At 64.8% G+C, this 56,079-nt stretch carries 57 protein-coding genes (2 of these 57 only partly in view); 44 read left to right on the top strand and 13 right to left on the bottom strand.

Features of this window, described 5'->3' with window-relative positions:
• A protein-coding gene (locus DCG74_RS25445) for an MFS transporter (protein WP_172783624.1) crosses the window boundary here: on the top strand, positions 1-370 show its final stretch. Its footprint begins 842 nt before the window's first position; 370 of the gene's 1,212 nt are visible here — the last part of the coding sequence; its start codon lies off the left edge, out of view; its stop codon occupies positions 368-370.
• A 57-nt stretch (positions 371-427) separates the two neighbouring features.
• Here DCG74_RS25445 and DCG74_RS25440 read toward each other — a convergent pair whose 3' ends face one another.
• On the bottom strand, positions 428-1,066 hold the full coding sequence (locus tag DCG74_RS25440) for a GTP-binding protein (protein ID WP_246708706.1): 639 nt from the start codon (positions 1,064-1,066) through the stop codon (positions 428-430).
• Complete coding sequence (locus tag DCG74_RS25435) at positions 969-1,496, bottom strand: GTP-binding protein (RefSeq protein ID WP_246708707.1); 528 nt, start codon at positions 1,494-1,496, stop codon at positions 969-971. The genes DCG74_RS25440 and DCG74_RS25435 overlap by 98 nt, the downstream gene beginning before the upstream one ends.
• Between DCG74_RS25435 and DCG74_RS25430 the strand changes: the two genes are divergently transcribed.
• Entirely contained in the window at positions 1,448-2,701 is a 1,254-nt protein-coding gene (locus DCG74_RS25430; RefSeq protein WP_257187434.1) for a cyclase family protein, read from the top strand. The two genes, DCG74_RS25435 and DCG74_RS25430, sit on opposite strands and share 49 nt — an antisense overlap.
• A 176-nt stretch (positions 2,702-2,877) precedes the next feature.
• A complete protein-coding gene (gene glsA / locus DCG74_RS25425; RefSeq protein WP_172783626.1) occupies positions 2,878-4,752 on the top strand; it encodes a glutaminase A in 1,875 nt (624 codons plus the stop codon).
• 40 nt (positions 4,753-4,792) lie between these two features.
• Here glsA and DCG74_RS25420 read toward each other — a convergent pair whose 3' ends face one another.
• The 4 genes from DCG74_RS25420 to DCG74_RS25405 form a co-directional block, all read right to left on the bottom strand.
• Positions 4,793-5,434: a glutathione S-transferase family protein gene (locus tag DCG74_RS25420; RefSeq protein WP_172783627.1), complete on the bottom strand. Its 642-nt coding sequence runs from the start codon at positions 5,432-5,434 to the stop codon at positions 4,793-4,795.
• A gap of 160 nt (positions 5,435-5,594) precedes the next feature.
• Positions 5,595-6,395 carry an extracellular solute-binding protein gene (locus tag DCG74_RS25415; protein WP_172783628.1) on the bottom strand — a complete coding sequence of 267 codons (801 nt, stop codon included), beginning with the start codon at positions 6,393-6,395 and terminating at the stop codon, positions 5,595-5,597.
• A 15-nt stretch (positions 6,396-6,410) separates the two neighbouring features.
• A complete protein-coding gene (queF, locus tag DCG74_RS25410; protein WP_061881832.1) occupies positions 6,411-6,863 on the bottom strand; it encodes a preQ(1) synthase in 453 nt (150 codons plus the stop codon).
• A 51-nt stretch (positions 6,864-6,914) separates the two neighbouring features.
• Positions 6,915-7,892 (bottom strand): lyase, encoded by a 978-nt coding sequence (locus DCG74_RS25405; RefSeq protein ID WP_172783629.1) that lies wholly within the window; start codon positions 7,890-7,892, stop codon positions 6,915-6,917.
• 174 nt (positions 7,893-8,066) lie between these two features.
• Here DCG74_RS25405 and eno point away from each other — a divergent pair, with 174 nt between their 5' ends.
• From eno to DCG74_RS25325, 16 genes are all read left to right on the top strand, one after another.
• Positions 8,067-9,350, top strand: coding sequence for a phosphopyruvate hydratase (eno, locus tag DCG74_RS25400; RefSeq protein ID WP_172783630.1), 1,284 nt, complete (start codon positions 8,067-8,069; stop codon positions 9,348-9,350).
• Positions 9,351-9,396: 46 nt separating this feature from the next.
• A complete protein-coding gene (locus DCG74_RS25395) occupies positions 9,397-10,530 on the top strand; it encodes a zinc-binding dehydrogenase (protein ID WP_172783631.1) in 1,134 nt (377 codons plus the stop codon).
• Positions 10,531-10,731: 201 nt separating this feature from the next.
• On the top strand, positions 10,732-11,283 hold the full coding sequence (locus tag DCG74_RS25390; protein ID WP_172783632.1) for an NADPH-dependent FMN reductase: 552 nt from the start codon (positions 10,732-10,734) through the stop codon (positions 11,281-11,283).
• A 162-nt stretch (positions 11,284-11,445) separates the two neighbouring features.
• Positions 11,446-11,763 carry a septum formation initiator family protein gene (locus DCG74_RS25385; protein ID WP_025036496.1) on the top strand — a complete coding sequence of 106 codons (318 nt, stop codon included), beginning with the start codon at positions 11,446-11,448 and terminating at the stop codon, positions 11,761-11,763.
• Between the two features lie 216 nt (positions 11,764-11,979).
• Positions 11,980-12,939: a GAF domain-containing protein gene (locus DCG74_RS25380; protein WP_172783633.1), complete on the top strand. Its 960-nt coding sequence runs from the start codon at positions 11,980-11,982 to the stop codon at positions 12,937-12,939.
• 284 nt (positions 12,940-13,223) lie between these two features.
• The gene (gene adh, locus DCG74_RS25375) at positions 13,224-14,741 is read left to right on the top strand and encodes an aldehyde dehydrogenase (protein ID WP_172783634.1); all 1,518 of its coding nucleotides are present in this window, start codon (positions 13,224-13,226) and stop codon (positions 14,739-14,741) included.
• Between the two features lie 263 nt (positions 14,742-15,004).
• Positions 15,005-16,027, top strand: coding sequence for a pyruvate dehydrogenase (acetyl-transferring) E1 component subunit alpha (pdhA, locus tag DCG74_RS25370; RefSeq protein WP_172783635.1), 1,023 nt, complete (start codon positions 15,005-15,007; stop codon positions 16,025-16,027).
• Positions 16,028-16,055: 28 nt separating this feature from the next.
• Complete coding sequence (locus DCG74_RS25365) at positions 16,056-17,438, top strand: pyruvate dehydrogenase complex E1 component subunit beta (protein WP_172783636.1); 1,383 nt, start codon at positions 16,056-16,058, stop codon at positions 17,436-17,438.
• Positions 17,439-17,449: 11 nt separating this feature from the next.
• Entirely contained in the window at positions 17,450-17,773 is a 324-nt protein-coding gene (locus DCG74_RS25360; RefSeq protein WP_172783637.1) for a hypothetical protein, read from the top strand.
• A complete protein-coding gene (locus DCG74_RS25355) occupies positions 17,770-18,072 on the top strand; it encodes a DUF5076 domain-containing protein (RefSeq protein ID WP_172783638.1) in 303 nt (100 codons plus the stop codon). The genes DCG74_RS25360 and DCG74_RS25355 overlap by 4 nt, the downstream gene beginning before the upstream one ends.
• A gap of 2 nt (positions 18,073-18,074) precedes the next feature.
• Complete coding sequence (locus tag DCG74_RS25350; RefSeq protein WP_172783639.1) at positions 18,075-18,527, top strand: nucleoside deaminase; 453 nt, start codon at positions 18,075-18,077, stop codon at positions 18,525-18,527.
• A gap of 62 nt (positions 18,528-18,589) precedes the next feature.
• Positions 18,590-19,942 carry a pyruvate dehydrogenase complex dihydrolipoamide acetyltransferase gene (locus DCG74_RS25345; protein ID WP_172783640.1) on the top strand — a complete coding sequence of 451 codons (1,353 nt, stop codon included), beginning with the start codon at positions 18,590-18,592 and terminating at the stop codon, positions 19,940-19,942.
• Positions 19,943-19,964: 22 nt separating this feature from the next.
• Positions 19,965-20,198, top strand: a complete 234-nt coding sequence (locus tag DCG74_RS25340; RefSeq protein WP_172783641.1) for a hypothetical protein — start codon at positions 19,965-19,967, stop codon at positions 20,196-20,198.
• A gap of 17 nt (positions 20,199-20,215) precedes the next feature.
• The gene (lpdA, locus tag DCG74_RS25335; RefSeq protein ID WP_172783642.1) at positions 20,216-21,637 is read left to right on the top strand and encodes a dihydrolipoyl dehydrogenase; all 1,422 of its coding nucleotides are present in this window, start codon (positions 20,216-20,218) and stop codon (positions 21,635-21,637) included.
• 144 nt (positions 21,638-21,781) lie between these two features.
• Positions 21,782-23,023, top strand: coding sequence for a threonine synthase (locus tag DCG74_RS25330; protein WP_172783643.1), 1,242 nt, complete (start codon positions 21,782-21,784; stop codon positions 23,021-23,023).
• An 81-nt stretch (positions 23,024-23,104) separates the two neighbouring features.
• Complete coding sequence (locus tag DCG74_RS25325; RefSeq protein WP_172783644.1) at positions 23,105-24,076, top strand: tripartite tricarboxylate transporter substrate binding protein BugD; 972 nt, start codon at positions 23,105-23,107, stop codon at positions 24,074-24,076.
• 105 nt (positions 24,077-24,181) lie between these two features.
• On the opposite strand, the gene DCG74_RS25320 is transcribed toward DCG74_RS25325, so the two are convergent.
• The 3 genes from DCG74_RS25320 to DCG74_RS25310 form a co-directional block, all read right to left on the bottom strand.
• Positions 24,182-24,568, bottom strand: coding sequence for a response regulator transcription factor (locus DCG74_RS25320; protein ID WP_172783821.1), 387 nt, complete (start codon positions 24,566-24,568; stop codon positions 24,182-24,184).
• 97 nt (positions 24,569-24,665) lie between these two features.
• Positions 24,666-25,337, bottom strand: a complete 672-nt coding sequence (locus DCG74_RS25315; protein WP_172783645.1) for a response regulator transcription factor — start codon at positions 25,335-25,337, stop codon at positions 24,666-24,668.
• Complete coding sequence (locus DCG74_RS25310) at positions 25,334-27,319, bottom strand: PAS domain S-box protein (RefSeq protein WP_172783646.1); 1,986 nt, start codon at positions 27,317-27,319, stop codon at positions 25,334-25,336. Before DCG74_RS25310 ends, DCG74_RS25315 begins: the two co-directional genes overlap by 4 nt.
• A gap of 644 nt (positions 27,320-27,963) precedes the next feature.
• On the opposite strand from DCG74_RS25310, the gene DCG74_RS25305 reads away from it, so the two are divergent.
• The 3 genes from DCG74_RS25305 to DCG74_RS25295 are packed head-to-tail and all read left to right on the top strand — an operon-like array spanning position 27,964 to position 28,900.
• Positions 27,964-28,356 carry a hypothetical protein gene (locus DCG74_RS25305; RefSeq protein ID WP_172783647.1) on the top strand — a complete coding sequence of 131 codons (393 nt, stop codon included), beginning with the start codon at positions 27,964-27,966 and terminating at the stop codon, positions 28,354-28,356.
• Entirely contained in the window at positions 28,353-28,541 is a 189-nt protein-coding gene (locus DCG74_RS25300) for a hypothetical protein (RefSeq protein WP_172782859.1), read from the top strand. The genes DCG74_RS25305 and DCG74_RS25300 overlap by 4 nt, the downstream gene beginning before the upstream one ends.
• A complete protein-coding gene (locus tag DCG74_RS25295) occupies positions 28,538-28,900 on the top strand; it encodes a hypothetical protein (protein ID WP_172783648.1) in 363 nt (120 codons plus the stop codon). Before DCG74_RS25300 ends, DCG74_RS25295 begins: the two co-directional genes overlap by 4 nt.
• 75 nt (positions 28,901-28,975) lie before the next feature.
• Here DCG74_RS25295 and DCG74_RS25290 read toward each other — a convergent pair whose 3' ends face one another.
• Positions 28,976-31,165 carry a lytic transglycosylase domain-containing protein gene (locus DCG74_RS25290; RefSeq protein WP_172783649.1) on the bottom strand — a complete coding sequence of 730 codons (2,190 nt, stop codon included), beginning with the start codon at positions 31,163-31,165 and terminating at the stop codon, positions 28,976-28,978.
• Between the two features lie 316 nt (positions 31,166-31,481).
• On the opposite strand from DCG74_RS25290, the gene DCG74_RS25285 reads away from it, so the two are divergent.
• The 7 genes from DCG74_RS25285 to DCG74_RS25255 all read left to right on the top strand — a co-directional run bounded on the left by DCG74_RS25285 (position 31,482) and on the right by DCG74_RS25255 (position 38,021).
• Entirely contained in the window at positions 31,482-33,218 is a 1,737-nt protein-coding gene (locus tag DCG74_RS25285; protein WP_172783650.1) for an adenylate/guanylate cyclase domain-containing protein, read from the top strand.
• Between the two features lie 122 nt (positions 33,219-33,340).
• Entirely contained in the window at positions 33,341-33,517 is a 177-nt protein-coding gene (locus tag DCG74_RS25280; protein ID WP_172783651.1) for a hypothetical protein, read from the top strand.
• A gap of 151 nt (positions 33,518-33,668) precedes the next feature.
• On the top strand, positions 33,669-33,881 hold the full coding sequence (locus DCG74_RS25275; RefSeq protein ID WP_172783652.1) for a hypothetical protein: 213 nt from the start codon (positions 33,669-33,671) through the stop codon (positions 33,879-33,881).
• 190 nt (positions 33,882-34,071) lie between these two features.
• Positions 34,072-34,329, top strand: a complete 258-nt coding sequence (locus DCG74_RS25270; protein WP_172783653.1) for a hypothetical protein — start codon at positions 34,072-34,074, stop codon at positions 34,327-34,329.
• A gap of 187 nt (positions 34,330-34,516) precedes the next feature.
• Positions 34,517-35,098: a hypothetical protein gene (locus DCG74_RS25265; protein WP_172783654.1), complete on the top strand. Its 582-nt coding sequence runs from the start codon at positions 34,517-34,519 to the stop codon at positions 35,096-35,098.
• A 387-nt stretch (positions 35,099-35,485) separates the two neighbouring features.
• Positions 35,486-37,207: a dihydroxy-acid dehydratase gene (gene ilvD, locus DCG74_RS25260; protein WP_172783655.1), complete on the top strand. Its 1,722-nt coding sequence runs from the start codon at positions 35,486-35,488 to the stop codon at positions 37,205-37,207.
• Positions 37,194-38,021, top strand: coding sequence for a tetratricopeptide repeat protein (locus DCG74_RS25255; RefSeq protein WP_172783656.1), 828 nt, complete (start codon positions 37,194-37,196; stop codon positions 38,019-38,021). Before ilvD ends, DCG74_RS25255 begins: the two co-directional genes overlap by 14 nt.
• A 143-nt stretch (positions 38,022-38,164) precedes the next feature.
• Here the strand turns inward: DCG74_RS25255 and xth are convergent, their stop codons facing one another.
• On the bottom strand, positions 38,165-38,962 hold the full coding sequence (gene xth, locus DCG74_RS25250) for an exodeoxyribonuclease III (protein ID WP_172783657.1): 798 nt from the start codon (positions 38,960-38,962) through the stop codon (positions 38,165-38,167).
• A gap of 153 nt (positions 38,963-39,115) precedes the next feature.
• Here xth and DCG74_RS25245 point away from each other — a divergent pair, with 153 nt between their 5' ends.
• Positions 39,116-41,425, top strand: coding sequence for an ATP-binding protein (locus DCG74_RS25245; protein WP_172783658.1), 2,310 nt, complete (start codon positions 39,116-39,118; stop codon positions 41,423-41,425).
• 5 nt (positions 41,426-41,430) lie between these two features.
• Here the strand turns inward: DCG74_RS25245 and erpA are convergent, their stop codons facing one another.
• Positions 41,431-41,760, bottom strand: a complete 330-nt coding sequence (erpA, locus tag DCG74_RS25240) for an iron-sulfur cluster insertion protein ErpA (RefSeq protein WP_172783659.1) — start codon at positions 41,758-41,760, stop codon at positions 41,431-41,433.
• A 122-nt stretch (positions 41,761-41,882) separates the two neighbouring features.
• Here erpA and DCG74_RS25235 point away from each other — a divergent pair, with 122 nt between their 5' ends.
• The 12 genes from DCG74_RS25235 to surE all read left to right on the top strand — a co-directional run bounded on the left by DCG74_RS25235 (position 41,883) and on the right by surE (position 53,895).
• A complete protein-coding gene (locus DCG74_RS25235) occupies positions 41,883-43,079 on the top strand; it encodes a deoxyguanosinetriphosphate triphosphohydrolase (protein WP_210268104.1) in 1,197 nt (398 codons plus the stop codon).
• 9 nt (positions 43,080-43,088) lie between these two features.
• Positions 43,089-44,879, top strand: a complete 1,791-nt coding sequence (gene argS / locus DCG74_RS25230) for an arginine--tRNA ligase (protein ID WP_172783661.1) — start codon at positions 43,089-43,091, stop codon at positions 44,877-44,879.
• A gap of 140 nt (positions 44,880-45,019) precedes the next feature.
• On the top strand, positions 45,020-46,585 hold the full coding sequence (locus tag DCG74_RS25225) for an SPOR domain-containing protein (protein WP_172783662.1): 1,566 nt from the start codon (positions 45,020-45,022) through the stop codon (positions 46,583-46,585).
• A 46-nt stretch (positions 46,586-46,631) separates the two neighbouring features.
• Complete coding sequence (nagZ, locus tag DCG74_RS25220) at positions 46,632-47,660, top strand: beta-N-acetylhexosaminidase (RefSeq protein ID WP_172783663.1); 1,029 nt, start codon at positions 46,632-46,634, stop codon at positions 47,658-47,660.
• The gene (locus DCG74_RS25215; protein ID WP_172783664.1) at positions 47,657-48,496 is read left to right on the top strand and encodes a ScpA family protein; all 840 of its coding nucleotides are present in this window, start codon (positions 47,657-47,659) and stop codon (positions 48,494-48,496) included. The genes nagZ and DCG74_RS25215 overlap by 4 nt, the downstream gene beginning before the upstream one ends.
• A 21-nt stretch (positions 48,497-48,517) precedes the next feature.
• Positions 48,518-49,273: an SMC-Scp complex subunit ScpB gene (gene scpB, locus DCG74_RS25210; protein ID WP_172783665.1), complete on the top strand. Its 756-nt coding sequence runs from the start codon at positions 48,518-48,520 to the stop codon at positions 49,271-49,273.
• A 165-nt stretch (positions 49,274-49,438) separates the two neighbouring features.
• On the top strand, positions 49,439-49,672 hold the full coding sequence (locus tag DCG74_RS25205) for a twin-arginine translocase TatA/TatE family subunit (protein ID WP_018642198.1): 234 nt from the start codon (positions 49,439-49,441) through the stop codon (positions 49,670-49,672).
• A 91-nt stretch (positions 49,673-49,763) separates the two neighbouring features.
• Positions 49,764-50,258, top strand: a complete 495-nt coding sequence (gene tatB, locus DCG74_RS25200; protein WP_172783666.1) for a Sec-independent protein translocase protein TatB — start codon at positions 49,764-49,766, stop codon at positions 50,256-50,258.
• Positions 50,255-51,067 (top strand): twin-arginine translocase subunit TatC, encoded by an 813-nt coding sequence (tatC, locus tag DCG74_RS25195; protein WP_172783667.1) that lies wholly within the window; start codon positions 50,255-50,257, stop codon positions 51,065-51,067. The genes tatB and tatC overlap by 4 nt, the downstream gene beginning before the upstream one ends.
• Positions 51,068-51,204: 137 nt before the next feature.
• The gene (gene serS, locus DCG74_RS25190) at positions 51,205-52,536 is read left to right on the top strand and encodes a serine--tRNA ligase (RefSeq protein WP_172783668.1); all 1,332 of its coding nucleotides are present in this window, start codon (positions 51,205-51,207) and stop codon (positions 52,534-52,536) included.
• Positions 52,537-52,655: 119 nt separating this feature from the next.
• Positions 52,656-53,018, top strand: coding sequence for a hypothetical protein (locus DCG74_RS25185; protein WP_172783669.1), 363 nt, complete (start codon positions 52,656-52,658; stop codon positions 53,016-53,018).
• A gap of 109 nt (positions 53,019-53,127) precedes the next feature.
• A complete protein-coding gene (gene surE, locus DCG74_RS25180; RefSeq protein ID WP_172783670.1) occupies positions 53,128-53,895 on the top strand; it encodes a 5'/3'-nucleotidase SurE in 768 nt (255 codons plus the stop codon).
• A gap of 3 nt (positions 53,896-53,898) precedes the next feature.
• On the opposite strand, the gene DCG74_RS25175 is transcribed toward surE, so the two are convergent.
• Positions 53,899-54,270, bottom strand: coding sequence for a response regulator (locus DCG74_RS25175; protein ID WP_172783671.1), 372 nt, complete (start codon positions 54,268-54,270; stop codon positions 53,899-53,901).
• 228 nt (positions 54,271-54,498) lie between these two features.
• Between DCG74_RS25175 and DCG74_RS25170 the strand changes: the two genes are divergently transcribed.
• Both DCG74_RS25170 and DCG74_RS25165 read left to right on the top strand, forming a co-directional pair.
• Complete coding sequence (locus DCG74_RS25170; protein WP_172783672.1) at positions 54,499-55,149, top strand: protein-L-isoaspartate(D-aspartate) O-methyltransferase; 651 nt, start codon at positions 54,499-54,501, stop codon at positions 55,147-55,149.
• 109 nt (positions 55,150-55,258) lie between these two features.
• Positions 55,259-56,079, top strand: partial view of a peptidoglycan DD-metalloendopeptidase family protein gene (locus tag DCG74_RS25165; RefSeq protein ID WP_172783673.1) — the 5' portion only. 565 nt of this gene lie beyond the right edge of the window; 821 of the gene's 1,386 nt are visible here — the first part of the coding sequence; its start codon is at positions 55,259-55,261; its stop codon lies off the right edge, out of view.

Here is a 56,079-nt window from a genome sequence, read left to right as displayed (position 1 = left end):
CGGCGTCAAGGGCATGATGATCGCGGGCGCGAGCCTCGTGGCGTTGCAGCTCGGCGCGCTCGCCTTCGGTCCCGGCTGGAAGCTGCAATTCGTCAGCATGCTGGCGATGGGCTGGGGCTTCTACATGATCCATGGCTGCCTGCAGGTGTTCGCCAGCGAGCTGTCGATCGGGGCGCGCGCGACGGCGATGTCGCTGCATTCGTTCTTCTTCTTCATGGGGCAGACGGTGGGCCCGCTCGCCTACGGCTTCGGGCTGCAGCATGGCGGCAAGGTGCCGACATTGCTCGCAAGCGCCGCGATCATGGTGGTGCTGGGCCTAGCCTGCGCGCGGCTGCTCAAGCAGCGTGCACCGTCCGACGCGCGCGTCTGAGGGCGCGTCCGGGAGAAGCGCCCTTTCAAAAAGCTGCGCGAGCGGTCTTTGTGGCGCTCAGGCGCCCGCGTGGGCCTCCTGCCAGAGGTCAAGCACCTCGTGGCGCGTAATGCCACGGGTGATGAACACGATGCGCGAACGGCGGTCGGCATCGGGCCATTTTGCAAGCGCCACCGGCGGATGGAAGACGTGGTGGACGCCATGGACCGCGATCGGCGTCGCTTCATCGCGAAGATTCAAGATGCCCTTGACCCGCAAGAGGTCCTCTCCCCGGGTGGCGCGCAGATGCGCGAGCCAGCGCGATACGGCCATCCAGTCAAGGGGATCGTCGAATGCGATCATGAAGCTAAGGATCGATGCATCGTGGCTGTGATGCTCGTGATGGGCGTGACCGTCACCGTGATGATGGGCGCGCTCATGCGCCGCCTTGGCGACGTCGGCGAACGCCTGCTCGTTGAGCCAGCGCTCGATATCGGCTGTCTTCTTTTCGGGATCAATGAGGGCAGCACCGAACAATTGGGCCGGATCGACCTCGCCATGCACCACGCTCTCGATCCTGGCGCCAGGATTGAGCCGACGAAGCCGCAAGTCCAATGCGTCAGTGTCCTTGACCAAATCGCGTTTGGTGATCAGCAGCCGGTCGGCGAGCGCGACCTGCTTCACCGTCGTATTGGCGGTCGAGCTGTCGCGCTGCATTGACTGCATCGACGGTCGTCACCACGGTGTCTAGCCGCAGAAAATGCGAGACCAAAGGGTTGTTCAGCAGCAGCTGAGCAATGGGAGCGGGGTCAGCCAACCCCGTTGTCTCGACCAAAATCCTGCGGAACGGCGGTACCTCGCCACGATCGCGGCGCACCAGCAGCGCGCGCAGGGTCTCTTCCAGATCGCTGCGAATAGTGCAGCAAATACAACCACTCGCAAGCACGGCGACTTCGCCGTCGACGCGTTCCACGAGCAGGTGGTCGAGGCTGACCTCGCCATATTCGTTGATGACGACGGCGCTGTCCTTCATCGCGTCATGGCGCAGCAGGCGGTTGAGCAGTGTCGTCTTGCCGCTGCCAAGAAAGCCGGTGATCAGTGACACCGGAGTCCGCTCGGCGGATTTGTCGCTCTCGAACAGGCTCATCGGCATCCTCAACCCTGGTCTTATTTTTGTCGCTGGACAACAGCCTAATGGAGGACGAGCATTCCGAAAACAGAATCTTAAGCCCGATCTCAGCGGGCAAACCCCGGGAGGAAACGATGGACGATACCAAAGGCGATGAAGAGAAGGGCGGTGCCGCGACCGATCGGCGGACCTTGCTCCGCACGGCAGGCATTGCCGGTGCGGCTGGGGCGGCATTCGCAGGTGCGATGCACGGCAAGTTCTCACTCGCACCGATTGCCGCGGCGCAGGCTCAAACCGCAGCGATGCCAAAGGGTGTGGACAAGCCTTGGTGGCCCTCGAAATGGGGCAAAGACGACGAGGCCGGCGCGTCGAACCACATCACGCCGGCGAAGGTTCTCGATGCCGTGAAGTGGATCAAGGATGGCAAGATCTACAAGATCGGCCGCGTTTACGAGCAAGGCATGCCGTTGTTTGGCGCCCGCGCATTCTCATTGCGCATTCCCGGCGGGCCGACTGGCGGCCCGTTCGGCGACAACAAGCTCGTCTATCACGACGAGTTTCTCGCCACCGAAATCGGCCAGACCGGTACACAATTCGACGGGCTCGGCCATATCGGTATCCAGCTGGGTAAGGACGGCGACAAGAGCGAGATGCGCTTCTACAACGGCTTCAGCGCCGCTGAGATCAGCGACGCCTACGGCCTGAAGAAGCTTGGCGCCGAGAAGCTCAAGCCGCTGTTCACACGCGCCCACCTGATCGATATGGTCGCGCTGAAGGGCGGCATGATGGACGCGGGCCAAGAGATCACCTCGGCCGATATCAAGGCGGCGCTTGCGAAGCAAAGCATCGCGGAGAGCGACATCAAGCCAGGCGATGCGATCATGTTCCACACCGGCTGGGGCTCCCTGTGGATGAAGAACAATGATCGCTTCAATAGCGGCGAGCCCGGAATCGGCCTCGATGCCGCGAAGTGGATCATCGAGAAGGATCTTGCGCTGACTGCGGCTGACACCTGGGCGGTCGAAGTGGTGCCCAATCCGGACAAGTCGCTCGCCTTCGTGGTTCACGCCGAATTGCAGACCAAGCACGGCATCCTCAACCACGAGAACCTGATCTTTGACGAGTTGATTGCCGACAAGAAGTACCAGTTCGTCTACTGCTTCACGCCATCGCCGATCAAAGGCGCTACCGGCAGCAATGGCTGTCCGATCGCGATCACCTGACGCGGACAAAAAAGCGGGTGGGCGGGACTTCCCCGCCCATCACGCGAAGGGCCGCCCAATCACCCGTTCGCGATAGGGCGCGGCCAGGGCGGCATTGCTCCCCACCACGACACCATCGGCCCGGTATACATGGCACACGAATTGCTTCGATTCTGGGCAAATCGAGGTGTGAGACCGTGGACGTCCAGACCAGTCATTCGGCCAGCGCAGCCGGTCCAGCCCGCTCGACCGGATATCCCACCAAGCCGCCGCTGCGGCGCTTCCTCACCGATTGCCACGCCGAATTCCGGACCGACAATTCCGGCGAGCTTGCCGACTACATTCCCGAGCTGAAGCGCGCCAATCCCGATCATTTCGGCATCGCGCTCGTCACCATCGACGGCCATGTCTACGAGGTCGGCGACAGCGAGGTGCCGTTCACGATCCAGTCGGTGTCCAAAGCCTTCGTCTTCGCGCTGGCGCTGGAGATGGTCGGCGAGGCGCGCGTCTCGGCCACGATCGGTGTCGAGCCGAGCGGCGAGGCCTTCAACTCGATCCGGCTCACCAACGACAACCGTCCCTTCAACCCCATGGTCAATGCCGGCGCGATCGCCTGCTCGGGCCTGATCTATGAGGTCGAAGGGAAGGGCGCCTTCGAGCGCGTCCGCGCCAAGCTCAGCGCGTTCGCCGGCCGCGAGCTGGGCGTCGACGAGGCCGTGCACGCTTCGGAGACTGCGACCGGCAACCGCAACCGGGCAATTGCGTGGCTGCTGCGGAATTACGCGGTGCTGCCCGACGACGTCGATGCCGTGCTCGACGTCTATTTCCGCCAATGCGCGATCCTGGTCACCGCGCGCGACCTCGCGGTGATGGCGGCAACGCTCGCCAATCGGGGCATCAATCCGGTGACGGGCGTGCAGGTGATCACGCCGCATATCGTCGCGCGCACGCTCTCGGTGATGACGAGCTCAGGCATGTACGACTATGCCGGTGAGTGGACCTATCGCGTCGGCATTCCCGCCAAGAGCGGCGTCGGTGGCGGCATCGTCGCGGCGCTGCCCTCGCAGCTCGGGCTCGGCACCTTCTCGCCGCTGCTCGACAACCATTTCAACAGCGTGCGCGGCCTGAAGGTCTGCGAGGCGCTGTCGGCGCGGTTCGACCTGCACATGCTCAATCGCAACGCCGACGTCCGCACCAGCATCATGGCGGATTACGACGTCTACGGCATTTCCTCGCGCCGCAGCCGCCAGCCACACGAGCAGCAGATCCTCGACGAACGACACAGCGACATCCGCGTGCTCGAGCTGGTCGGTGCGATGAATTTCGCCACCATCGACTACGTCACCCGGCGGCTCACCAGCGAGCCGCCGAACGCACCGCTGCTGATCATCGATTTCCGCCGCGTCCCCGACATCACCGCTGCCGGCGCCGAGCTGCTCGGCGAGACGCTGACTGCGCTCGGCAATGCCGGCGCCACGACCATTCTGTCCGGCTTCGAGGGCACCTCCGCGGTGTGGCGCGCGATCGCCGCGCGCACCGCCGAGCCGCGCCGGCTGCGCCGCTTCGCACTGCTCGACGATGCCATCGAATGGGCCGAAGACCAGGTGATCTACCGCTTCGGCGGCTTCACCGATCTCAAGGAGAGCGCGCATCTCGGCGAGCAGGCGCTGCTGGCCGAGCTCGACGCCGAGGAGATCGCCGCGATCATCAAGCTGTCGACCACGCGGCATTACGCGGCCGGCCAGCGCATCATCGCGGCAGGCGAGCCCGCCAATTCGCTGTTCTTTCTCCAGAGCGGCATGGTCAGCGTGAAGCTGCGCAGCGGCGTTCGGCTCGCTTCCCTCGGCCCCGGCATGGAATTCGGCGAGATGGCGATCCTGGAGCAAAGCCGCAGCGCCGACGTCTTGGCCGACACGCCCGTCACCTGCCTCGAACTGCCGCTCGACAGCTTTGCCGATTACCGCCGGCTGCACCCGGAAACGTCGTTGAAGATCATGCGCAACCTCGCCGCGATCCTGGCGCGGCGGCTGGTGCTGGCGAATGCGAAGGTCGATCTCCTGAGCGCGTACTAGGCCGTCAACTCGTAAGCTTGGGCAGGAGCGGGCTCGAGCACTACAATCCCGGTGATCTCGCTGCCCAAGCCTTGGTGGCCTGGCAGCTTTCCATCGCTCGGGCGTAGGCAGGGCGTGCCGTCGTGCGAGCGAGATAGTCCCGCTCGGTAGAACCGGGGACGTAGTTGCCAGTTCGCAGGCCGAGCAGGAGGGCGTAGCTCACCGAGATATCGGCAGCAGTGAATCGGTCGCCAGCGAGATAGGGGCACTCCGCGAGGCGGCGGATCACCAACCCCAGGCGGCTCTCGAAGGTCTCGAGCGCCCAGCAGGTAACTCGGGCATTTCGCTCGGCTTCGGGTGCCAGTTGGCGACCGACCAAGACGGCGTTCATCGGTCCGGCGAGCCCGGCCTCGCCCAAGTGGAGAAATTGCAGATAGGAAGCGAACGCGGGATCGTCCGGGGCGACGGCAAGCGAACCTGAGCCGTGGCGGGCAAGCAGGTACTCAAGAATCGCGATCGACTCGACCATGATCGTCTCGCCGTCCTGCAGTGCGGGAATGAAGCCGGCGGGGTTGATCGCGAGGAAATCGCGATCAACCTCGGCTGCCAGCAGATCGACCGGGCGCAGCCGATAAGCCAACCCCAATTCCTCAAGCAGCCAAACAACACGGAAGCCACGACCTTCGCCATAGACGGTGAGCATAGCTAAGCGTTCCTAGATTGGGCTAGATATACTGACTCGCAGAGGTAAGCCACGCGCGCAACGTCGATCTGCTATGGGGTCCAGAAATTCGTCGCGCCGGGTCCGCGCCAGCGGCGCAGCGTTTCACGCTGCACCGCGTCCGGACACGGGCCGGGTTGTCTCACTTCGCCCCGTCAGCCGCCGGAATCGGCTCCATCCCGCTCGCGATGATCGCGTCGCGCGCGGCGGGGGAGGCGAGGAAGTTTATCAAGGCGCGGCCAGCGTCCGGCTCCTTCGCGCCCGTCGCAATCCCAGCCGAGAAGATCGTAATCTTCTGCAATTCGTCCGGCAGCGGTCCGACGATGTCGATGCCCTTGACGGGCTTCAATTCGCTGATCTGCTGAAAGCCGAGTTCGGCCTCGCCGTGCGCGACGATCTCGCCGACCGGCGTTGCCGGAATCTTGCGGGCCTTGTCCTTCATGACGTCGGCAATGCCGAGCTTGTCGAACATCTCGGTCGAGACGTAGACGCCGCTGGCGCTGTCGGAATAGGCGATCGTCTTCGCCGCCAGCAGCGCGCGTTTGACGGCATCGGCCGAGCTGATGTCCGGCTTCGGCGCGCCCGATTTCACCGCGATTCCGATCGGTGACCTCGTGAGATCGACCTGGCTGCCGGCGACGACCTTGCCTTTGCTCGCGAGGTCGCTCAGGGCATAGCCCACCATGATCAGGACGTCGGCCGGCTCGCCGCGCTCGAGCCGGACGGGAATCGCGTTGGCGGTCGTTCCCATCGACGGCCCGTATTCCGTGAGCACCTTGTTGCCCGTGGCCTTCTCGAATTCCGGCACGAGCGCCTTGTAGGCGGCCGTCAGTCCGCCGGAGATCATCACCCGCACCTCAGCGGCATCCGATGTGCCGGTCAGCAAGAGGACGCCGAGGACGCCTAGCGCAAAGTTACGGAATGTTGCGGAGATTGATGTCATCGTCGTCGTCTCCAACTAGCCCCGTCCGCGATAGGGCGCGACGCCTTGCTCAGGCACCCACAGGCCCTTCGGCACGCGGCCGGTCTGCCAGAACACGTCGATCGGGATGCCGCCACGCGGATACCAATAGCCGCCGATGCGCAAGAATTTCGGCTTGATCTCGGAAGCGATGCGCTTGCCGATCATCACGGTGCAGTCCTCGTGGAAGGCGCCGTGATTGCGGAAGCTCGCGATGTAGAGCTTGAGCGATTTCGATTCCAGCAGCCACGCCCCCGGCGCGTAGTCGATCATCAGATGCGCAAAATCCGGCTGGCCCGTGACCGGGCAGAGCGAGGTGAATTCCGGCACGGTGAAGCGGACCAGATAGTCCGTGCCTTTCTGCGGATTGGGCACGCGGTCGAGCTGGGCTTCTTCCGGCGTGTGCGGCCACTCGACCGCGCGGCCGAGTTGGAGGGATTTTTTCGCCATCGTCGTCACATCCTTTTACGGATGTCGGGATGGACGCAATCGCGGCCGTCGTCAACCGGCGGCGATCGTCTGGATCATGACGATGCGGTCGTTGCCGGACTCGCAGCCCCACAGCTCGCCCGGACGGCCGTCGAGCTGGCGGACATTGGCGTTGGCCTTGTCGCTCACGAACACGTTGAACTTCTCGGTGGCGGGATCGAAGCGGACGATGGCGTTGGCGGAGAAATCGGTCAGCCAGACCTTGTCCTTGTCATCGACATACACGGCATAGGCGCGGGGACGTTCGCCCGGCAGCTTCCAGGTCTTCCACGAGCCGTCATCGGGATCATGCACCGAGACATGGCCGCTGTTCCACTCGCTGACCCAGATCCGGCCTTTCGAATCCGACCAGACGCGCCGCGAGCCCTGGTTCGGGGTCGGCGGCTCGACCACGGTCGCATTGCCGCCCGCGCGGTCGATCTTCGCGATATGGCTGCCGGCGAGGGAGGCGTACCAGACATCGCCCTTGGGCGTTACCGTGATGCCGTAGGGGCCCACCCCCTTCGGCGCCTTGAACACATTCATCTCGCCGGTCTTCGGAGACAGCCGGCCGTAACAGCCGGATTGCCCGGTGAACCAATAGGTGCCGTCCTTGTCGAACACGCCGGTGTTGAGATTGGCTGAGGCGAACCTTTCCGGCAGGCGGAACAGCGTGACGCTGAGATCGGAAGGGTCGACGCGCGCGATCGCGTTCTGGCCGCCCTCGGTGATCCAGGGCGCGCCGTCGGGGCCGATCGTCACGCCGTGTGGGGCCGCGCCCTGGCCGAGGCTGACCGTCTTGAAACGGCCATCGCGTGGATCGAGTCTGCCGAGCAGGCCCTTGCCCTGCGCCGTGAACCAGATGGTGCCGTCGGGGGCGGGGGTGAGATCATGCAGGCCGATGCCCGGGCTGATGGGATAGTATCTCGTCCGGAACGGGCCTTCCTGCGCAAAACCTGGGCGGGCGGCAAGCAGCGCGGCGCTCGAAGCAAGAAACTGGCGGCGGTTCATGGCGTTACCCCGACTGTTTGAGATTGAGGTTGGGCACGCGGACCAGGTGCGGCGGAGCATAGTCTGAGGCACCTCACGCGTCAGTCAGAGCAGTGCGTCCAAGCGTTCACATTTGCTTGCGGCCCGTGTAAGACCCGCGGCACCGATCAGCCCTAACGAACGGAAGTGGACATCATGACCGCCATCATCGACATCATCGGCCGCGAAATTCTCGATAGCCGGGGCAATCCCACCGTCGAGGTCGATGTCGTGCTGGAGGACGGCGCGCTCGGCCGCGCCGCGGTTCCGTCCGGCGCCTCCACCGGCGCCCACGAGGCCGTGGAACTGCGCGACGGCGACAAGGCCCGCTATCTCGGCAAGGGCGTGACCAAGGCGGTCGGCGCCGTCAACGGCGAGATCTTCGAGGCCCTCAGCGGCCTCGACGTCGAGCAGCAGGCCCAGATCGACCAGATCATGATCGACCTCGACGGCACGCCGAACAAAAGCCGGCTCGGGGCCAACGCCATTCTCGGCGTCTCGTTGGCATGCGCCAAGGCGGCCGCGAACTCGCTCGACATGCCGCTCTACCGCTATGTCGGCGGCACCTCGGCGCGCCTGCTGCCGGTGCCGATGATGAACATCATCAATGGCGGCGTGCACGCCGACAACCCGATCGACTTCCAGGAATTCATGATCCTGCCGGTCGGCGCATCCTCGTTCGCCGAAGGTTTGCGCTACGGCGCGGAAGTCTTCCACACGCTGAAGTCCGAATTGAAGAAGGCCGGCCACAACACCAATGTCGGCGACGAGGGCGGCTTCGCCCCGAACCTGCCGTCGGCCGACGCCGCGCTCGACTTCGTCATGAACGCGATCGGCAAGGCCGGCTTCAAGGCGGGCGCTGACATCATGCTCGGCCTCGACTGCGCCTCGACCGAGTTCTTCAAGGACGGCAAATACGTCTATGAAGGCGAGGGCAAGACCCGCTCGATCTCCGAGCAGGCGAAATATCTTGCAGACCTCGTCTCGCGCTATCCGATCGTGACGATCGAGGACGGCATGTCGGAGGACGACATGGACGGCTGGAAGGAGCTCACCGACCTGATCGGCAAGAAGTGCCAGCTGGTCGGCGACGACCTCTTCGTCACCAACGTCAAGCGCCTCGCCGAAGGCATCAAGACCGGCCGCGCCAACTCGATCCTGATCAAGGTCAACCAGATCGGCACGCTGACCGAGACGCTCGCCGCCGTCGAAATGGCGCACAAGGCCGGCTACACCTCGGTGATGTCGCACCGCTCCGGCGAGACCGAGGATTCCACCATCGCCGACCTCGCGGTCGCCACCAATTGCGGTCAGATCAAGACCGGCTCCCTTGCGCGGTCCGACCGCACCGCCAAATACAATCAGCTCCTGCGCATCGAGCAGCAGCTCGGCAAGCAGGCGCTTTATGGCGGCAAGGCGGCACTGAAGGCGCTGGCATAAGCCGGCGTCTCGATCCGCGCGAAGAGAAGGACAGGGGAGGATCGACATGAGTGACGGCAAGACCGGACTGGAATTGCGTTCGCTGCTCAAGAAAAGCGGCGAGCTGGAATTGTCTCTCGTGACGGTCCCGACGCCGGAGCCGGCCGACGATGAGGTCGTGGTTCGCGTCGAGGCGACCCCGATCAACCCGTCAGACCTCGGGCTGCTGATCGGGGCGGCCGACATGTCGGCCGCCAAGGCCTCCGGCACCAAGGAGATGCCGGTCATCACCGCGACGATGCCGGAGGCGGCGATGCGGATGATGGCGGCGAGATTCGATCAGTCGCTGCCGGTCGGCAATGAGGGCGCCGGCACGGTGATCCGGACTGGATCGTCGGACGCAGCGAAGGCCCTGATGGGCAAGACGGTGTCGATGATCGGCGGCGCGATGTACACGCGGTACCGCGTGCTGAAGGTCCGCGACGTCATGGAGCTGCCGCCGGGCACCACGGCCGCCGACGGCGCCTCCTGGTTCGTCAATCCGCTGACCGCACTCGGCATGACCGAGACGATGCGGCGGGAGGGCCACAAGGCGCTCGTGCACACGGCGGCCGCCTCCAATCTCGGCCAGATGCTCAACAAGATCTGCATCAAGGACGGCATCGGCCTCGTCAACATCGTCAGGAACAAGGAGCAGGCCGACATCCTGCACAAGATCGGCGCCAAATACGTCGTGGATTCCAGCGTACCGAGCTTCATGGACGATCTCACCAACGCGCTGGTCGAGACCGGCGCCACCATCGCCTTCGACGCCATCGGCGGCGGCAAGCTGGCGAGCCAGATCCTGACCGCGATGGAGATCGCGGCCAACAAGACCGCGAAGGAATACAGCCGCTACGGCTCCAACGTGTACAAGCAGGTCTACATCTATGGCAGCCTCGACACGCGGCCGACGGAGCTGAACCGCTCGTTCGGCCTGAGCTGGGGCGTCGGCGGCTGGCTGCTTACGCCATTCCTTCAGAACATCGGCCCGGCCGAGATCGGCCGCCTGCGCAAGCGCGTGGCATCCGAGCTCAAGACCACCTTCGCCAGCCACTACACCAAGGTGGTGTCGCTCGCCGAGGCGCTCGATCTCGCCAATATCGCGGTCTACGCCAAGCGGGCCACAGGCGAAAAATTCCTCATCAACCCGAACAAGTGATCGCTTTGGTCCGTTACCGGTAAACATCAGGCCGCCGCTTGGCGGCCTGATTGCTTTTGATCGTGGCCCGGATGGAGCGCAAGCCGACCCATTTCCGGAAACGCAGCGTTTCCAAATCGGACCAGTTCATGCACTTGCATCTATCGGCCCGGATGGCTTAAGTGCCGTCCCGGCATTCCCGCTCACCTTCAAGGACACCCAATGGCCTACAACATCGTCACGATCGCTGGCAGCCTGCGCAAGGACGGCTTCTCGCTCAAGATCGCCAATGCGCTCGCCAAGCTCGCGCCTGCCTCGCTCAAGCTCGAGGTGATCACGCCGGCGGGCATCTCGTTCTTCAACCAGGACCTCGAGGGCGCGCCGCCCGCGGACTGGCTCGCCTTCCGCGAGAAGCTCAAGAGTTCGAACGGCGTCCTGTTCGTCACGCCCGAATACAACCGCTCGATCCCGGGCGTCCTGAAGAACGCCATCGACGTCGCCTCGCGGCCCTATGGCAAGAGTTCGTTCCTCGGCAAGCCGGTCGGCATCATCTCCAACTCGCCGGGTCCGCTCGGCGGCGTCAGTGCGGCCAAGCATCTGCAGACCATCCTGCCTGGCATTTCCGGTCCGATCCTTCAGCAGCCGGAAATCTATCTCAATGGCGTCGGCGATGCCTTCGATGCGGAGGGCAACCTGACCAAGGACTCCCTCAAGACGGTGCTGCAGCAATACATCGAGGCCTTCGCCGCGCATGTGGCGAAGAATCAGGGCTGAGTTCTCGCTCTCTCCGTCATGGCCGGGCCTTGTCCCGGCCATCCACGTCTTTGCCGACCTCACTGAAGAACGTGGATGCCCGGGACAAGCCGGGGCATGACGATTGGCGTATTGAGAGAGGCAATTAGCACTCCCTTAACCAACCTGTCCCATCTTCCGAAGATGGTCTCACGCGCGCGCCTGAAGTCGATCCTGACCGGCCTTGCCCTCTATGCGATGGCGGCGGCGATCGTCGGCTATTTCGGCGTCAACGCCTATACCGGCAAATACGGTCTCAACGCCCGCCAGGAACTGGATCAGGAGATCATCGCGTTGACGAGCGAGCTGGCTCAGCTCAAGCGCGAGCGGGCCAGGAGCGAGCAACGGGTGTCGCTGCTGCGGTCGGAGAAGATCGACCCGGACATGCTGGACGAGCGCGCGCGCTTCCAGCTCGACTATGTCCATCCGCGCGATCTCGTTCGGATGATCCCGGCGAACTAGCCATCCGCAGCTTCTGAAAGCCGCAGCGAAAGTCGCTGCTGAAATCCGACCACTCTGTCCTTTTGCCTCCTGCGAAGGTCGTAACCCCGGAACCGCGCGGTTGCCTTGACGGCGGCGCCGCGGCGGGCTCATGCCTTTGGTGGCGCTCGCTGAAGTTGACGCAGATCAACCGGACAGCACCGGCACGTCCTACACTGCTATCCGGAGGAAACTGTGATGAATGGGACAATGCCCCGGCATCACGCGGCCCGTGTCGAGGCCGCCATCGCGTCAGGCCAGGCGGCTCGCTCCGCGCTCGTGGCCTCGTGGCGCCGTTCCTCCCGATTGCATCACCTTGATCCCAGCGGTCGCGCCGCGCCGATGCGGCTGACCGAAGCCGAGCTGCAGCAGGCGCGAGAGCGCATCGCGCCGCTTCTGGCGGCCGCGCAGGGCGCGATGGACCGGCTATATCAGGCCGTCGGCGCTGCGGGCTGCTGTGTGCTGCTCGCCGATCGCGAGGGCGTGCCGGTCGATCGCCGCGGCACGGCGGCGGACGATGCGACGTTTCAGTCCTGGGGCCTGTGGACGGGCGCGCTCTGGAGCGAGGAGCATGAGGGCACCAACGGCATCGGCACCTGCCTCGTCGAGCAGCGTCCGCTGACCATCGATCGCGACCAGCACTTCTTTGCCCGCAACACGCTTCTGAGCTGCACCGCCGTTCCGATCTACGACCACGAGGCGGCGCTCGCGGGCGTGCTCGACGTCTCCTCCTGCCGCGCCGACCGCACCGACGCCTTCGCCAGCCTGATCGCGCTCGCGGCGGGCGAGGCGGCCAAGCGGATCGAAGCCGACCTGTTTCGCAAGGTCTTCGCCCATGCCCGCATCGTGCTGACGCAGGCGGCGGACGGAAGCTGCGGCGGCCTCGTTGCGGTCGATGCGGACGATCTGGTGATCGGCGCAACGCGCTCCGCCCGGCTGGCGCTCGGCATCGCGACCGGCGGTGCGTTGCGGCCGATGCCCGCGGCCGATCTTCTCGGCGGTGATGCCGCGCACGATCATCTTGCCGGAGGCCAGCGTGCGGTGCTGCAACGCGCGCTGCTGCGCGCCGGCGGCAACGTTTCCGCCGCCGCCAAGGCCCTCGGCGTCAGCCGCGCCACGCTGCACCGGAAGCTCAAGCGGTTCGAGCTGAACCACTAGGCCGCGCTATTCCTCAATCGTCATTGCGAGCGCAGCGAAGCAATCCAGAGTCCCTCCGCGGAAAGATTCTGGATTGCTTCGCTGCGCTCGCAATGACGGTGGAAGCCGCTGGTGCGCCAATTGCTCCTTGCTTCTGACGGGCGAGTACAACTGTCGCAGAACTGCGACAGGTCCGCTCCGCGATCGCGTCCGCCCGGGCTGACAGAAAACGCCTCCCGCATCATCGTCTGCGCAAGTCGCGAACAGGCGACGACAAGCGCAAACAGCAACATCGGGAGTGATCAATGAACAAGGTGGAATTCCTCAGCGTCACCAAAGTTCCCTTTGCCGAACGCTACGACAATTTCATCGGCGGCAAGTTCGTCGCGCCGATCTCCGGGAAATATTTCGATAATGCCTCGCCCCTGACCGGCCAGGTCGTCTGCAAGATCGCGCGGTCCGACGCGCAGGACGTCGAGGCGGCACTCGATGCGGCGCATGCCGCCAAGGCCGCCTGGGGCCGCACCAGCGTCGCCGAGCGCGCCGCGATCCTGAACCGGATCGCCGACCGCATGGAAGAAAACCTCGAGCGCCTGGCGATTGCCGAGACCTGGGACAACGGCAAGCCGATCCGCGAGACGCGCGCCGCCGACCTGCCGCTCGCGATCGACCATTTCCGCTATTTCGCCGGCGTGGTGCGTGCCCAGGAAGGCTCGATCGGCGAGATCGACCACGACACCATCGCCTACCATTTCCACGAGCCGCTCGGCGTGGTCGGCCAGATCATTCCCTGGAACTTCCCGCTTCTGATGGCCTGCTGGAAGCTCGCGCCGGCGCTCGCCGCCGGCAATTGCGTGGTGCTCAAGCCCGCCGAGCAGACCCCGGCCTCGATCATGGTCTGGGCCGAGATCATCGCCGACCTGCTGCCGCCGGGCGTGCTCAACATCGTCAACGGCTTTGGCCTCGAGGCCGGCAAGCCGCTGGCGTCGAGCCCGCGCATCGCCAAGATCGCCTTCACCGGCGAGACCACGACGGGCCGGCTCATCATGCAATATGCCAGCCAGAATCTCATCCCGGTGACGCTGGAACTCGGCGGCAAGTCGCCGAACATCTTCTTCAAGGACGTCACCGCCGAGGACGACGATTTCTTCGACAAGGCGATCGAGGGCTTCGTCATGTTCGCGCTGAACCAGGGCGAGGTCTGCACCTGTCCGAGCCGGGCGCTGGTCCACGCCGACATCTACGACCGTTTCATGGAGCGGGCGCTCAAGCGCGTCGCCGCGATCAAGCAGGGCGACCCGCGTGATGCCGCCACCATGATCGGCGCGCAGGCCTCCAGCGAGCAGCTCAGCAAAATCCTCTCCTATATCGACATCGGCAAGCAGGAGGGCGCCAAGGTGCTGGCCGGCGGCGGACGCGCCGATCTCGGCGGCGATCTCACCGGCGGCTTCTACGTCCAGCCGACCGTGTTTGAGGGCCACAACAAGATGCGAATCTTCCAGGAGGAGATTTTCGGCCCCGTCGTCTCGGTCACGACCTTCAAGACCGACGAAGAGGCGCTCGCGATCGCCAACGACACGCTCTACGGCTTGGGTGCCGGTGTCTGGAGCCGCGACGCCAATCGCTGCTACCGCTTCGGCCGGGAGATCCAGGCCGGCCGGGTCTGGACCAATTGCTACCACGCCTATCCCGCCCATGCGGCGTTCGGCGGCTACAAGCAGTCGGGCGTCGGGCGCGAGACCCACAAGATGATGCTCGATCATTATCAGCAGACCAAGAACCTCCTGGTCAGCTACAGCCCGAAGAAGCTCGGCTTCTTCTGATCGGGTCGGAAGGGCGGCGCCGCTTCGGCGCCGCCCGCTCCGAATGTCGGGATTGGCGCACGCACCGTTCTTGATCCGGTCACGAATCTGCGCACGCCATGGCGTGCATAGATTTGTTGCCTGATCAGCGCCAAAGATTTTCCAATATTTCGATCACGCTGCAGTGCGGCATAATGAAAGTCGTGCCATGCCGCCGCGGTGCTTTCCAAGGGCGTTTGACTTGGGTTAGAGAGGGCGAAAGTTTTCTCTGACCCGGAATTCCCATGGCCGCACCCAAGAAAGCCGCCGCAAGCGCTCCACAGGACAAGTCCGACGGCGGTTCGCCCCCGGAATTCACCAGGGAGCAGGAGCTCAAGGCGCTCCGCGACATGCTCCTGATCCGGCGGTTCGAGGAAAAGGCCGGCCAGCTCTACGGCATGGGCGCCATCGGCGGCTTCTGCCACCTCTATATCGGCCAGGAGGCCGTGGTGGTCGGCATGCAGATGGCCCTGAAAGAGGGCGATCAGGTCATCACCGGCTATCGCGACCACGGTCACATGCTCGCGACCGGCATGGATGCCAATGGCGTGATGGCCGAGCTGACGGGACGCCGCGGCGGCTATTCCAAGGGCAAGGGCGGCTCCATGCATATGTTCAGCAAGGAGAAGCACTTTTACGGCGGTCACGGCATCGTCGGCGCGCAGGTCTCGCTCGGCACAGGCCTCGCCTTCGCCAATCACTATCGCGGCAACGGTAACGTCAGCGTCACCTATTTCGGCGACGGCGCGGCTAACCAGGGCCAGGTCTATGAGAGCTTCAACATGGCGGAGCTCTGGAAGCTGCCGGTGATCTTTGTCATCGAGAACAACCGCTACGCCATGGGCACCTCGGTCTCACGCGCCTCGGCGCAGCAGGATTTTTCCAAGCGCGGCGCGTCCTTCAACATTCCCGGCAAGCAGGTCGACGGCATGGACGTCCGCGCCGTGAAGGCGGCGGGCGAGGAGGCGGCGGCCTGGTGCCGCGCCGGCAAGGGTCCCTTCATTCTGGAGATGCAGACCTACCGCTATCGCGGCCATTCGATGTCCGATCCTGCAAAATATCGCACGCGCGAGGAGGTCGAGAAGGTTCGCCACGACCAGGACCCGATCGAGCAGGTGCGCAACCGCCTGCTCGCCGCCAAGGTCAGCGAGGCCGATCTGAAGGCGATCGACGCCGAGGTGCGCGACATCGTCAATGCGTCCGCCGATTTCGCCCAGCATGATCCCGAGCCGGATGCCGCCGAGCTCTGGACCGACGTGTACCGCTGAACGCGCGCAAGCTTTCCTTGGAGAAGACATGCCAATTCAAGTGCTGATGCCCGCGTTGTCGCCCACGATGGAGAAGGGCAACCTCGCCAAGTGGCTGAAGAAAGAGGGCGAGACGATCAAGTCGGGTGACGTGATCGCCGAGATCGAGACCGACAAGGCGACCATGGAGGTCGAGGCGACCGATGAGGGCACGCTCGGCAAGATCCTGATCCCCGAAGGCACCGCTGATGTCGCGGTGAACACACCGATCGCGACCATTCTCGCCGATGGTGAGAGCGCGGCTGATCTGGCGAAAGCACCTGCGACGGCCGCGAAGGCTGCAGAGTCCGCGCCGCCAGCCGCAGCAAAGGCCGAGGCGCCTGCGCCGAAAGCTGCGCCTGCTCCGCAGGCCGTCGCCGAGCCCGATCCGGAAGTCCCCGCCGGCACCGAAATGGTGACGCAGACCATCCGCGAAGCGCTGCGCGACGCCATGGCCGAAGAGATGCGCCGCGATGCGGACGTGTTCGTGATGGGCGAAGAGGTGGCCGAATATCAGGGCGCCTACAAGGTGACCCAGGGCCTGCTCCAGGAGTTCGGCGCCAAGCGCGTGATCGACACGCCGATCACCGAGCATGGCTTTGCCGGCGTCGGCGTCGGTGCGGCGATGACCGGCCTCAAGCCGATCGTCGAGTTCATGACCTTCAACTTCGCCATGCAGGCGATCGACCAGATCATCAACTCCGCGGCCAAGACGCTCTACATGTCCGGCGGCCAGATGGGATGCTCAATCGTGTTCCGCGGACCGAACGGTGCGGCTGCGCGCGTCGCCGCCCAGCACAGCCAGGACTATTCGGCCTGGTACTCGCACGTTCCGGGCCTCAAGGTCGTCGCCCCGTATTCGGCGGCCGATGCCAAGGGCCTGCTCAAGGCTGCGATCCGCGATCCCAATCCGGTGATCTTCCTCGAGAACGAGGTGCTGTACGGCCACACCGGCGAAGTGCCCAAGCTCGACGACTTCATCATCCCGATCGGCAAGGCGCGCATCGTCCGCGCCGGCAGCCACGTGACCATCATCTCCTGGTCGAACGGCATGACCTATGCGCTGAAGGCCGCCGACGAGCTTGCCAAGGACGGCATCGAGGCCGAGGTGATCGATCTGCGCACGTTGCGGCCGATGGACACCGAGACCATCGTCAACTCGGTCAAGAAGACGGGCCGCGCCGTGACGGTGGAAGAGGGTTGGGCCCAGAGCGGCGTCGGCGCCGAGATCGCCGCGCGCATCATGGAGAACGCCTTCGACTATCTCGACGCGCCGGTGACGCGCGTGTCCGGCAAGGACGTGCCGATGCCCTATGCCGCGAACCTGGAGAAGCTCGCGCTGCCCTCGGCGGCGGAGGTGGTCGAGGCCGCCAAAGCCGTCTGCTACAGGTAGAATAGGCAACCATGTATAAGCTAACCTGGCATATCTACTGGCGCTGGATATTGGCAGCTCTGGCTTTTACGGCGGCTATTCCGCTCGTGGTCATGGTCGTTGAGTTTCCGGTGATGCTTTTGGTGGCGATCCTGTCGCGCATGCTGGGCTATCCGGAATTTGCGGCCACTGCCACGACCGTCGTCAACGCGATGATCTTCCAGCCGGTCGTTTTGGCTGGTTTGTTTTTCGCCGTTGGTTTCCTTGCGCTCCGGTCCATGCTGAAGCGAGCGATTGGAGTAGAGTTTGACGGGAAGGTTCTTGTCCTCCAGGACGCATCGAGTTCGTCGCAATGAGCGGCCCCAAGGAGCAGCCACTGCCGCCCGACGTCATGACCCGCGACGACGCGGTCGAGATCCTGCGCGTCTTCGTGCTGGATGGCGGGCTGTCGATGGCGTTCCAGCGCGCCTTCGAGGAGCCCGACATGTGGGGGCTATTGCTCGTCGATCTCGCCCGCCACGCCGCGCGCGCCTACGCGCGCGAGAGCGAATACACCGAGGAGGACGCGCTGAACCGGATCCTCGACATGTTCCAGGCCGAGATCGAGCGTCCCACCGACACCGGCACCACGACGCCGCGCGGCAAGGGGCACTGATCATGGCGATCGAATCCTATCATTACGATTTCATGCTGGAAGCGATCCGCGAGGCCGAAGCCTCGATCGCGCAGGGCGGCCTGCCGATCGGCGCGGTGCTGACGCGCGACAACAAGATCATCGCCCGCGGCCACAACAACCGCGTCCAGGAGAACAATCCCATCCTGCACGGCGAGATGAGCTGCCTGCGCGAGGCCGGCGCGATCTCGTTCCACGATACCGTCATGTACACGACGCTGTCGCCCTGCTCGATGTGCGCCGGCGCGCTCGCGCTGTTCAAGGTCAAGATGGTGGTGATCGGAGAGTCCATCACGTTCCCCGGCTCCAAGGATATCCTCGACAAGTTCGGCATCCCCTGGATCGACCTTGCCGACGATCGCTCCATCACCATGATGAAGAATTGGCGTTCCATCCCTGCCAATGAGCGCCTGTGGCAGGGCGACATCGGCAACTAAACCTGGTCTGTTCGTCGCCGCTGTCGGAGACGACGTTTTGCAAAATTCTTCTTGAGGTCAGCATGCCCATCAACATCCTGATGCCCGCTCTCTCGCCGACGATGGAGAAGGGCAACCTCGCCAAGTGGCTGAAGAAGGAAGGCGACAAGGTCAAATCCGGCGACGTCATTGCCGAGATCGAGACCGACAAGGCGACCATGGAGGTCGAGGCGATCGACGAGGGCACGATCGCCAAGATCCTGGTGCCCGAGGGCACGCAGGACGTTCCGGTCAACGACGTGATCGCCGTGCTCGCCGGTGAGGGCGAGGACGTGAAAGCCGCAGGGAGCGCCAAGCCCAGCGCTTCGGCCGCGCCGCCGAAGGCCGCCGAAGCCCCAGCGGCCGCACCGGCTGCCGCGCCAGCGCCTGCTGCGCCCAAGGCCGCGCCGCCGCCCGCAGCACCCGCGCCGCAGCCCGCAGCTCCGGCCGCCCAGGCCAATGGCCATGGCGGTCGCGTGTTCTCATCGCCGCTGGCGCGGCGCCTCGCCAAGGAAGCCGGCATCGATGTCGGCATGGTCACCGGCACCGGCCCGCACGGCCGCGTGGTCGCGCGCGACGTCGAGCAGGCCAAATCCGGCAAGGGCCTCAAGGCACCCGCCGCGGCGCCGTCAGGCGCGCCGGCGATCGCGCCGACCATGTCGGACAAGCAGATCCTGTCGCTGTTCGAGCCGGGCTCGTACGACATTGTCCCGCATGACGGCATGCGCCGCACCATCGCGCAGCGCCTGACTGCGTCGATCCAGAACGTCCCGCATTTCTATCTCACCATCGACTGCGACATCGGCAAGCTGCTCGCCGCGCGCGAGGAGATCAATGCGGCTGCACCCAAGGACAAGGAGAAGAAGCCGCTCTACAAGATCTCGGTCAACGACTTCGTCATCAAGGCGATGGCGGTGGCGCTGCAGAAGATCCCGAACTGCAACGTGAGCTGGACCGAAAGCGGCATGGTCAAGCACCATCATTCCGACGTCGGCGTTGCCGTTGCGATGCCTGGCGGCCTGATCACGCCGATCATCCGCAAGGCCGAGACCAAGACGCTCTCGACCATCTCGAACGAGATGAAGGACTTTGCGGCGCGCGCACGTTCCCGCAAATTGAAGCCCGAGGAGTATCAGGGCGGCACCACCGCCGTCTCCAACCTCGGCATGTATGGCATCAGCCACTTCACCGCCGTGATCAACCCGCCGCATGCGACGATTCTCGCGGTCGGCACCAGCGAGGAGCGTCCCGTGGTGCGCGGCGGCAAGATCGAGATCGCGAACATGATGAGCGTGACCTTGTCCTGCGATCACCGCGCCATCGACGGCGCCCTCGGCGCCGAGCTGATCGGCGCGTTCAAGCAGCTGATCGAAAACCCTGTGATGATGATGGTCTGACGCGGCGGCAGAGGGGGCAACCTTGCATGTCCGGACCCGCTGGCCATGGATATCGCTGCTACTCGGAGCCATCGTCGCGCTCAACCCGATCGGGCTCGATTTTCTTCACTCTGCGTTCTTTGCCGGCGAGCAGCTGGCACGGAACATCGCCCAGCCGATCGTGCTCACCGCGCTGACCATGATGGTCCTGGTGGTGGTGCTCGAATGGCTGGTGAGGTCTTTTCTGGTCAAGCGCCGCGCCCGCGGCGCTTCTTGAGTTGAACGGGAGCCGCTATGGCCGATACATCCTTCGACGTCATCATCATCGGCTCCGGCCCCGGCGGCTATGTCACCGCGATCCGCGCCGCGCAGCTCGGCTTCAAGACCGCGATCGTCGAAAAGTCCTATCTCGGCGGCATCTGCCTGAACTGGGGCTGCATCCCGACCAAGGCACTCTTACGCTCGGCCGAGATCTACCACTACATGCAGCACGCCAAAGACTACGGCCTGTCGGCGGAGAAGGTCTCGTTCGATCCGAAGGCCGTGGTGCAGCGCTCGCGCGGCGTCTCCAAGCGGCTGAACGACGGCGTCGGCTTCCTGATGAAGAAGAACAAGGTCAGCGTGATCTGGGGCGCCGCCTCGATCGATGCGCCCGGCAAGGTCACCGTGAAGAAGTCCGACGTCGAGGGCCCGAAGGGCGCGCTGGGCGAGGGGACCTATCAGGCCAAGCACATCATCGTCGCGACCGGCGCACGGCCGCGCGTGCTGCCCGGCCTCGAGCCCGACAAGAAGCTGATCTGGACCTACTTTGAAGCAATGGTGCCGGAGCGGATGCCGAAGTCGCTGCTGGTGGTCGGCTCCGGCGCGATCGGCATCGAGTTCGCCTCGTTCTTCCACACCATGGGCTCCGACGTGACCGTGGTGGAAGTGCTGCCGCAGATCCTGCCCGTCGAGGACGCCGAGATCGCAGGCTTCGCCCGCAAGCGGCTGGAGAAGCAGGGCATCAAGATCATGTCCTCCACCAAGGTGACGAAGCTGGAGAAGAGGGCCGACAGCGTCGTCGCCACCATCGACGACGGCAAGGGCAAGCCCGTCACAACCGAGTTCGAGCGCGTAATCTCGGCGGTCGGCGTCGTCGGCAATATCGAGAATCTCGGCCTGGAAAAAGTCGGTGTCAAAACCGATCGCGGCATCATCGTGGTCGACGGCTACGGCAAGACCAACGTTCCCGGCATCTATGCCATCGGCGACGTCTCCGGTCCTCCGATGCTCGCGCACAAGGCCGAACATGAGGGCGTGATCTGCGTCGAGGCGATCAAGGGCCTGCACCCGCATCCCATGGACAAGAACATGATCCCGGGCTGCACCTATTGCCATCCGCAGGTGGCCTCCGTCGGTTTGACCGAAGCCAAGGCCAAGGAGAACGGCCGCGAGATCCGCGTCGGCCGCTTCCCCTTCGTCGGCAACGGCAAGGCGATCGCGCTCGGGGAGGATCAGGGCCTGGTCAAGGTGATCTTCGACAAGAAGACAGGCCAGCTGTTAGGGGCCCACATGGTCGGCGCCGAGGTCACCGAGCTGATCCAGGGCTACGTCGTCGCCATGAACCTGGAGACCACGGAAGAAGAGTTGATGCACACGGTGTTCCCGCATCCGACGCTGTCGGAGATGATGAAGGAAGCCGTGCTGGATGCGTATGGGCGGGTGTTGAATATTTGATGGCTGGCATCGCCGCCCACCGCCGTCATTGCGAGCGCAGCGAAGCAATCCAGACCGCCTCTGCGGAAAGACTCTGGATTGCTTCGCTTCGCTCGCAATGACGAGCAGAGAGAGCCGTTTGCAGAACAAGAAGGAAATCATCCCATGCACGACAATGACAACCTCACCATCGAGCGCCCGACCTTCGTCACCCATCTCGAATGTGCCATGGAAGGCGACCATTACGCCGCCGACCAGGTCCACAACCTCTCCAAGGCCGGCAAGCCGCTTCTGGTGCGCTACGATCTCGCGGGCGTGAAGAAGGCGCTGACCAAGGACGCACTCGCCCAACGCCCCGGCGACATGTGGCGCTATCGCGAGCTGCTGCCGGTGCGCAAATGCAAGGACATCGTCTCGCTCGGTGAAGTCACGACGCCTCTGATCCGGCTGCCCAAGCTCGGCAAGAAGCTTGGCGGCGGCGAGATCATCGTCAAGGACGAGGGACGCCTGCCGACCGGCTCGTTCAAGGCGCGCGGACTGGTCATGGCGGTGTCGATGGGCAAGGCGCTCGGCATCAAGCACATGGCGATGCCGACCAACGGCAATGCCGGCGCGGCGCTGGCGGCCTATGCGACCTCCTGCGGCATCAAGACCACGATCTTCTGCCCGGCGGATACGCCTGAAGTGAACGTCAGCGAGATCGAGCTCCAGGGCGCGACCGTCTACCGCGTCAACGGCTATATCGACGATTGCGGCAAGATCGTCGGCGAGGGCAAGGCCAAGGTCGGCTGGTTCGACACCTCGACCTTGAAGGAGCCGTACCGCATCGAAGGCAAGAAGACGATGGGCCTGGAGCTCGCCGAGCAGCTCGGCTGGGACGTGCCCGACGTGATCTTCTATCCGACCGGCGGCGGCACCGGCCTGATCGGCATGTGGAAGGCCTTCGACGAGCTGGAGAAGATCGGCTTCATCGGATCAAAGCGCCCGCGCATGGTTGCGGTGCAGGCCTCGGGCTGCGCGCCGATGGTGCGGGCCTATGAGGCCGGCACCGAGCACGCGACGCGCTGGGAGGACGCCCACACCATCGCCTCGGGCATCCGCGTGCCGCAGGCGATCGGCGATTTTCTCATTCTACGCGCGGTGCGCGAGAGCAAGGGCTTTGCCATTGCGGTCGACGACGACAAGATCTCGGCGGCGCTGAACGAGGTCGCGCGCGAGGAGGGGCTGCTGCTCTGTCCCGAGGGCGCCGCAACCTACGCCGCCTACAAGGAGAGCCTCGCCGACGGCCGCGTCAGCAAGACCGACCGCGTCATGCTGTTCAACTGCGCGACCGGTCTGAAATACCCGCTGCCGCCGGTCACCCGCACGCTCGATCGTCACAAGCCGATCGACTATTCCCAGTTCTAGCGCGGCAATACGCCACGAATGATCCCTCTTCCCGTACGCGGGAAGAGCAAGAACAATATCGACATCGCTGGGGAGAAGACAATGACGAAGGCCGTCTGGGCTGCGCTGATTGCTGTTCTCGCTGTCGCAGGCGTCGCGCGCGCCGACGATTATCCCTCCCGTCCCATCACCATCATCGTGCCGTTCGCGGCCGGCGGGCCGTCGGATGCGATGGCGCGCGTGCTTGCCGAGCGGATGCGCGTCTCGCTCGGCCAGCCCCTGGTGGTCGAGAACGTGACCGGAGCAGGCGGCTCGATCGGGGTCGGCCGTGCCGTGCAATCGCCGCCCGACGGCTACACCATCTCGTTCGGCCATCTCGGCACCCACGTCGCCAACGGCGCCGTCTACAAGCTCAAATACGACCTCGTCGCCGACCTCGAGCCGGTGGTGCTGCTGCCGAGCAATCCGATGATCGTGGTCAGCAAGAACGCGGCGCCCGCGACCTCGCTGAAGGAGCTATTGGACTGGCTGAAGTCGCGGCCGTCGCCGCCGACCGCCGGCACCGCCGGCGCAGGCTCCGGCAGCCACATCGCCGGCGTCTATTTCGAGAGCGTCTCCGGCATCAAGCTGCAATACGTGCCGTATCGCGGCACGGCGCCCGCGTTGAACGACCTGATCGCCGGCCAGATCGACATCATCGTCGACCAGACCTCCAACTCCATCAGCCAGGTCCGCGCCGGCACCATCCGCGCCTACGCCGTCACCGACGACAAGCGCCTCGCCTCGGCGCCCGAGATCCCGACCGCGGAGGAGGCGGGCCTCAAAGGCTTCAACATGACGCTGTGGTCGGGCATGTGGGTGCCGAAGGGCACGCCGAAGGAGATCGTCGCAAAGCTCAATGCCGCGGCCGTGGAAGCACTGAACGATCCTGCGGTGAGGAAGCAGCTCGAAAGCCAGGGCCTGGAGATGACGCCCAAGGATCAGCTCACGCCCGAAGCGCTCGCCACGCGGCAAAAGGCCGAGATCGCGAAATGGTGGCCGATCATCAAGGCGGCGAATATCAAGGTGGATTGAGACGGTCGGCGCAGGCCTCGCGGTGTGGCGAGGTTCCGCGAATTTTCTGAGTAGGCCGCCAGCCCGGCCATCTCGGTCACTGCCGCGTTTGTGGGCCGCGGGCGCTCACGACGTGGTTTGGTGATCGAGTGCCAGCGCACGGTCCAGGCATTGCATCAGATCCGAGGCAGCGAACGGCTTACCGAGAAAACAGATTGCGCCCGCATTGAGTGCCCGCACACGCACGCCGTCATCCGGGAAAGCTGTGATGAATATGAACGGCGTGGCCGAACCCTGCGCCCGCATCTGCGTCAACAGATCGATTCCGCTCATCAGCGGCATCTGCACGTCGGCGATCACGCACGAGGTGTCGCTCGAATCGGTCGAGCTCAAGAACTCTTCCGCCGAGGCGAATGTGTGGACGTTGTATCCGCGCGATTCCAAGAGATTGTTGATCGCGGCCCGAACGTAGGGGTCGTCGTCAAGCACCGAGATGACCGAAGCCACTGACAAGACGTCCGCTCCTCGCCGGGAATTACGCTTGCCGTCGCCCACGGCTACAACATAAAGGCGTAAGGTGGACCTGCCGGTCACGATTGGAAACTCATACTTAGGTTTGTGCATCGGACTTGTTCGGGCCAATCCCGAGCGCCTCGCTCATTCTCACCAGGTCGGCCAGCGACTTCGCGCCCATTTTCCGCATGATCTGGCCGCGGTAGATTTTGACGGTGATTTCGGCCAATCCGAGCTGGGCGGCCACCTGCTTGTTCATCAGGCCGGACGTCACCAGTGACAATACGTCTCGCTCCCGCGAGGACAGTGACTCGAAGCGTGATCTGACGGTCGAGACCGTCCTGTTGAGGTCGCGGCGCTTGCGGTCTCGCTCGATCGCGGCCTGGACTGCGTCGAGAATGTCCTGATCGCGGACCGGCTTGGTCAAGAAGTCGATCGCCCCGCTCTTCATGGCCCGAACCGTCATGGGAATATCGCCGTGACCGGTAATGAAGATGATAGGCGTGTGGATATTTGCCTTGGCAAGATCGGTCTGCAGCTCGAGGCCGCTCGTTCCGGGCAGGCGGATGTCGAGCACCAGGCAGCTTGGGACGTCTGGCGGCTTGGCCTGGAGGAGCTGCGGCGCCGAGCCGAATGCTTCGACCTTGAGACCGACCGACTCGAACAGATTGGTGAGCGCACGGCGCATGGACGCGTCGTCGTCGACGATGAGGACAATGGGCTGATCGCCGTCCTTCTGTGGCGGCGAAGAGTCCGCGCGCTCGGTCACGATGCTTCCTCTCGATGGAGGGGCAAGGTAATCTGAAAAGTCGCGCCGCGCTCCTGATTTGGCACGGCGTAAAGTCGTCCGCCATGGGCCTCGATGATCGATCGACAGATCGACAGACCCATGCCCATGCCGGAGGACTTCGTGGTAAAGAACGGCGTGAAAAGGCGGTCCATCGCCTGTTCGCTGATGCCGACTCCGCGGTCGGAAACGCTCATTTGCATCGCGCCATCGCCGCTCGCCTCTGAACGGATCGCCAGCTCGCGCGGGCGATCGTGGACGTCTCCCATGGCCTCGATCCCGTTCATGATGAGGTTGATCAGGACCTGCTGCAATTGAATGCGATCGCCAAAGATCCTCGGCAGCGCCGACGACAGCTCCATGCGGACGGACACGGCGTGGCTGGCCATTTCGCGCTGAACGAGTGCGACGGCCTCCCGCACGACCGCATTGGCATCGAGCGGAACCATCTCGATGTCAGACCCCTTGGCGAGCGCCCGAACGTGACGGATCACGTCGCCGGCACGCCTGCCGTCCTCGATGATCCACTCCACGGAGCGGCGGGCCGCTTTGATATCCGGCGGATGGCGCTGCAGCCAGGCGAGGCAGGCGTCGGCGTTTGCGATCACCGCGGCGAGCGGCTGATTGATTTCGTGGGCAATCGAAGCGGTCAGCTCACCCAGTGTCGTGACACGTGTCACATGGGCGAGTTCGGCCTGGGCCTTGCGCAGCGCGTCTTCGGCTTGATTGGCCCGGATGGCCGCGGTCACGTCGGAGCAAACGCCACGGTAGCCCAGGAAAGCGCCGTCGGCGTCGAAGAACGGCTTGCCGCTGGTCCGGACGTAGATTGGCCGTCCATCGCGGTCTCTGCTGCGATACACCAAGTCGCGGAACGGGACGTGGGCGTCGAGCGCCGCTCGATGTTGCCGCCATTTTTCGGGCTCGAGAGCAGCGTCAGGAGCAATGTCCCAGCGTGTGAGCCCGATCAGGCCCGCGGGGACGGTGTTGGTATCGGAGTGTTCCGATATCTGGGTGACGCGATGGTCTGGGCCGGTTTCCCAGAACCAGTCAGACGCGGTTTCGGCATAATCTCGAAAGCGCTGCTCGCTGTCACGAAGCCTACGCTCCGCCTCTTTGGTCGCCGTGATGTCGGTCACCGATCCGACGAACTCCACGCGACCGTTGGAATCTCGCGTCGCTCGTGCCACCGCTCTAACGTATTTGATGGAACCGTCGGGCATCACCAGCCGGTATTCGTGATCATAGTCTTTCCCTTCGCGCGCCGCCTGGCCCGTCGTCTGCTTCACAGCGAGCCGGTCCTCCGGATGGATCCGCTGAAGCATGAATGGGATCGCGGGCTTCGTCCCCTCTTCGCATTCGAAGATGCGATAGGTCTCCTTGGACCAGGTGATCTCGCGGGTTGCGGCCTTCCAGCCGAAACTACCGGTGTGGCTCAATTCCTGCGCCTGGGCGAGGTAAGCCTCGCTCTGTCGCAGCGCGTTCTCTGCCTCCTTGCGCTCGGTGATGTTCTCGCAGGCGACAAGCACGATTGGTCCGCCATTGGCCCGCAGCATGGCCTTGGCGTTCTCGCGGACCCATAACATCGAGCCGTCCTTGCGAACCTTCCGGATTTCCCAGGTGTGTGACTGATCAAGGGTCTTGAGGCACAACGCGACACAGGCGCGGACAGTGGCGCGATCTTCCGCGAGGAAGACATCCAGCACGGATCGGCCGATCAACTCGGCCGGCGTGTAGCCCAGCTGCTCGGCGCCGAACGTGTTCACGTTGATCACGGTACCGGCCGGATCGACCATGAAGTACATGACCGGCGTGTGCTCGAAGACCTGCTGCCACTGCTTGACCGCCTCGAGCAAGTCGGCGGCATTGGAATCGGTGCGCGGCTTGGCGGGAACAGTTTGCCTCAGGCAGCCGACGAGGAATTGCGCGGCTGACTTCCCGAACGTCGCTGCCCGGCCAGGCTTCATCGCAGACGCTCCCGGCACTCTCTGCGTGAAGATGAGTAGAGCACGTTGCGGCGAGAGGAGCAATTCCAGCCAAAGTCGGATCGGCGGTCATGACATTCGCCTTTGGACTGTCCGCTCGCCGCCGGGTCCATTGTGGCGCATCAAGGACACCGTGCTGGCCAAGTTTTCACGGTAACCGTGCAGCCGAAGCGTCGTGCGCCGTCTCGTTGAACTCGAGCAGCGTGGGCCCCCCGGGCGAATACGGGACAAACCTAGGTATAGCTCCTCCATTCCTAGTCATGTCGGCCATTTTACCTCCGTACAATTGAGCGCTTCGCGCCCGGCGGACTAGCCTCTCGACCATCGAGAGTGTCGAAGGGAACAACTGAGAAAAGCGCAAGCAACAGAGGGAGACAACAATGTGCGATATGTCGGTACTTCCTGAGCGTCACCGATCGGAGTCCGAAAGTTGCTCCTCGCTCAGCGGATGTGCAGTTTGCGGCGGCAAGTTTGGCCTGATCCGCTACTACTCCTGGCGCACGGCGCTCTGCTCAAAGAAGTGCGTTGATCGTTTCCGCACGCGAAGCGAACGCGACCGGCAGTGGTTGTTTCGGGCTCAGGTCGCATAAGGCTGCATTGGAGAGCTGATCCGGGAGGCTGTGTCGTTGAACCGCTCATGCAAGCTCTTCTGCTGGATCGTTCTCATCACCCCCATCGCGGCCCTCCAGGCACAGGAGACGGGACACGGTGCCGTTCATCGCCAGCACCCACCTCAGGACCAGGCGCTGCACGAAAAATTCTATTCCACCTGGCACATGCCGGACAACCCGAGCGTCAGTTGTTGCAACAGCGCCGATTGTTATCCGACCGACATCAAGTACATCGAGGGCCAGATCTATGCGCGGCGCCGGGAGGACGGGAGATACATCCTGATCCCACCGCAAAAGGTGGAGCGAAACAGGGATAATCCGGACGGCCGAAACCATCTGTGCGCTCCACCGCCAGCACTGTCTCCGCTCGACAGCGTTTACTGCTTCGCTTTGGGAGGTGCCACATGAGATTCGCGTTCGTGCTGGTCAACGGCCGGACCCCGTTCCGGCAGACCTGGTGCATGCAGTGCTGCGAGCCGATCAGCGGCAGCTATCTGCGCGAGATCGCGACCCGTCTGCCTTACTGCGATCATCAGTGCTACGCGCTGTTCTGCGAGACGCTCGCGAAAGATGGTGTGAGAGCCGCTTCATGAAATTCGTGGTGGTCAATCACGAGCCGCCGTTGCACGCGGCCACGTGCAGCACATGCTCGCGTCCCTTGCGCTCCGGCTATGTCCGCCATGCGCGGATGCAGCGCCGTTACTGCGACGACAATTGTTATCGGCGCGGCGAATTCTCCACGCTGTTCATGCAATGGCCGGTGCCTGGGCGGACAGAACCGGCCCTAGGGAACGTCGAGCTCGCCGCTGGCAGCATGATCGAGATACTGACGGTCATGAGTGCCGTCTGGTGCTGGAGCTGCACGATCAGCGCCTGGACCGTCGCGAGAGCCTTGACCGGCGCATGTTTGGACAGTTGCGATCTGATCACGATGGAAGGAGGTGACACCTAGCTGCGCGACTGCACTCGCGTGGGAGCCGCAGCACCGTATCCTTGCAGGCGTCGCGTCCAGCCCCGGCGGCGTCGATCAGGGAGCGGGTGCTGCGGTCGCCACTGGCGCCGCTGCGCCGGCCTCGTGCGTCACCACGCGCTGGTCGCTCTTGCCGGCGATCATGCCGCTGCCCTCGAATTTTGCGCGGTAGACCAGCACGTTCTCCATCACGCGCTGGACGTAGTTGCGTGTCTCCGACAGCGGGATGCGCTCGACCCAGTCGACCGGATCGACATTGGGATCGCGTGGATCGCCGCGCGCCTGCACCCACTCGCGCACGCGGCCGCGGCCGGCATTGTAGCCGGCGAAGGTCATGATCTGGTTGCCGCGATATTCCGACAGGAGCGCGCTGAGCTCGGCCGCGCCCATCTGGGTGTTGTAGACGGGATCGGACACCATCCTGTCCCAGTCATAGGTCAGGCCGAAACGTTTGGCGGTGTCGCGGCCCGCTTCCGGCGTCACCTGCATCAGCCCGACCGCGTTGGCCGGCGACTTGTCGCGCTGATCGAACGAGCTCTCGGTGCGCGCCACCGAATAGATCACGCTGGTCTCGATCGCAGGCGCAACCTGCTTGTGCTCGGGAATGCCGATGGTCGGGAAGGCGTAATGGTCGAGCGCGAGCCCGCGCGCCAGCGCGGTCTTGCCGACCTCCAGCATCACGCGCGCATCGTTGCGCCGGCCGGCGAGCTCGGCGAGCGCTTCGAGCGCGGTGACATCGGTGCTCGCCTTGGCGAAATCCTCGGCGTAGTAGAACACCATGTCGCGCTCGCCGATGCCGTAGAGCATGTCGGCGGCGCGCACGCGCTCGTCCGCTAGCTGCGTCTCGGCCGAAGCCAGCACGGGCGAGGGCGGACGCAGCTCGATTCCATCGAGGCCGAGCTTGGCGCGGGCGAGCTGGCCGTAATAGGCGGTCTGATAGCGCGCCGCAGCCCGATAGCTCATGCGCGCATCGGCCGTCGCGCCCATGGCTTCGGCGGCGCGGCCGCGCCAGTAATGGGCCCGCGAGAGCGCAATCGGATTGGCGGAGCCTTCGTCGATCGCGGCGAAGTGCATCATCGCCGTCCTGGGATCGTTCAGAAAGCGCAGCGCGATCCAGCCGCACATGAAGTGATAGTCGATGCGATAGACTTCCTTCTCCGGCACCGCGGCCATACGCACGACATCATAGGCGGTCCTGGACTTGCCCTGGTCGAGCAGCTTGCGCGCGAGCAGGCGGCGCTCGCGCCACCACGCGTCGGTGTCCTGGGCCGCCATGGTGTCCGGCGCGGCGGCGAGGATCACCTCGGCGGCATCGTCGATGCGGTCCTTCTGCAGGTGCCATTGGGCGCGGCACAGCACGTAGCCGAGATCGCGGCGTGCTTCGGCCGGGACGTCCTCGAGATAGTCCTTCGCCTTGTTGGCCTTGCCGGTGACGCCGGCGCATGCCTTGACGATCGCGAGCGCATCCTCGCCGAGCCGCTTGGCCGCGCGCCGCGCGCCTACATAATCCTTGGCGCCGAGACGCTTGTCCATGCGGGCACGATGATCGTCCGCCGTGAGCAGATCACGGAAGGCTTCGTAAGAATCCTCTTCGCTGCGCTCGGACAATTCCTCCGCGCGCCAGGTTTCCCGGACCAGCCGCGCGGCCCTGTCGGTCTCGCCTTCGGCGAGCAGCACGCGCGCGAGCGCAAACTTGCCCTTGGCGCTGGTCGGCCGATCCATCGTGAACTTGTGCACGATGGCCGCGTCGGCCTTCTCCTGCCACAGCCGCGCCTCGGCGCGGCGGCGGAGCAGGGCGCTGCTCGGCCAATCGGGATTGGCCGCGAGGAAGGCGGCGTAGCGCTTGAAATTCGCGGTGCTCTCGGAATGGCGCAGCATGAACCAGTCGGCGAGCTTCTGTCCCGCGGGATCGGCAATGCGGTCGCGCGCAGCGCTCGCATCCTCGGTCTTGCCCTTGCGCGTCAGATCGATGGCGTCCTTCAGCGCGGCGAGATCGCCGGTCAGCGGCGGCGGCGCCGGCTTGTCCGTGGGCTTGTCGACCGTCTTCTTCGATTTGCGCTTGGCTTCGGCGTGCTTGCCATGACGCGCTTTGCCGGCGGCGGCGTGGCGGTGCTTGCCGGCCTTGGCCTCGTGCGTCTTCTTCAGCGCGGATGATTTGTGATTGCTCTTCGCCGCCAGCTCGGTGGGAAGGAGGGCCATTGCGGCCACGGCAACGACACACGCGAGCGAGCGTAGGCACTGGTTCATTCGATGGTCCCCCCCTGCGAAAACCACTACAAACCAAGGTCCGCACATGCGGCTTGCGAATCAAAGCATCGAACGATGCGCCGGCATCGTGTCGCACCCTCAAGCTGTCGCAACAATGCGGCAAAATACGGATTGGAACTCGGGAACTTCCGAAACGGCGGAAGAGGCAGTGGTTTTAACCTTTGTTAACGATTGGGCTCGCGCGACGATTACGCACGGCGCAGGACGTCACAGCAGCCAGATTGCGCGTGTTCCCTCGGCCAAATCCGGTGTATGAGTTCCCTCGCTTCATCCTTTCAGCGTTTGCCCTGCACCTATGCCGATTTTCAACCAGTCGATCCGGCGCAAGATCGTCGGCATCGCTCTCGGATTGATCGTCCTGATGCTGGTCACCTCGATCCTGTCGATGGTGATGTCCAGCCAGGTCGGCATTTTGCTCGACGAGCTGACCAACCGCTACATCCCCGCCTATAGCCATCTGGCGCGTGCGAACATCCGCTCGCTGGAGCGGGCCCTAGCACTGCGGCGGATGGTGATGAGCAGGATGGAGGCGCCGTCGGACGAGGAGGCCTATGTGGCGCGCCTTCGCGACTTCGAGGCGCTGGACCGCAAGTTCGAGCAGGAGGCCGAGGCCGCACGCAAGCTCATCAACGCGATCATCGACGACCCCAGGACGTATTCCGACAACGCCGCGCTGGCACGGCTCGACGTCCGGATCGAAAGCTCCGTCACCGAGCTGCGGCGCGATCTGGACGAGGGCAATGCGAAACTGCTCAAGCAGGTCGAGGTCAAGGATATGGTTGCGGCCCGCGGCACGCTGGAGCACCTCGACACGCTGCGCGATGCGTTCAACCGGAAGATTGATGCGATCCGCGCCGACATGCTGGCGCAGGTCTATTTCTCGACGTCGCAGGTGATCGGCCGCCAGCATCAGGCGATCATCGTTTCGGGCGTCGTGACCCTGCTCGCGGCGATCGTCGGCTTTGTCTTTGCGCTGCTGGTGAGCAGTGGCATCACGCGCCCGGTGCGGCTGCTGCTGGCCGGCGCCCGCGAGGTCGAGGCGGGCCGGTTCGACAAGCCCATCACCGTCTCGACGCAGGACGAGATCGGCGAGCTTGCTGCCGCCTTCAACCGCATGATCGAGCAGCTCAGGCACAACGAGCGCATTCGCGAGACCTTCGGCCGTTACATCGACCCGAAAGTGGTGCAGGGCCTGATCGACCGGCCGGAGGTCGCCATCGACGGCGAGCGCCGGGTGATGACCATCATGTTCTCCGACATGAGCGGCTTCACCTCGATGAGCGAGGGCATGACCCCCCGCGGTCTCGTCAAGGTGATGAACCACTACTTCACCGTGATGTCCGCTCCGATCAGAAACAATCGCGGCATCATCGACAAATATATCGGCGACGCCATCATGTCCTATTGGGGACCTCCCTTCATCGAGGAGGATGAGCAGGGTCTGCTCGCCGGGCTTGCCGCCGTCGAGATGGCCGATCAGGTGCCTGCGCTGCAGAAGCAGCTGCCGGATCTGCTCGGCATCCGCGCCATGCCGGCGCCGTGCGATCTGCGCATCGGCATCGCCACCGGCGAGGTCCTGACCGGCAGCATCGGGTCCGAGCTGATGATGAGCTTCACCGTGATGGGCGATGCCGTGAACCTCGCCTCGCGGCTGGAGGCCGTCAACAAGGTCTACGGCACCCGCATCCTGATCTCGCAGGCGACCGCGGACGGGATCGGATCGCGGCTCGAATTGCGCGAGATCGATCGTCTGGCGGTCGCGGGTCAAAGCGCGCCGCAGGCGATCTTCGAGGTGATGGCGAGAGCGGGCGCACTCACCGAGGCGCAAGTGACGTTGCGCACGCATTATGCCGATGGTCTCGCCGCCTATCGCGGCCGGCGTTTCGACGAGGCGCACGCCGCCTTCAATGCGGCGCTCGAGGCGGTCCCAGGCGACGGCCCCTCGCGCACGATGCTCGTCCGCATCGCGCAGTTTGCGGCCAGCCCGCCGGATCCCAATTGGGACGGCGTGTGGCGGCTGGAGCAGAAATAGCGATGCCTTGCGTCCGGCACGCCGCGCCGGAAAAAAAGATGCTACTCCATAACGATGTTCGCCGTGACCTATTTCCCGGGCTTAGGTTGGATGTCCCTGAGGCGTCTGACGGGGACACGCCGATGACACATCTTGAGGACAGGCTGGAACGGTTCGAGACGCTCACCGCCGAATGCGAGCTGATCGCCAAGCTCGCCACCGAAAGCAGCAAGCGCGAGTTCTATTTGAAGCTCGGGGAACAGTACCGTCAGCTGGCCGTCGACATCCGGCAGGCGATCGCGACGACGGCTGCGGCCTAAGCCGGGCTGAAATCCGTTCTTAACGTTTGGCGCGCATCCTTGCAGCAAGCGAGTATCGCTGATCGGCGACGCTCGTGGTGGGAAGGCCGGGGTTCGCTGCAATGCAGCGCGTCCCGTGAGTGTGATTTGCCATGCTTGACAGGGCAATCCCATGCGCCTCGCTGCAGTGATCATGTTCGCGCTCATGACGGCGGCCTGCGATCAGGAGCAGGACATCACCGGCTCGACGACGCCGGCCTGTCCGTTGCGCAACTACAGCTACAATCCCCGCGATATGAACCAGTGTGTCAGCGCCTGCAAAACGTGCGACCGCGGCACGACAGTGACCTGCACGACCTCCTGCACCCTCAAGGGGGCTCGCTGAGCGGGGCACTTGCAGGGGATCGCAATCCCGCGACGCCACCGGTGAGCGTCGCAACGCAATCCGCCATCCGACGCTCTTCGGTTGCGCGGAACCAGTAGCGGCCCGAGGCAAGGCCGGCGGTGCTTGGACACCGGAACGATTCACATGGATTAATCATTGAAGGAAGCGGCAGGATTCGGAGTCCGATGGAATGGGTATGCTCGATCCCGGTCGTTTTCTGGTGTCGTGCTCGCATTGCGATGCCTGGCCGATGGCGGCCAATGTGAAGCGGTCGACCTGGTCGGCGTCCCCGCACGAGGTCCGCTTCGTCTGCACGCGCTGCCGACGCGAAGAGACGGCGATCGTTTCGGCCTCCGGCGAATTGACGCCCATCAAGCGCGTCGATGTTCCGCCACGCGACGTTGCAGTCGCCTGGGCCCAGGCGCAACGCTTGCGCGGACGGTCCTGATGATTGCGATCCTCGGTTCGCCGGTGCCCGGCTCGCGGCGATAGCTGCGGTCGTCGCAAGCACTTTCACGCACCGAACGTTCGCCGCCCGGTCGCAGCTACCCGTCAGAGCCGGGCCACGTTTTGATGTCGATGGGGCTGTCACAAGCCCGCAAACGAACTAGAATTGGATGGGAAGGAGATCATCCATGGCCCTCGGCATCGTGCCGCCTCACGCGGACCATCTACGGCTTGATCCGGTGGCACCGCGCCTTGCGCCGGTGTTCTGCTTTGCGCTGCTGACCTTGTCATGCGCGCTTGCAAGCTTCGCGCTCGCCTGCGCAACGCCGTTCGCGGCGTTTGCAGTCGTCGCGGCCGCGATGCTGCCATTGCGCAACGCGCTGCTCGTCATCGCCGGTGCCTGGCTCGTGAACCAGGGCATCGGTTTCGGAGCCTTGCACTATCCCGTTGACGGCAACACCATCGCCTGGGGCCTCGTGATCGGCGCCGCAGCGCTCCTGTCCACCGCGGCAGCGTCCGCGGTGCTCCGCATGCTGCCGCAGCGCCGCACGCCCATGATGCTTGTGGTCACGCTCATCGCCGCCTACGCGGCCTATGAGATCGCGCTGCTGGCGGCAACGCCGTTCCTCGGTGGCGAGGACGCGTTCACCGCCGCCGTCGTTGCCCGTCTCGGGCTGATCAGCGCCGCCTGGCTCGCCGGGCTCGTTGCCGCCTGCGAGATCGTCCGTCTGTTCGATCCGTTCGGGCGCCGAGGCGCGATGTCGGCCTGAGCGGCTCGCCTCGTACGGCAGAAGCGCTCCGGCGCGGACGCGAGAGGGGGCAGAGGGGACGACTCACTTGCGCGCATGTCATCGCACCACGCATTGCGAAATTAGAGGTTGTAGCTTGCCGTCTGGACGAGAGTATCATGGTAAGCATACCCGTGTCTTCCCGGTAACGATTGTGCTGCCTGTGCAACACCCATCCCGGATTTAACCCTCATAACCGGCGGTTCGCATCGCCGCCGCTTTTTGGCCACACCCGACCATGAATAAAATCGCTCTAAATTTCTAACGGCAACGGCGGTCTTCGAAGGCGACGAGAAAATCCCAAGGTCGATTCAAATCTTGGCTCTGATTTTTCGGGTCTGAAAGGGTTGGCCGGGGAAACTGGTTGCGATGGGCGCGAAGATCGACAAGCAGAGGCTGCCGAGCCGTCACGTGACGGAAGGCCCTGCGCGCGCGCCGCATCGGTCCTATTTCTACGCGATGGGTCTGACCACCGAGCAGATCCACCAGCCCTTCGTCGGCGTCGCCTCGTGCTGGAATGAAGCCGCTCCCTGCAACATCGCCCTGATGCGCCAGGCACAGGCGGTGAAGAAGGGCGTGGCATCGGCCGGCGGTACACCTCGTGAATTCTGCACCATCACCGTGACCGACGGCATCGCCATGGGTCACGACGGCATGCGCTCCTCGTTGCCGTCGCGCGAGTGCATTGCCGATTCGGTCGAGCTGACCGTGCGCGGCCACGCCTATGACGCGCTGGTTGGGCTCGCCGGCTGCGACAAGTCGCTGCCGGGCATGATGATGGCGATGGTCCGCCTCAACGTGCCCTCGATCTTCATCTATGGCGGCTCGATCCTGCCCGGCAATTTCCGCGGGCAGCAGGTCACCGTGCAGGACATGTTCGAGGCGGTCGGCAAGCACTCGGTCGGGGCCATGTCGGACGAGGACCTCGACGAGATCGAGCGCGTCGCTTGCCCCTCGGCCGGTGCCTGTGGCGCGCAGTTCACTGCCAACACCATGGCGACCGTCTCCGAGGCGATCGGGCTGGCGCTGCCGTACTCGGCCGGTGCCCCGGCGCCGTACGAGATCCGCGACGCCTTCTGCATGACCGCGGGCGAGAAGGTGATGGACCTGATTGCCCAGAACATCCGGCCGCGCGACATCGTCACCCGCAAGGCGCTGGAGAATGCCGCCGCCGTGGTCGCGGCGTCCGGCGGCTCGACCAATGCTGCGCTGCACCTGCCGGCGATCGCGCACGAGGTCGGCATCAAGTTCGACCTGTTCGACGTCGCCGAAATCTTCAAAAAGACACCATATGTCGCGGATTTGAAGCCGGGCGGCCGTTATGTCGCCAAAGACATGTTTGAAGTAGGTGGCATCCCGCTTCTGATGAAGACGCTGCTCGACAACGGCTTCCTGCACGGTGATTGCCTTACCGTCACGGGCCGCACGATCGCTGAAAACCTCAAGAGCGTGAAATGGAATCCGCACCAGGACGTGGTGCATCCGGCGGACAAGCCCATCACCGTGACAGGCGGTGTGGTCGGTCTGAAGGGCAATTTGGCGCCAGAAGGTGCGATCGTGAAAGTCGCGGGAATGTCCAACCTCAGGTTTACTGGTCCGGCCAGGTGCTTCGACCGTGAGGAGGACGCGTTCGAGGCGGTCCAGAACCGCACCTATCGCGAAGGCGAAGTCATTGTGATCCGCTACGAGGGGCCGAAGGGCGGTCCCGGCATGCGGGAAATGCTCCAGACCACGGCAGCGCTGACCGGCCAGGGCATGGGCGGCAAGATCGCGCTCATCACCGACGGCCGCTTCTCCGGTGCCACCCGCGGCTTCTGCATCGGCCATGTCGGGCCGGAGGCGGCGGTCGGCGGCCCGATCGGGCTGCTCGAGGACGGCGACATCATCGAGATCGACGCGGTCAACGGGACCCTTGACGTAAAATTGAGCGACGCCGAGCTCGCCCAGCGCAGAACCAAATGGAGCGCCCGCGCGACTAACCACACGTCGGGTGCGCTCTGGAAATATGCTCAGCAGGTTGGACCGGCGATCGGAGGGGCAGTGACCCATCCGGGCGGCGCGCACGAGAAACAGTGCTATGCGGACATTTAGGCGTGCCACAGTTGCGTTTGTGTTGGGGGCGGCTGCGCTGGCCGCGCCGGCGTTCGCCTTCGACGGTGCGCCGGTCAACCCGAAGGACGCCACCATCCCGGTCGTGACGACCTTGCCCGGCGCTGCGGGTGCGGTGCGCACCAAGGTTCCGCCTGCGGTCGCGACCCAGGAAACCTCGCTCAGCGCCTTGCAATATGCTGCCGAGGGCGGCCACCCGATCGCGCAGTGGAAGCTCGGCCGCATGTACGCCAACGGCGACGGCGTCGCCCAGGACGATCTGCGTGCCTTCGAATATTTCAGCCGGATCGCCAACGCGCATGCCGAGGACAGCCCGTCGGCGCCGCAGGCGCAGATCGTGGCCAACGCCTTCGTTGCGCTCGGCCGGTACTATCTGGCCGGCATCCCGAATTCGAAGGTCAAGGCCGATCCGGACCGCGCCCGGGAGATGTTTTCCTATGCCGCATCCTATTTCGGCAATGCGGATGCGCAGTACGACCTCGCTCGTCTGTACCTGAAGACCCCGGACGCCTCGCGCGAGGACTACCGTTATGGCGCGCGCTGGCTTGGCCTCGCCGCGCAGAAGGGCCAGCACCAGGCCCAGGCGCTGCTCGGCCAGATGCTGTTCAACGGCGACCGCCTGCCGCGGCAGGCCGCGCGCGGCCTGATGTGGCTGACGCTGGCGCGCGACAGCGCCGGCGCCGACGAGGTCTGGATCAAGGAAAGCTACAACCGCGCCTTCGCGAAGGCCTCCGACGACGACCGCGCCATGGCCCTGCAAATGCTGGAGCAGTGGGTGCAGGGGCGTCGGGAGTAAGCACGGTCTCGTAGGGTGGGCAAAGGCGCCTCGGCGCCGTGCCCACGATCTCTCTCCGCCATTGCGAATGGTGGGCACGCTTCGCTTAGCCCACCCTACCGGCAGTTGCGACTGCCGCTCGCTCCCACCGACTCTGCGGAGGCCTACGCCGCCTCCAGATCCAGATCCGCCCACACCGGCACGTGGTCCGAGGGCTTCTCCCAACCGCGCACGTAGCTGTCGATGCCGACATTGGCGAGCCTGTCGCTGGCCTGCGGCGACAGCAGCAGATGATCGATCCGCAGCCCCTGGTTCTTCTGCCAGGCCCCGGCCTGGTAGTCCCAGAAGGTGTAGAGCCCGCCCTCGTCGCTGACGGCGCGCAAGGCGTCGGTGAGGCCGAGGCCGAGCAGGGACTGGAAGCTCTCGCGCGTCTCGGTCTTGAACAGCGCGTCCTCGGTCCAGGCAGCCGGATTATGCACGTCGCGGGCATGCGGGATGACGTTGAAGTCGCCGGCCAGGATCAGCGGGACCTCCTCCTTGAGTCGCTCCTTCGAATAATCAAGAAGCCGCGACATCCATTTGAGCTTGTAGGGATATTTGTCGGTCCCGACCGGATTGCCATTGGGCAGGTAGAGGCAGGCGATGCGCAGCACGCCGGACTTGAGCGTCACCACGCCCTCAAGGAAGCGGGCATGGGTATCCTCGTCGTCGCCGGCGAGGCCCGACTTGGTCTCGTCGAACCGGAGCTTGGATAGCAGGGCGACGCCATTGAACGTCTTCTGCCCGTGCGTCACCACGTTGTAGCCGAGCGCCTCGATCTCCAGCCGCGGGAAGGCCTCGTCGACACATTTGATCTCCTGCAGGCAGACGATGTCCGGCTGGCACTCTTTCAGCCAGGTCAGGAGCAGATCGATCCGCTGCCGGACCGAGTTCACGTTCCAGGTGGCTACTCTGATAGGCATTGGGAGGGCTCCGGGCAGGGGGCTTGGTTAGAACAAAATGCAAACGTGCCCGTCAAGACGGCCGCAAAATCTCCCACAAAATTAACCCGGCTTAAGCAGGCCGCACGCCATTGATCATCAAGAGGTTCCTCGGATGGATGGCCGGACAAGGCGATGAAGCGAACTCAGCCGCGTGACGGCCTGCTCGGCGCGTTCCTGTATTGGCTCGGCGGCTTCGAAATCGAGGACGGTCTGACGGCCGATCTCAGCGAGCGCGAGATCCGCCGCATCCGCGCCAAGCAGATCGACGCGGTCACCCAGCTGATCCCCGTGACGATGGCCGTGACGATGCTGAACGTCGCCATCGTGCTGATCCTGTTCTGGGGCAGGGGCTGGAACGACTTCCTTGCGATCTGGGGCCTGACGCTCGCCGCCACCGCTTCGCTTGCGGTGCGCGCATGGCACAAGTCGCATCAGAACCCGCCGCAGGAAGCATCGCCGCGCGCGGCGCGGCAGACGCTGCGGCAGGCGTTTTTTCTCGCCGCGATCTGGGGCGCGCTGCCGCTCGCTCTGTTCAGCCGCATCGAGCCGACCAGTCAATTGATCCTGGCCTGCCTGATGGTCGGCATGATGTCAGGCGGCGCCTTCACGCTTTCGACCTTCCCGCGCGCGGGCCTCGTCTATCTCGCCACCATGACGATCGCCTGCGCCGGCGCGCTGCTTTTGTGCGGCACCGGACCATATCTGGTGACCGCGGTGTTCCTGCTGCTGTTCGCATTCTTCATGGCGCGCAATATCGTCTCGCAGGGCAACCTCTTCCTCGGCAATCTCAAGGCCCAGCTCGAGCTCGAGCGCCAGACCGAGATCATCTCGCTGCTGCTGAAGGACTTCCAGGAGAACGCCAGCGACTGGCTCTGGCAGACCGATGCCGAGGGGCGCCTCGTCGACGTGCCGCAACGCTTCGCCGACGTCGCGCAGCTGCCGCTTCCGCTGCTGAAAGGCTCGCATTTCGCCGACGTGCTCGACATGCTCTGCCCCGAGGACAAGAGCGCTGCCTACAACATCGTCGGCCTGATGGAGCAGGCCGAGCCGCTGCACGAGATGAATCTCAAGGTCGTCGCTGGCGGCGAGGCGCGGCTGTGGTCGCTGACGGCGAAGCCGGCCCATGACCGTGAAGGCCATTTCCTCGGCTATCGCGGCTTCGGACGCGACGTCACCGAGCGCTGGCGCGCGGAAAAGGCTGAGGCCGAAAGCCGCGCCAAGTCCGACTTCCTCGCGGTAATGAGCCACGAGATCCGAACCCCCATGAACGGCGTGCTTGGGCTTGCCAGCATGCTGCTGGAGACAAAACTCGATCCGGAGCAGCGCGAGGCCGTCACCACGATCCGCGAGTCCGGCGACAACCTCCAGCGCATCCTCAACGACATTCTCGACCTGTCAAAGCTGGAAGCCGGCCGCTTCCAATTCGAGGCGATCGACTTCGCGCCGCAGGCGCTGGTCGAGACGGTTGCGACCGTCGTGCGCGCCAGCGCCAAGAGCAAGGGGCTCAAGGTCAAGGTCGAGCTCGATCCGAACCTGCCGCCGACGCTCCGCGGCGACGTCGCGCGCATCCGCCAGGTGCTGCTCAATCTCGCCTCCAACGCTGTGAAGTTCACCGACGAGGGCGAGGTGACGATATCGGCGACCTGCCAGGCGCGGCGTGACCTGCTGGCGACCGTCGAATGGACGGTGACCGACAGCGGCATCGGCATCGCGCCCGACAAGCTCGGCCTGCTGTTCAGCGATTTCGCCCAGGCCGATGCCTCGATCAGCCGCCGCTTCGGCGGCACTGGCCTCGGCCTTGCGATCAGCAGGCGGATCATCGAGCAGATGGGCGGCACCATCGGCGTCACTTCGACGCCGGGCGAGGGCTCGACCTTCTGCTTCACGCTGGTGCTGCCCTGGAGCCAGGCGCAGGCCTCCGATCAGGCTGGCGGGCGCGACCAAGCCGACGAGCTCAAGGCCCGGATCGCCGGCCTCGACCGGCCGCTGAAGGTGCTGGTCGCGGAAGACGATGCGGTCAACCGCATGGTCGTGAGCAAGATGCTGGGGGCTTTCGAGGTCGAGTTGCGCGTCGTCACCGATGGCGTCCAGGCCGTCGAGGCGGTCTCCGAGGGCGCCTACGACGTCGTGCTGATGGACGTGCGCATGCCCGACATGGACGGCCTTGCCGCCACCCGCGCAATCCGTGCGCAAGGCGACCGCTTCGCAGCCTTGCCGATCGTCGCGCTGACCGCCAATGCCTTCCCCGAGGACATCAAGATCTGCCGCGAAGCCGGTATGTCGGACTTCCTGGCCAAGCCGCTACGCAAGCCGGCGCTGATCGGAGCACTCCTGCGTGCGCTGGACGGCCACGTCATGTCGGAGGACGCACCGCTCCAGCCGGAGTTGATGCCGACCGAGGTGGCGTGGACGGACGAGGAAAGGCAGATAACGGGCGCGTAAGCGCGCTACACCGAGAAGCTCGTCCCGCAGCCGCAAGACGCCGTGGCATTCGGATTGTTGACGCGGAACGAGGCGCCGATCAGGTCGTCGACGAAATCGACCTGCGATCCCGCCAGGAACGGCTGCGAGGCGGAATCGACCAGCACCACCGCGTTGTCCTGCTCGATCACGAGATCGTCGTCGGTACGGGCGCGGTCGATGTCGAACTTGTACTGGAAGCCGGAGCAGCCGCCACCCTCGACCGAGATGCGCAGCATCGCGCCCGACCCTTCGCCCTTGAGGATCTCCCCAATCCGGCGTGCGGCCCTGTCGCTGATGGTCACGGCACTCGTCATTGCTGGTCTCCGATAGTCCCGCGCTCAGACCCAATTCATTTGGTATCGCGCGCCCGACATAGTTAAGTGCCACCATACGCAGAATCAAATGGATAGGGACTAAATTCGCCGTGTCCGTCGGAATGGCAGCCCCCCGCGCGCCCTATGCCTGCGACCCCGACCGCAGCCGCGGCCGGCTGGTCGCCGAGCCCCCGAGCCGGACCCGCAGCCCGTTCCGGCGAGATTGTGACCGGGTGATCCATTCCACCGCGTTCCGCCGCCTGAAGTACAAGACCCAGGTGTTCGTGTTCCACGAGGGCGACCACTACCGCACCCGGCTGACTCATTCGCTGGAGGTGGCCCAGATCGCCCGCGCGCTGGCCCGTCAGCTTGGCCTCGACGAGGACCTCACCGAGACATTGGCCTTGGCGCACGACCTCGGTCATCCGCCGTTCGGGCATGCCGGGGAGCGGGCCCTGGACGCCTGCCTGAAGGAGTTCGGGGGCTTCGACCACAATGCCCAGACGCTGCGCGTCGTGGCTTCGCTCGAGCACCGCTATCCCGAGTTCGATGGGCTCAACCTGACCTGGGAATCGCTGGAGGGCATCGTCAAGCACAACGGTCCGCTGACCGACCGCAGCGGCGCCCCGGCCGGGCGCTACCGCGAGCACGGCGTTCCCGTCGGGATCGCGGACTACATCAAGACCTACGATCTCGAATTGTGGAGCTTCGCATCGTTGGAGGCGCAGGTCGCCGCGATCGCCGACGACATCGCCTATGACGCCCACGACATCGACGACGGTCTGCGCGCCGGCCTGTTCCATCTGGACGATCTCAAGGTAATGCCGCTGACGGCGGAGATCATCGCTGAGACTGCGGCACATTATCCCGATCTTGAAGACGTCCGCCGCGGTGCCGAGCTGGTGCGCGAGCTGATCTCGCACCTGATCGGCGCGGTGTTCGCGGAGACAGGGAAGAAACTCGCTGCCGTGAAGCTGCAATCGGCCCAAGATGTCCGCCGGCAAAGCCAGTCGCTGGTCGCGTTTCCCGCCGAGGTGGCGGAGGAAGAGGCCGCCATCAAGGCCTTCCTGTACCAGCACATGTACCGCCACGAGCGGGTGATGCGGGTGATGGGCGAGGCCGAGCAGATCCTGTTCGACCTGTTCGCAAAATACCTGAAATCCCCCAGCGAGCTGCCGCCGGAATGGCTGCTGGGGTCGGAGGCGGACAACGAGGGTGACCGGGCCCGCCGGATCGGCAATTTCATTGCCGGAATGACCGACCGCTTCGCCCTGACCGAGCACCAGCGGCTCTTTGACTCGACCCCGGATTTGCGTTAGGCGGCGGCCATGCCCCAGACATCCTCATCGCTGCATCTGTTCGCCGACGTGCTCGCACGCGTGCACGCTGCCTGCCGCGCGCTTGCGGCAGACGCCAACTGGCCCGAGGGCATCGATTTCTCCCGCGTCGTGGTCGAGCCGCCGCGCGATGCCTCCCATGGCGACATGGCGACCAATGCCGCCATGGTGCTTGCGAAAGAGGCAAAGGCAAAGCCGCGCGATCTCGCCGAGCAGATTGCCGAACGGCTGCGTTCCGACGCGCTGATCGCCAAGGTCGATGTCGCCGGTCCCGGCTTCATCAATCTGACGCTGAAGCCGGCTGCCTGGGCCGAGGCGCTGCGTACCGTACTGCGCGAAGGTGCCGATTACGGCCGCATCCACGGCGGCTCCAAGGTCAATGTCGAATACGTCTCGGCCAATCCGACCGGACCGATGCATGTCGGCCATTGCCGCGGCGCCGTGTTCGGCGACGCGCTGGCGAGCCTGCTCCAGTTCGCCGGCCACGACGTCACGCGCGAATATTACATCAACGATGCCGGCGCCCAGGTCGACGTGCTCGCGCGCTCGGCCTTCCTGAGGTATCGCGAGGCGCTCGGCGAGGACATCGGGGCCATTCCGGAAGGGCTCTATCCCGGCGACTATCTGAAGCCGGTCGGCGAGGCGCTGGCGAAAGAGCACGGCGACAAGCTGCTCGCCAGAAGTGAGGCCGAGTGGCTGCCGATCGTGCGCGCCAAGGCGATCGCGATGATGATGGACGAGATCAAGGACGATCTCGCCGCGCTCAACATCCGCCACGACGTGTTCTTCTCCGAGCGCTCGCTGATCGAGACCGGCAACAACAAGGTTGCCGAGACCATCGACTTCCTGCGCGCCAAGGGCGACATCTATGAGGGGCGCCTGCCGCCGCCGAAGGGCGCGCCGGTCGAGGATTGGGAAGACCGCGAGCAGCTGCTGTTCAGGGCGACCGCCTACGGCGACGACGTCGATCGCCCGCTGATCAAATCGGACAATTCCTACACCTACTTCGCCTCCGACATTGCCTATCACAAGAACAAGTTCGACCGCGGCTTTGCCGAGATGATCGACGTCTGGGGCGCCGATCATGGCGGCTACATCAAGCGCATGCAGGCCGCCGTGAAAGCGACGACCTCGGGCAAGGGATCACTCGACGTCAAGATCGTCCAGCTCGTGAAGCTCTTGCGCAACGGCGAGCCGGTGAAGATGTCCAAGCGGAGCGGGGACTTCGTCACCTTGCGTGAGGTGGTGGATGAAGTCGGCCAGGACGCCGTCCGCTTCATGATGCTGTACCGGAAGAACGACGCGGTGCTCGATTTCGACCTCGCCAAGGTCATGGAACAGTCGCGCGACAACCCGGTGTTCTACGTCCAATACGGCCACGCCCGCGGCCACTCGATCTTCCGCAACGCCCGCGCCGAGGTGTTCCCGGAACTCCCGGAGGATGCCGGCGCGCGGATCGCATGGCTTACTGAGTCGGCGGTGGAGCGGCTGTCGGACCCGGTCGAACTCGATCTTCTTAAGCGCCTCGCAATTTATCCGCGCATGCTCGAGGCTGCCGCCGCGGCCCATGAGCCACACCGAATTGCCTTCTATCTCTATGACTTAGCGAGCGAATTTCACGCACTTTGGACGAAAGGGCGCGATTTGCCCTATTTACGCTTCATTATCAATAATGATGCAGATCTTACAAAGGCGCGATTGGCAATGGTCCAGGGCGTCGTCTCGGTCCTGGCATCGGGCCTCGCCATCCTCGGCGTCCATGCCCCGGACGAGATGCGGTAGTTTGGGGCGAACTACTTAAGGGGAATTCGGGGGTAACCGGCAGAAGCCGGATCGCTTAGACTTGGTTGAAAGCCTTGTGGGTCGAAAGCCGTGCCTTGGTCGAGGGGCGCGCGGCTTTCCCGAAGGGACGCATCATCACGATGGCCGAACGATATCAGGACAGACCGTTTCCTTCCGATGACTATGGTCGCGGTGGCGATCAGCATGGGAAGGCGGAAAGCGATCCCTTGGCCGAGCTCGCCCGTCTGATCGGGCAGACCGATCCGTTCGCCGCGCAGTCGCGGCCGACGGCACGTCCGCCGGCAGCGCCCTCTCAGAGCTATCAGGACGACGATTACCGCCAGGTCGATGATCAGCAGGATTACGCCGAGCAGGTGCCGCCGCCCGGGCCGCCCTCATGGATGCGGCGCGCCAACGTGCAACCGCAGCCGGCACCGGCGCCGGAGCCCGACTATCCCGTTTCGGTAAGCCCGGTTCACCCGCTGCATCGCTACACGGCCAAGCCTGCCGCGCCCGAGCCTGTCGTTCATCAGCCTCAGGCCTACCAGGACCACTCCTATCAAGATCAGACTTATCAGGAGCAGGCCTATCAGCAGCACGGTCAGGCCCACCAGGAGCAGTCGTATCAGGAGCCGTATGCGCAGCCCGATCCGTCGCGCTACGACGATGCGCTCTATGGTCGGCTGGAGACGGGCGAGCAGGACTTTCAGCGCGAGCCGGCCTATCCCGACGACCCTTATGCCTACCAAAGCGATTTTCCCGAGGACGAGGTCGAGGAGCCGAAGAAGCAGCGCGGCGGCATGATGACGGTTGCGGCGATCCTGGCGCTTGCCGTGGTCGGCACCGGCGCCGCGTTCGCCTACAAGACCTATATCGGTTCGCCTCGCAGCGGCGAGCCGCCGATCATCAAGGCCGACAACACGCCGACCAAGATCGTGCCGGCGCCGACGGACTCCGCGGCCAAGGTGCCGGACCGCATGGTCAGCGGTGACGGCACTGAAAAGATCGTGCCGCGCGAGGAGGCGCCTGTCGACGTTAACGCCAAGGCGGGCGGGCCGCGCGTGGTGTTCCCGCCGCTGAACCAGAATGCGAACCCGCCGTCGGTGGCGAGCGTGTCGCCGTCTACCGTGCCGCCGCCGAGCGCGGGCCCGACTCCAAGCAACGGCACCATGCCGAACAATTCGCCGCGCCCGATCAGGACCGTGGCGGTGAAGGGTGACCAGACCGATAGCGCCGTGCCGCAATCGGCTGCCGCCAAGCCGACGGCCGCCGCGCCGAAGCCTGTTGCCGCGCCAGTTGCGCCCGCCGCGCCGCGCAATCCGCCGACCTCGGCCAATGCCAGTGCCAACCAGCCGATGTCGCTCGCGCCGCAATCGGCACCGGCGGCCGAGCCGCCGCAGCGGATGGCGGCCACCAACCCGACGCAGATTGCGCCCACCAGCAGCGGCGGCGGCTACATCGTGCAAGTCTCCTCGCAGCAGAGCGAGGACAGCGCCGCCGCGTCCTACCGGGTGCTTCAGGGCAAGTACGGCAGCGTGCTCGGATCCCGCTCGCCGGTGATCAAGCGGGTCGATCTGACCGATAAGGGCAAGGGGATCGTCTACCGCGCCTTCGCCGGACCCTATGGCTCGGTCCAGGAAGCGACGCAGGCTTGCAACAATCTGAAGGCCGCAGGGCTGTCCGACTGCTTCGTCCAGAGGAATTAGCGGCGGTTTCCTTGACCCCCTGACGGGGCAGGGTTAATCGGCCGTTATGAGCACGCGGGCCTTCATTACCGGCGTATCCGGAACGGAACTGACCGCCGCCGAGCGGGAGTTTATCCGTGCCGAACGCCCATGGGGCTTCATCTTGTTCAAGCGCAATGTCGCGACACCGGCGCAAGTTGCTGCGTTGGTTGCGGAATTGCGTTCAGTCGCGAATGCCCCCGAGGCGCCCGTCCTGATCGACCAGGAGGGCGGACGGGTGCAGCGGCTAGGGCCGCCGCACTGGCCGGTTTATCCGCCGGGAGCCGTTTTCGCGAATTTGTACGACACTGATTCGGCCCTCGGGCTCGCTGCGGCGCGCCTCAGTGCGCGCCTGATCGCAGCCGATCTCGTTGATCTCGGCATCACCGTGGATTGCCTGCCGCTGGCGGACGTGCCGGTGCCGGGCGCTGACGCGGTCATCGGCAACCGGGCCTACGGCACGGAGCCGGGCAAAGTCGCGGCGATTGCCCGCGCAGTCACCAAGGGCCTGGAGCAGGGCGGCGTGCTCCCGGTGCTCAAGCACATTCCCGGGCATGGCCGCGCCACCGCCGACACCCATTTCAAGCTGCCAACCGTCGACACGCCCCTGGACGAGCTGGAGCGGACCGATTTCGCCGCGTTCAAGCCGCTGGCTGATCTGCCGATGGCCATGACTGCACATGTTGTGTTTAGCGCCTTCGACCCCGCCCATCCGGCGACGACATCTGCGACAATGATTGCTGACGTGATTCGCGGCGCAATCGGGTTCCAGGGTTTGTTAATGAGTGATGACGTGTCGATGAACGCGCTGTCGGGGAATATCGCCGAGCGGACCCGCGCGATCTTCGCGGCCGGCTGCGACGTGGCCCTGCATTGCAACGGCAGCATCGAGGAGATGCGCGACGTCGCCAGTCAGACTCCTGAACTGGCCGGCCGGGCGTTGGAGCGGGCGAAAGCCGCGCTCGCCGCACGCAAGCCGCCGCAGCCGTTCGACCGCGTGGCCGCACGCACTGAGCTGGACGCATTGATCGCACGGGCAAACACGGCATCGGCATGACCGCAGAAATCCTATCGTTCGAAACCGGGCGGCCCGCAGAGCTCGCCGAGGGTGAGCCGGCGTTGGTGGTGGACGTCGAGGGCTATGAGGGCCCGCTCGATTTGTTGCTCGCGCTGGCGCGACAGCAGAAGGTCGACCTCGCCAAGATCTCGATCCTGGCGCTCGCCGACCAGTACCTCCATTTCATCGAAGCCGCGCGAAAGATCCGGCTGGAGCTCGCCGCGGACTATCTGGTGATGGCCGCATGGCTCGCCTTCCTGAAGTCGCGTCTGCTGCTGCCGGAGCCGCCGAGCGCGGAAGGCCCGAGCGCCGAGCAGATGGCGACGGCGCTCGCCAACCGCCTGCGCCGGCTGGAAGCCATTCGCGAAGCCGCCAACCGGCTGATGAACAGGCCGCAATTGCAGCGCGACATCTTCCCGCGCGGCGAGCCCGAGCACATCGCCGAGATCAAGCACCCGAAGTACACGGCAACGCTCTACGACCTGCTCACCGCCTATGCCGCGCAGCGCCAGTCGCGCGTGCTGGCGAGCGTGCATCTGGCCAAGCGCACGGTGTGGTCGCTCGCCGAGGCACGCGCCACGCTGGAGCGGCTGGTCGGCAGCATCACCGAGCAGGACGATTGGGGTGTTCTCGACGACTTCCTGATCCGGCATGTCGCCGACCCGACGCAGCGCGCAACGGTGTTCGCCTCGAGCTTTGCCGCCGCGCTCGAATTGGTGCGCGAAGGTCAGCTCGAGCTGAATCAGAAGGAAGCGTTTGCGCCGATCTATTTCCGGAAGGGGCGCCCAAAACCGGTTCCAGACGCAGCTCCTGCGCCTGATGCGCCGGTCGCTTAAGTGCAAGAAGGAGAATCTGCCATGGCAAGCCTGGCTGAAGTGCGGGTAGAAGAGGCCGAGCCGATGGAGAACGAATCCCAGGCGCGCCCCGAGGAATTGCGGCTGCTGGAGGCGCTGCTGTTCGCCTCGAGTGAACCGCTGGACACCGCGACGTTGGCCAAGCGCATGCCCGAAGGCGTCGACGTCAAGGCTGCGCTCGAGCAATTGCAGGCCGATTATGCCTCGCGCGGCGTCAACCTCGTCCGCGTCGCAAACAAATGGACGTTCCGCACCGCCGGCGATCTGGCCTGGCTGATGACGCGCGAGAGCACCGAGACTCGGCGCCTGTCGCGTGCCGCGATCGAGGTGCTGGCGATCATCGCCTATCACCAGCCGGTGACGCGGGCCGAGATCGAGGAGATCCGCGGCGTCGTCACGTCGAAGGGCACGCTCGACGTGCTGCTGGAGACCGGCTGGATCAAGCCGCGCGGCCGTCGCAAGACGCCCGGCCGTCCGCTCACCTTCGGAACCACGGAGGAGTTCCTGTCGCAGTTCACCCTGGAGCAGCTCGGCGACCTCCCGGGCCTGGAAGAGCTCAAGGGCACTGGCCTCCTGGATTCGCGCCTGCCGACCGGCTTCAGCGTGCCGACGCCGTCGGATGATCCGGCCCTGCGTGAGGACGAGGATCCGCTGGAACCGGGCGATGACCTCGATCTCGCGCTCGCGCCTGCGGTCGAGCCCGAGAGCCCGCCGGATGGCGGCAATGAGGGGGGCGGCGAGGGCGGCACCGAAGAGTGACGCCCCGGCGAAATACGGGCCCCTGCGACAGTTAACACTAGCAAGATTGCGTAGCGCCGACAGCGAATTGGCGCCGCCTTGGTCCTTGTTTTTGAGACCTGCCAAGCCTAGGTTTCGGTGAAGATCGGCCGGGTCCCCGGCCATGCGCGTTTGGAGGGTTGCAGGATGGGTTCACTCAGCATTTGGCACTGGATCTTGGTGATCGCAGTGGTCCTGCTGCTGTTCGGCCGCGGCAAGATTTCGGATCTGATGGGCGACGTGGCGCAGGGCATCAAGGCGTTCAAGAAGGGCATGCAGGACGACGACAAGCCTGCCGAGAAGCCCGAGCCGGCCAAGTCGATCGAGCACAATGCGGCGCCGACCGCGGCACGGTCCGACGTCGGCAGCAAGGCCGTCTGAGCCGGAAGCAGCACGCGAGACGCGGGTAGCGGCCCCGATCCTGCGCGCAAGGGATTGGGCCGGGTCCGGCTTCGCGTGAACGGAAGACCTCATGTTCGACATCGGGTGGAGTGAACTGGTCCTCATCGGGGTCGTGGCCCTGATCGCCATCGGCCCGAAAGAGCTGCCGGGCGTGCTGCGCATGGTCGGGCAATGGATGGGCAAGGCGCGCAAGATGGCCGCCGAATTCCAGGGCCAATTCCAGGAGGCGATGCGCGAGGCCGAGATGGCCGACCTCAAGAAGAGCTTCGACGAGGTCAAGGAAGCCGCCACGGGATTCAATCCGCTGACCTCGCTCCAGAAGGACGTGAGCGACGCGCTTCGCGTCGATGCGCTGGACAAGCCGGCCGAGCCGTCGGCCGCCACGGCCGTCGATCCGCCCGTCACGCCCACGACACCGGAGAGCCCAACGCCTTCGACCTTCATGGAAGCCGAAGCGCATGCGGCCGCGAACGAGCCGCTCGCGATCACCCGTGAGGTCGAACAGGCGACGGTTGCGCAGGACACCGCGCCATCCGAAGCGATCAAGGACGCCAAAGCGTCATGACCGACGCCGATATCGAGGCCAGCAAAGCCCCGCTGATGGACCACCTGATCGAGCTGCGCTCGCGGCTGATCAAGGCGTTGCTCGGCTTTGGCGTGGCCTTCATCTTCTGCTTCTTCTTCGCCAAGCAGATCTACAACGTGCTGGTCTGGCCGTTCGTGTGGATCGCGGGTCCCGAGAACTCGAAATTCATCTACACGGCGCTGCTGGAATATTTCATCACCCAGCTCAAGCTCGCCCTGTTCGGCGCCGGCTTCATCTCGTTCCCGATCGTGGCGACGCAGATCTACAAATTCGTCGCGCCCGGGCTCTACAAGCACGAGAAGCAGGCCTTCCTGCCGTATCTGGTCGCGACCCCGTTCTTCTTCGTGCTCGGTGCGGCGCTGGTCTATTTCGTCGTGCTGCCGATGCTGGTGCGCTTCTCGCTCGGCATGCAGCAGGCCGGCGGCGACGAGACCGCGCAGATTCAGCTGTTGCCCAAGGTCGGCGAATATCTGTCGCTGATGATGTCGCTGATCTTCGCCTTCGGCATCGCCTTCCAGCTGCCGGTGATCCTGACGCTGCTCGGACGGATCGGCATCGTGAGCTCGAAGATGCTGCGCGAGAAGCGGCGCTATTTCATCGTGATGGCCTTCGTGATCGCGGCCGTGCTGACGCCACCCGACGTGCTCAGCCAGTGCTCGCTCGCGATCCCCCTGATGGCGCTCTACGAGGGCTCGATCATCGCGGTGGCGATGGTGGAGAAGAAGGCGGCGGCCTCGTCGCAAGCCACCGGCACCGACGTGTCGACGCCGGCCAAGCCGGCGGAGTAGGGCACTTTCGCACTATCATGTCGCTGCTCAGCCCATGATTCGTCATGCCCGGGCTTGACCCAGGCATCCACGACTTGATCTAAGGCGGCAGACACGTGGATGGCCGGGACAAGCCCGGCCATGACGGGAAGACAGCCATGCACGACATCAAAGCGATCCGCGACAATCCGCAAGCCTTCGACGCCGGCCTCACCCGGCGTGGCCTGAAGCCGATGTCGGCCTCTCTGCTTGCGATCGACGAGAAGCGGCGTGCAGCGATCCTGGCCTCCGAGCAGGCGCAGGCGCGGCGCAACGCGGCCTCGAAGGAGATCGGCGACGCCAAGAAGGCCAAGGACGAGGCGCGTGCGGCCAAGCTGATGGCCGAAGTCGCCGAGCTCAAGACCACGATGCCGGACCTCGAAGCGGCCGCGAAAGCCGCTGACGATGAGCTCGCCAGGGAGCTGTCGGCAATCCCCAATCTGCCGCTCGGCGAGGTACCCGATGGCGCCGACGAGCATGGCAACGTGCAGCGCCATGTCTTCGGCAACAGGCGCAACTACGCGTTCGCGCCCAAACCCCACGACGATCTCGGCGGCGCGCTCGGTGACATGGATTTCGAGACGGCGGCAAAGCTCTCCGGCGCGCGCTTCGTCGTGCTGAAGAAGGGGCTTGCGCGGCTCGAACGCGCGCTCGGTCAGTTCATGCTGAACCTGCATGTCGACGAGCATGGCTATACCGAGATTAATCCGCCGCTGCTGGTGCGCAACGAGATCATGTTCGGTACCGGACAGTTGCCGAAATTCGAGGACGACCAGTTCTGGGCGATCAAGGGCGAGTTGCTCGCCGCGCCCGAATATGAGCGGCTGCAGACTGAACGTCTCGGCATCATTCCGACAGCGGAGGTAGCGCTTACCAACCTGGTGCGCGAATCCATCGTTGACGAGAAGCAGCTGCCGATGCGTCTCACGGCGCTGACGCCCTGCTTCCGCGCCGAGGCGGGTGCGGCGGGGCGGGACACGCGCGGGATGATCCGCCAACACCAGTTCACCAAGGTCGAGCTGGTGTCGATCACGACGCCGGAGACCAGCAAGGATGAGCACGAACGTATGCTCGCCTGTGCCGAGGAGGTGCTGCGGCGGCTCGGCTTGCACTACCGCGTCATGACGCTGTGCACCGGAGATATGGGTTTTTCGTCGCAAAAAACCTACGACATCGAGGTCTGGATGCCCGGGCAGGGCGAGGGCGGGGCGTTCCGCGAGATCTCGAGCTGCTCGGTCTGCGGCGACTTCCAGGCCCGCCGCATGGATGCGCGCTCGCGCGGGCCCGACGGCAAGCCGCGCTTCGTGCACACGCTGAACGGCTCTGGCACCGCGCTCGGCCGCGCGCTGATTGCCGTGATGGAAACCTATCAGCAGGAGGACGGCTCGATCGCGGTCCCTGACGTGCTCCAGCCCTACATGGGCGGGCTGAAGGTGATCGCACGCGACTAAAGCGTTTTCCCGCGAAGTGGGCACCGGTTCGCGTCCGAAACGCGGCATGACGAGAATCGCGTTGCGAAGATCGGGCGGCCGGCTATCCTGCCGGCCCGTCCACGCGAACCCCTCCGTTCATGGCCTTGCACCGCGACATCTTCTGGGTCGGCCGACAATGGGCGGTGACAGGGGCCGGGATCCAGGCCGTCGATCAGCGCCTCCGCGGCGTTCTCGACATCGAGATCGCGCGGCTCTGGGACGACGATCTCGTGCAGAGCCGGCGGGCCAAGCCCGGGGTCAATGCAGCGGATTTCGACAAGGCGCTGACCGTGGCACGCGAACGCTTTCCGCAGGAGCCGACGTCTGACCCGTTCGTGGCGCAGCTGAAGGCGCTCGGCGTCATTGAGGCTTCCGTCGTGAACCAGGTCGTGCCGGCGATGCAACTGCGTGCGGAAGGCCGGCTCGCGCGCTTCCTGCCGCAATGGCGCATTCGCCGCTAGCGGGACCCAGCCAGGGAACCAGCCGGCGGACCGCAATCGTCCGGTTTGCCTGATCGGCCCTGGCCGGATAAGACGGCTCAGACCCGCTTTCAGGAGTCGAACCTTCCGCATGCGCATTCTCTGCACCAATGACGACGGCATCCACGCTCCCGGCCTCAAGGTCGTGGAGGAGATCGCGCGCGCCTTGTCCGATGATGTCTGGGTGGTGGCGCCCGAGCTCGACCAGTCCGGCGTGTCGCATTCGCTGTCGCTGAACGATCCCTTGCGTCTGCGCGAGGTCGGCCCGCGGCACTTCGCCGTGCGCGGCACGCCGACGGACTGCGTCATCATGGGGGCCCGCCATATCCTGGGTGCCAAGCTGCCCGATGTCGTGCTGTCCGGGGTCAACAAGGGCCGCAACGTCGCCGAGGATGTCGTCTATTCCGGCACCATTGCCGGCGCGTTGGAAGGCACCATCCTGGGATTGCCGTCGTTCGCGCTGTCGCAGGAGTTCAGCGTCGAGACGCGCGAACGGCCGCCTTGGGATACGGCGCGCAAATTCGGACCGGATATCCTGCGCAAGGTGATCGCCGCCGGCGTTCCGAAGGACACCGTTATCAACATCAACTTCCCGTCCTGCGCGCCGGAGGATGTGCTGGGCATCCGCGTCACGCGGCAAGGCAAGCGCAATCTCGGCTTCCTCAGGATCGACGAGCGCAGGGACGGCCGCGGCAATCCCTATTTCTGGATCGGCTTCGAGCGCACCGCGATGCTCGACACGCCCGCCGACGGCACCGATCTCGCGGCGCTGCGCGAGCGCTACGTCTCGGTCACCCCGCTCCGGCTCGACCGTACCGACGAAGCGTTTTCGGAGCAGCTGGGCCTCACCCTGAAATAAAGGCTAGCCGCCGCGAAGCGCGGCCTCGATGGTCTTGCCGAGCGCGTCGAGCTGAAACGGCTTTTGCAGCGCCGGCCGGTCGCGATATTGCTCGGGCAGGCCGGAGGAGCCGTAACCGGTGGCGAAGATAAACGGGCAGCCCTTGGCCATGATGACATCGGCGACGGGCGAGATGACCTTGCCGTTGACGTTGACGTCCAGAATGGCGAGGTCGAAATCGGTGGATTGCGCAAGCCGCATGGCCTCGGTGATGTCACCCGCCTCGGCGGCTACCTTGTAGCCGAGCTCCTCCAGCATATCCGTGACCATCATTCTGATCATGACCTCGTCCTCGACGAGGAAAACAGAGCGGCCCGAAAGCCCTGTCGCAGTCATGGTTGAGTCCTTGCCCATTCTCGTAAACGTTCGCAGATAACGATAGGCGACGCAATGCGCGTTTCGGCGAACGCAAACCCCACAAATGGCTTAGCGCTTTGAATGCCTGTTGTGGTCAAATGCTGCGCCGAAAGGCTATCATGAGTTCCTGAGCCGGAACAAGATTCTCGTCTCGGGTTCTTGCGGTGCAGTACGGCGATCCGCCAGACGAGATGAGCAATAGCAGCAATGACGCCCGACCAGCAGCCGCCGGAAAAGATGATGTTTCAGCTCACGCTGAGGCGTCGTGGCATCAGTGATCAGGCCGTGCTGCGGACCATGGAAGAGGTGCCGCGCGAGCTTTTCGTCGACGAGGCCGATCGCGACGGCGCCTATCGCGACAGCGCGCTGCCGATCGCCTGCGGGCAGACCATCAGTCAGCCCTTCGTCGTTGCCTACATGACCGAGCAGCTCCAGCTCCAGAAGCAGCACCGGGTGCTGGAAATCGGCACTGGCTCGGGCTACCAGGCCGCCGTGCTGTCGCGGCTCGCCGGCCAGGTGCTGACCGTCGAGCGCTATCGCAAGCTGGCCGAGGCGGCACGCGCCCGGCTTGAGAAGCTCGATTGTCACAATGTCGAGGTGATGCTCGGGGACGGTCTCAATCTGCCTCCCAACATCGGCCCGTTCGACCGCATCATCGTCACCGCCGCGATGGAGCAGATTCCGGAGAACCTGGTCGAGCGGCTGGAGGTCGGGGGCATCCTGATCGCCCCCGTCGGCCCGCATCAGGGCGTGCAGACGCTGACCCGCCTGGCCCGGACCGAAACCGGGATCGAGCACAAGGAACTCGTCGAGGTCCGCTTCGTGCCGGCCCTGCCCGGTGTGGCGCGGGAGCTGTAGAATCCCGGATCGGCAGTGCCGCCAACATCTTATTGTGAGGGTTAAGCCGTTATTTACTCGGCGCGTGTTTACTTAAAACACCAGTTCTGTTGCGTACGAGTGAGTAACCATGTCCGCTGTCGCCGAGTTGCTTTACTCGCGCCGCGTGCCGCAGGTCGCGGTGCTGGCGCTGATCTCCTTCAGCTTTGCAGGGTGCAGCGCCGACATGTCGTCGCGGCTGTCCCAGTCGAACTTCTCCAATCCCTTCGCCTCCGAGCAGACCGGTTCGGTGCAGCAGCCACCGCCGCCGCAGCGTGAGCTGCCGCAATACGCGCGGCCGCAAACGCAGCCCGGTTACTACCAGTCGCAGGCTTTGCCTCCGCCCGCGGTGTCCGCCCCGCAATCCTATCCCGTTGCCTCCGGCAGCGGCGTATCCGGCGGCGGACGCGGCGTCAGTTCATATGCGCCTCCGGCGCAACCGCACCTGGAGACCACGGCTACCGTGCCGCCGCGGTCGGTCGCGGCCGCCCAGCCGGTCGGCGGGACCAAGATCATCGTCGGCACCAGCGATACGCTCGACGTGCTCGCCAAGCGCTATCACGTCACGCCGCAGGCCATCCTGGCCGCCAACGGCTACAAGGGGCCGCGGGCGCTCTCGCCCGGCCAGCAGCTGATCATTCCGTCTGCGGCGACGACAGTTGCACCGGCGCCCACGATGGCTCCGGTTGCGGCTGCGCCTGCAGCGAAGCCGGTTGCGGCCGTCGCCGCACCGCCGAGCACGCACTTCGTCAACCGCGGCGACACGCTGGCCAGCATCGCGCGCAAGAACCACGTCTCGGCGGCAGAGCTCGCCCGTGCCAACGGCCTCGATCCGTCGGCAAAGCTCAAGCTCGGCACCAAGCTGACCGTGCCCGGCGCCAAGACCGCCGCCGTTGCGGCGCCGGTTGCTGC

The sequence above is a fragment of the Bradyrhizobium sp. WBAH42 genome (assembly GCF_024585265.1).
In the GTDB taxonomy this organism is placed as follows: domain Bacteria; phylum Pseudomonadota; class Alphaproteobacteria; order Rhizobiales; family Xanthobacteraceae; genus Bradyrhizobium.
This window is presented reverse-complemented; position numbering and strand designations above follow the sequence as displayed.

Excerpts from the sequence above, each read along its gene's own strand:
- DCG74_RS25270 (WP_172783653.1), top strand. The coding sequence starts at position 34,072 with ATGGGTATGCTCGATCCCGGTCGTTTTCTGGTGTCGTGCTCGCATTGC.
- nagZ (WP_172783663.1), top strand. The coding sequence starts at position 46,632 with ATGAGCACGCGGGCCTTCATTACCGGCGTATCCGGAACGGAACTGACC.
- DCG74_RS25420 (WP_172783627.1), bottom strand. The coding sequence starts at position 5,434 with ATGCTCACCGTCTATGGCGAAGGTCGTGGCTTCCGTGTTGTTTGGCTG.
- DCG74_RS25290 (WP_172783649.1), bottom strand. The coding sequence starts at position 31,165 with ATGAACCAGTGCCTACGCTCGCTCGCGTGTGTCGTTGCCGTGGCCGCA.
- DCG74_RS25310 (WP_172783646.1), bottom strand. The coding sequence starts at position 27,319 with ATGAAGCCTGGCCGGGCAGCGACGTTCGGGAAGTCAGCCGCGCAATTC.
- DCG74_RS25265 (WP_172783654.1), top strand. The coding sequence starts at position 34,517 with ATGGCCCTCGGCATCGTGCCGCCTCACGCGGACCATCTACGGCTTGAT.
- DCG74_RS25170 (WP_172783672.1), top strand. The coding sequence starts at position 54,499 with ATGACGCCCGACCAGCAGCCGCCGGAAAAGATGATGTTTCAGCTCACG.
- DCG74_RS25350 (WP_172783639.1), top strand. The coding sequence starts at position 18,075 with ATGGCGATCGAATCCTATCATTACGATTTCATGCTGGAAGCGATCCGC.
- surE (WP_172783670.1), top strand. The coding sequence starts at position 53,128 with ATGCGCATTCTCTGCACCAATGACGACGGCATCCACGCTCCCGGCCTC.
- DCG74_RS25435 (WP_246708707.1), bottom strand. The coding sequence starts at position 1,496 with ATGAGCCTGTTCGAGAGCGACAAATCCGCCGAGCGGACTCCGGTGTCA.
- xth (WP_172783657.1), bottom strand. The coding sequence starts at position 38,962 with ATGCCTATCAGAGTAGCCACCTGGAACGTGAACTCGGTCCGGCAGCGG.
- DCG74_RS25205 (WP_018642198.1), top strand. The coding sequence starts at position 49,439 with ATGGGTTCACTCAGCATTTGGCACTGGATCTTGGTGATCGCAGTGGTC.
- erpA (WP_172783659.1), bottom strand. The coding sequence starts at position 41,760 with ATGACGAGTGCCGTGACCATCAGCGACAGGGCCGCACGCCGGATTGGG.
- DCG74_RS25235 (WP_210268104.1), top strand. The coding sequence starts at position 41,883 with ATGGCAGCCCCCCGCGCGCCCTATGCCTGCGACCCCGACCGCAGCCGC.
- DCG74_RS25185 (WP_172783669.1), top strand. The coding sequence starts at position 52,656 with ATGGCCTTGCACCGCGACATCTTCTGGGTCGGCCGACAATGGGCGGTG.
- DCG74_RS25280 (WP_172783651.1), top strand. The coding sequence starts at position 33,341 with ATGACACATCTTGAGGACAGGCTGGAACGGTTCGAGACGCTCACCGCC.
- scpB (WP_172783665.1), top strand. The coding sequence starts at position 48,518 with ATGGCAAGCCTGGCTGAAGTGCGGGTAGAAGAGGCCGAGCCGATGGAG.
- DCG74_RS25285 (WP_172783650.1), top strand. The coding sequence starts at position 31,482 with ATGCCGATTTTCAACCAGTCGATCCGGCGCAAGATCGTCGGCATCGCT.
- DCG74_RS25330 (WP_172783643.1), top strand. The coding sequence starts at position 21,782 with ATGCACGACAATGACAACCTCACCATCGAGCGCCCGACCTTCGTCACC.
- DCG74_RS25440 (WP_246708706.1), bottom strand. The coding sequence starts at position 1,066 with ATGCAGCGCGACAGCTCGACCGCCAATACGACGGTGAAGCAGGTCGCG.
- pdhA (WP_172783635.1), top strand. The coding sequence starts at position 15,005 with ATGGCCGCACCCAAGAAAGCCGCCGCAAGCGCTCCACAGGACAAGTCC.
- DCG74_RS25380 (WP_172783633.1), top strand. The coding sequence starts at position 11,980 with ATGAATGGGACAATGCCCCGGCATCACGCGGCCCGTGTCGAGGCCGCC.
- DCG74_RS25355 (WP_172783638.1), top strand. The coding sequence starts at position 17,770 with ATGAGCGGCCCCAAGGAGCAGCCACTGCCGCCCGACGTCATGACCCGC.
- lpdA (WP_172783642.1), top strand. The coding sequence starts at position 20,216 with ATGGCCGATACATCCTTCGACGTCATCATCATCGGCTCCGGCCCCGGC.
- DCG74_RS25365 (WP_172783636.1), top strand. The coding sequence starts at position 16,056 with ATGCCAATTCAAGTGCTGATGCCCGCGTTGTCGCCCACGATGGAGAAG.
- ilvD (WP_172783655.1), top strand. The coding sequence starts at position 35,486 with ATGGGCGCGAAGATCGACAAGCAGAGGCTGCCGAGCCGTCACGTGACG.
- eno (WP_172783630.1), top strand. The coding sequence starts at position 8,067 with ATGACCGCCATCATCGACATCATCGGCCGCGAAATTCTCGATAGCCGG.
- tatB (WP_172783666.1), top strand. The coding sequence starts at position 49,764 with ATGTTCGACATCGGGTGGAGTGAACTGGTCCTCATCGGGGTCGTGGCC.
- adh (WP_172783634.1), top strand. The coding sequence starts at position 13,224 with ATGAACAAGGTGGAATTCCTCAGCGTCACCAAAGTTCCCTTTGCCGAA.
- DCG74_RS25295 (WP_172783648.1), top strand. The coding sequence starts at position 28,538 with ATGAAATTCGTGGTGGTCAATCACGAGCCGCCGTTGCACGCGGCCACG.
- DCG74_RS25275 (WP_172783652.1), top strand. The coding sequence starts at position 33,669 with ATGCGCCTCGCTGCAGTGATCATGTTCGCGCTCATGACGGCGGCCTGC.
- queF (WP_061881832.1), bottom strand. The coding sequence starts at position 6,863 with ATGGCGAAAAAATCCCTCCAACTCGGCCGCGCGGTCGAGTGGCCGCAC.
- DCG74_RS25385 (WP_025036496.1), top strand. The coding sequence starts at position 11,446 with ATGGTCTCACGCGCGCGCCTGAAGTCGATCCTGACCGGCCTTGCCCTC.
- DCG74_RS25345 (WP_172783640.1), top strand. The coding sequence starts at position 18,590 with ATGCCCATCAACATCCTGATGCCCGCTCTCTCGCCGACGATGGAGAAG.
- DCG74_RS25225 (WP_172783662.1), top strand. The coding sequence starts at position 45,020 with ATGGCCGAACGATATCAGGACAGACCGTTTCCTTCCGATGACTATGGT.
- DCG74_RS25255 (WP_172783656.1), top strand. The coding sequence starts at position 37,194 with ATGCGGACATTTAGGCGTGCCACAGTTGCGTTTGTGTTGGGGGCGGCT.
- DCG74_RS25245 (WP_172783658.1), top strand. The coding sequence starts at position 39,116 with ATGAAGCGAACTCAGCCGCGTGACGGCCTGCTCGGCGCGTTCCTGTAT.
- DCG74_RS25415 (WP_172783628.1), bottom strand. The coding sequence starts at position 6,395 with ATGACATCAATCTCCGCAACATTCCGTAACTTTGCGCTAGGCGTCCTC.
- tatC (WP_172783667.1), top strand. The coding sequence starts at position 50,255 with ATGACCGACGCCGATATCGAGGCCAGCAAAGCCCCGCTGATGGACCAC.
- DCG74_RS25215 (WP_172783664.1), top strand. The coding sequence starts at position 47,657 with ATGACCGCAGAAATCCTATCGTTCGAAACCGGGCGGCCCGCAGAGCTC.
- DCG74_RS25390 (WP_172783632.1), top strand. The coding sequence starts at position 10,732 with ATGGCCTACAACATCGTCACGATCGCTGGCAGCCTGCGCAAGGACGGC.
- DCG74_RS25300 (WP_172782859.1), top strand. The coding sequence starts at position 28,353 with ATGAGATTCGCGTTCGTGCTGGTCAACGGCCGGACCCCGTTCCGGCAG.
- DCG74_RS25325 (WP_172783644.1), top strand. The coding sequence starts at position 23,105 with ATGACGAAGGCCGTCTGGGCTGCGCTGATTGCTGTTCTCGCTGTCGCA.
- argS (WP_172783661.1), top strand. The coding sequence starts at position 43,089 with ATGCCCCAGACATCCTCATCGCTGCATCTGTTCGCCGACGTGCTCGCA.
- DCG74_RS25405 (WP_172783629.1), bottom strand. The coding sequence starts at position 7,892 with ATGAACCGCCGCCAGTTTCTTGCTTCGAGCGCCGCGCTGCTTGCCGCC.
- DCG74_RS25395 (WP_172783631.1), top strand. The coding sequence starts at position 9,397 with ATGAGTGACGGCAAGACCGGACTGGAATTGCGTTCGCTGCTCAAGAAA.
- DCG74_RS25360 (WP_172783637.1), top strand. The coding sequence starts at position 17,450 with ATGTATAAGCTAACCTGGCATATCTACTGGCGCTGGATATTGGCAGCT.
- DCG74_RS25175 (WP_172783671.1), bottom strand. The coding sequence starts at position 54,270 with ATGACTGCGACAGGGCTTTCGGGCCGCTCTGTTTTCCTCGTCGAGGAC.
- serS (WP_172783668.1), top strand. The coding sequence starts at position 51,205 with ATGCACGACATCAAAGCGATCCGCGACAATCCGCAAGCCTTCGACGCC.